The sequence below is a fragment of the Anabaena sp. CCY 9402-a genome, assembly GCF_963920945.1.
GTDB classification, from domain to species: Bacteria; Cyanobacteriota; Cyanobacteriia; order Cyanobacteriales; family Nostocaceae; genus Trichormus; species Trichormus minutissimus.
Genome location: NZ_CAWUDL010000018.1, coordinates 1 through 57,671, shown reverse-complemented (window position 1 = coordinate 57,671; position 57,671 = coordinate 1). Strand labels below are relative to the sequence as shown.

The window sequence follows — 57,671 nt, the reverse complement described above, 5'->3', positions numbered from 1 at the left end:
AGTTGTTAAAAAACAAGGGAGCTTACAAGTTTACAATCGCATATATCAAGAAGTTTTTAATTTAGAGTGGGTAGAAAAGCAATTAAAAAAGTTACGTCCCTACGCAGATTTAATTAACGCTTGGGTAGCCTCAAATTATCAGGATGAAACCAACCTGCTGCGTGGACAAACCCTCAAGGATGCTCAAACTTGGGCAAAGGGCAAGAGTTTGAGTAACATGGATTATCGCTTTTTAGCCGCTAGTGAGGAACTAGAGAAACGTGAAGTACAAAGTGCGTTAATTGCATCTCAACAAGCAAACCAAATCCTTCTAACCGCCGAACAGCAAGCGAAACAAACGATTCGCCGGGGAATGATGGGGTTATCGGTGCTGTCTGTTCTCGCTGTGACTCTCTTGGGAATCTCCGGGTTACTCACATGGCAAACCGCGCAACAAAAGCGACAAGTAAGCTTAGGCGAGATTAAAGCCTTGACTCTCTCCTCAGAAACAGCTTTTGAGTCCCATAATAACTTTGATGCTTTACTCGAAAGTCTCAAGGCTGGTATCAAGTTAAACCAGATTGGTTGGAAAAACGCAGATACAGAATTACAGGTGCAGGTAGAAAAGAATTTACGTCAGTCTCTATATTGGGTACGTGAACGCAATCGTTTGCTGGGTCATGGTGATGTTGTTACACGGGTGAAATTCAGTCCTGATGGGCAAAAGCTCGCCAGTGCCAGTTGGGATAAAACTGTGAAAATTTGGCAGCGTGACGGTAAATTATTGCATACTCTGCGTGGTCATACGGATGCAGTGTGGAGCGTTAATTTTAGCCCCGACGGTAAGATGGTGGTCAGTGCTAGTCGAGATAAAACCGTGAAAGTCTGGCGTGTGGAGGATGGTCAAGAAATTGCCACCTTAAATCATCAAGATTGGGTGGCGTGTGTCGGATTTAGCCCTGATAGTAAGACAGTGGCATCAATGGAATGGAATGGGACAATGAGACTCTGGAATATTCAAGGACAGGAGTTAAAATCCTTTCCTACCCATAAAGCCCCAGTTGTTGCTGTCCATTTCAGCCCCAAGGGAAACATGATTGCTACCGCTAGTCGAGATGGTACAGCAAAGGTTTGGTCTTTAGATGGCAAAGAATTATTGTCTCTGGGAGGCCATAAGAATTGGGTAATGTATGTTAATTTCAGTGAGGATGGCAAAAACCTAGTAACAGCAAGTCGAGACAAGACCGCGAAAATTTGGGATTTACAAGGGAAAGAACTAGCAACACTACGAGGTCATAGTGATACTGTGGCGAGTGCAGTATTCAGCCGGGATGGTCAAACTATTGCTACTGCAAGCTGGGATAAAACCGTGCGACTTTGGAATCCCAAAGGTGAAGAATTGCAAGTTTTTTGGGGACATACTGATGCTGTCTGGGGTGTCAACGTGAGTAAAGATGGAAAACTTGTAGCCAGCAGTGGCGAAGATGGGACTGTGAGATTGTGGAATATGGATAATGGGGAAGCAGGAAAATTCCAATCCCTAAATTTCAATCTTGGTGAAGCTGCTGCGGGGAGTGTTAGTTTTAGTCCAGATGGTAAAACTCTGGGTACAACTGGTCGTTACACAATGGCGAAACTCTGGAATCGCAAAGGACAGGAACTAGTAACACTTAACGGTCATAGTGATACCCTTAGAAGTCTCCAGTTCAGCCCCGATGGTCAAATTATCGCTACTGCCAGCCGAGATAAAACCGTAAAACTATGGAATTTATCTGGAAAAGAAATAGCGACTTTGCGCGGACATCAAGCAGATGTCAGAAGTGCGAGTTTTAGCCCTGATGGTCAAACCATCGCTAGTGCAAGCTGGGATACAACAGTTAAACTGTGGAATTTGGCTGGTAAGGAAATCATGACTTTGCACGGACATCAAGCTGGTGTGAGAAGTGTTAGTTTCAGTCCAGATGGACAAATTATTGCTACCGCAAGTGAAGATGGAACTGCTAAACTCTGGAATCGTCGGGGACAAGAATTAGTTACCCTCAAAGGACATCAAGCTGGGATACAGGCTGTAAGTTTCAGTCCAGATAGTCAGATTATCGCCACAGCCAGTAAAGATAAAACCGTGAAACTCTGGAACCGAGAGGGTAAAGAACTATTGACTCTGCGGGGACATGGGGGTGAGGTAAATGCAGTGAGTTTTAGCCCGAATGGAGAAACCATTGCTACAGTCAGTGAAGACATGACAGTCAAGCTGTGGAACGGTAAAGGAGAAGTGCTGCAAACCCTTGCAGGTCTGGATGCTGGGGTTAAAAGCGTGAGTTTGAGCCAGGATGGTCAGGTTTTAGCTTCTTCCGATTCTCTGGGTAAAGTCACTCTCTGGAATTTAGATTTTGATTCCAGTCCAGAGAAATTGTTGGTGCAGGCTTGTAATTGTGTCAGGGATTATTTGCAGAATAGTGCAGATATTAAGGAAGATGAAAGGGGTTTGTGCGTAGGCGTAGCCCGTCGTAGACATCGCATTACCAAAAACTCTCCTTAATTTAGCAGATGAAGCGATCTCTACACCAGCTTACAAAGTCTGCGATCGCCTCATAACAACTTACTAAACAGGAGATATACTATTTCTAGCAACAGGATGAAGCCGATTTATTAAAGCTTCTAATTCACCACCAGCAAGCAGCAATTCAATAACTTCACGACCTTGAGAAATAAATCTTTCAACTTGATCATCAAAGGTTATAGTACCTCGTAAAACCTCAGCTAGAGGTTTTCTTAAATGTAGATTATGCCAATGATTTGGTCTAGTTGCTTCAAATCTATGATCGTGAAAATCCCATGTACCAGAATTCTCTTTCAATCTTGAGCGCAGTTTAGTATATTCATCAGAATTAAAAAAATGTCCTTCAAATCGCTCCCACTTTTCAATATGAAAAGCTAAAATTAGACAAAAATCTGGGCCTAGATGAAAATTTGAAAGTTGCACGTGATGATCAAAGCCATCTATAAGAGTACCAATAAATATACCTGGGAACCAACCATCTAAAAGATCCAATCCTAATCGCCCCCACTGGTATTTCACTGGTACACAAGGAATAAGTGCATCTTTTTCAAATCCAATTCTTTCTGCTACCCAACACCAATTGGCTTCAGCAGCACGTAATGTCATGTTTTTTAGGTTAGGTAGTAGTGATTGAGCAGGTAAATAAGAAACTATACTTTCATAAGATACTGGTGCTGCTGGGCCTAAATTTTCCTCTGCAAGCATATCTATAAAATCATGAACTAGACTATCCTCTGATTTTGTTTCTAACCAATGTTTCAAAAACTTATATACATCACTCCAAGTCAGAGCTAAATCAGGCTGTTGTTCATGTTGTCGAGTTAATCCAGTAATTAGAATTAATTTATATTTTTGTGACCATTTTAAGTTACTTTCTGCATAGTCACGATATTTATCTAATTGACCTGGGCTTAAATATGACCATATCTTGTGTTCAAATATCAAGGCAAATTGACCAAAATCTGCCACCATATCTATTTGTCCACCAGGAAATGTATGTTGTGTTTTCCACTCAGGTAATATGTGAGTTAAAGGAAGAGGTTCTGGTAATTTTTGATTGAGATAATCTATAAACTCACGAGCAAGCAACTCTTTATTTCTCAAAAGCCAAGCAAAACCTTCAGTAATAAAATTCTCAATAGGATCAAGTTCTTGGCTTTTGGGATATTTACGCAATGCGCTAAACAAGCTATCTGACACGCCTGTATCCTCCATAGCTTCAAAAGTGTCTAGCATAACATACAGGCTAAGTAATGTAGCCAGGCGATCGCACTACACTCAACAATTACGTTAGTTAAAGCCTTTGGCGAAGCGATCGCCCTCTATTACCCAACTTCAAGCCGTTGCTTCAGAACTTTTGAACTATTGCCAAAAAATTTTGCTAACCGTAATGCTGTACTAGGCGTAACACCCTGCTTTTGATTTACAATCTCATTAATTTGCTGGTAAGGAACGTGAATTGCATCTGCAAGTTCTCGTTGTGATATTTCCATTGGTTCTAGGAAATCTTTGAGTAATATTTCACCGGGATGCGAAGGATATTTATGCTTTGGAACTCTCATCTCTTGATAATCTCCTACACGGTTATCATGCTATCAGAAAATAAACTATAAATAAATTTTTCGCGATCGCCTTACCGATTCACTACAACCTGATAATTATGGTAGACAAAGCTATACATCTTGGTAGCATTGAGTGAAGTACCTGTCAGCAATGGAGCGAGTGCGATGTATGCAACCTTCACACAACCACTGACTTTTGCAGAATTTCTTGCCTGGGATGATGGTTCAGGCAGAGAGTTTGAATTATTGGATGGGATTCCTGTGCCATTATCAGAACCAAATGCCAATCACGAAGATTTAATTCAGAGGCTGTGTGCCTACCTCGAAAATCACTGCCAAGAAAATAACCTGCCGTATGTGTCGCGCCAGTCTAAGCAGGTTCGGCTCAAAACAGCACCAGGAGAAAAAGAAAAAAGCCGAAAAGCTGATATTGTCATATTTGCTAGGGACGAATGGCAACGGATGAAAACTACCTCTAGTTCTGCTGCTGCATATATTCCCCCACCCGGAATTATTGAGGTTGTTAGTAACAATTGGAAGGACGACTACCTAACAAAACTTGCTGAATATGTTCGCGTAGCGTCTCGAAGAGAGGATTTAGGCGTTTTAGAATACATTATTGTGGACTATGCCGCTTTCGGTGGTATTCGCTTCATTGGCTCTCCTAAGCAGCCAACTATTACAATTTACCAACTTGAAGATGGCGAGTATTTACTCCCAAAGGTGCTTCAAGAAAATAATCGAATTGATTCGAGATTGTTTCCGAACATTCCCCTAACGGCTGAACAAATTTTTGCTATGAGTCGCTGATTGGCTCCTTATTCTCCTGATTTTTCACCAATTGAAAACTGTTGGTCTAAGGTGAAAGAGTTTTTGCGTTCGCTTGCTGCAAGAACTTATCAAGAATTAGATCAAGCGATTACAGATGCCTTCAATGCTGTGACTAAAAAAGACATTATTGGCTGGTTTACCCACTGGTGTTACTATATTGCACCCAACTGAGAACCGCTATATTGACACTCTACCAGGCTAGAAGCCGGGAGATTCACAACGATGGCACACTCATGCTATTAACTTCTCAATCAATACAGAAAAGTTAAGTTAGCGGTAATTCAAAAACTACATAACTTTTATAAATCGACTGCTGATTGATTAGGCGATATAAAAATGAAGACTTACAATTATTGAGAGCCTAATCATGAAAAATCAGACGAAAAACTGCTGGAAAAATAGAGTAATTACCAGCACCATCTTAGCCATGAGTTCAGCATTGATGTTGGCAACATCGGCAACAGCAGCTACTCTGAGAGTCAAGATTGAGAATCTAGCACCCCAAGGAGGTACTTTCTTGACTCCTCTGTGGGTTGGCTTTCACAATGGCAATTTTGATACTTACGATCGCAATGCACCTTTAAACCCTAATTTTCCGGGTACAGAAAGTGTTGTTGAAGATGGTGCAACAGCAGAAATTACAACTCAGTTCGCCAATTTTGGCGCGGGTGACGTTCAAGCTACAATCTTGGGAAATAATGGGATTCCAGGGCCAATTGATCCAGGTGAGACTGCTACATTTGATTTCGATTATGAAGCAGTTCGCAACAGTGGCCGCTTTTTTAGTTATATCTCAATGGTGATTCCCAGTAACGATTTCTTCATCGCTAATGGTAATCCTCTAGCTCATCCTATTTTCGATGAAGCAGGTAAATTCATCGGGACTGACTTTTTGGTACTGGGTTCTCAAGTGCTGGACGGTGGTACAGAAGTCAATGATGAATTACCTCAAAATACAGCTTTCTTTGGTCAACAAACCCCTAATACTGGTGTTGATGAAAATGGCGTAGTTCGCCTAGCTTCAGAGTTTGGCGGTTTCTTACCTGCTGGTAGTGGTGGTATTTTAGATGATCCGAGATTTGCGAATGCTAACTTCCTCACCCCAGGCTATCAGGTAGCTCGAATTACTGTAGAAAGAGTTCCCGAACCTGTTGCTAGTGTTGGTTTGCTGGCATTTGCTGGTTTACTGTGGCTAGGGCGTGGTTGGCATCGGCAAGTTAAGACTAAATCACTGATGAAAACTGGCGAATTGTAAAAGAGCGATCGCAATCTTAAAATTTGCCCCTTAGTTAACTTTGGATTAGGGGGCATTTTTTGCAAATAGCAAGTGTCATCAGAATAAAAAAACCCAATTTATTGTCCCATATTCCGCCATACGCCAAGCTAACAAATGTGAAGATATCAAAAAGTTAGAGGGTTTAAGGATTGGTTCAACTCTCTAACCTTTGCATAATATTATCAGTATTGAACAGGCGATGCCTACGGCAAGCTACGCCTACGCTATTTTGTATTATGCAAACAAAAACTGGGCAGTATTGCCAGATGCCAGATTCAAATTGAGATTATCGGCAGCAAAACCAGTGACACCTCGTAACTCAGCCAATAATTCACCTGCACCAAATCCGCTATTACCAGCTACGCCGTCACCTAAGTGGAAGTAGGTATTGCCACGATTCACTACGACATCTATCGCATCAATACCTTCAAATTGCAATAAATCGCCACCAGCGCCACGCCGGAATTGATTGATAATATCACTGCCATCACCCAGGCGATATATTACTTTATCAATTTGGCGATCGCTTCCCAAATACAGAGTATCATCTCCCAAACCACCAATCAGAATATCTGCACCAGTGCCACCATGAAGGGTGTCGTTACCTTCACCACCGCGCAAAATATCATCGCCACTCAAACCCCAAATAATGTCATCACCACCCTGACCGTTAATTACGTCATCGGAGTTATTAAAACCGCGCACATCATTATCTAAATCATTCAGAAAGGTGACGGTGTTGCGATTCCAAATGGTGTTTTGGGTGGAGTCTGCATTGAAGACATCAAAACTATCTTGCAGGGTTTCATCACCATCAAACAGAATGTTACCAATTTGACCGTGTTGACCACCGGGAATCGGCAAGTTATCCAGGTTTTCTAGAGCAAAGTCCTTGAGAATCACTTGGGTATCATCAACCCCTTCAAAACTGACAACTAAATCATCACCAGTTTGGGTAAGGAGCAAGTTTTTGGCAACTAAACCCTCTCCTGTAAATATGAGTTCATCAAAGGTTTCCCGCACTTCCAGCGAGGGATTGCTTCCCCGTCCTACTCCCTGAAACCCTTCTACCTCAATAGTGCGATCACCACGGTTGACTTTGACTGGATAGATATTGCTATCAGCATTCGCCGTTGATGCAGAATTTTGGATGAAACTGACTCCGCCCATATCCCGCAATCTACCCCCCGATTGAACGAAGATTGCACCTCCTCGTCCTTGACCATTCTGAAAGCCAGTACCACCAACAGCAGAATTGAAGAGAAATGAACTGTTCCTGACGTTGAAGATTGCGCCGTTAGAGACAAAGACTGCACCTCCTAAACCTGCGCCACCGCCGCCTTGTCCTCCCACACCGCCGTTACCTGGACTGTTACCAGTAAAGGTTGAGCGACCATTACCTCCATTCGCCCCAGCGCGTCCAGCCCCAGCAAATGCGCCACCTACGCCCCCAGAACCGCCAGCACCACCGGGGCGAGCTTGTCCTCCCAACACGTTAGCACCGCCGCCGCCACCACCGCCGCCGCCGCCACCGCCACCACCGTAGCCACCAAAACCACCACCGCCACCGCCGCCACCACCAGTAGCATTTCGGAAAGCACCAGCACCGCCAGCACCGCCGCCGCCGCCGCCGCCACTACCACCAGCGACCCCAAAGCCTCCTGAGCCACCACTCACACCCCCACCAGCTCCCAAGCCTGTAGTTCCGACTATCCGACCGGCAGCACCACCGCTACCGCCGCTACTTGGGACGATACCACCAATAGCGAAGAAACTTGGTAAGCCACCACTACCACCCGGAAAGCCATTGCTTCCAGCCGAGGAATCATTTCCACCCCGCCCACCGTCGCCACGACCAGCAAAACTATTACCTCCGACTGCTCGGTTATCAAAAAACACGACATTATCTGCTGTGACATTAGCACCTGGATTCAGAAACAGGCCTCCTCCAGCCCCTAAACCGCCACCACCGCCTCGACTGCCGTTTCCTCCTTGAGCAAGACCCCTGTTAATCTGCAAATTATTAAATGTAACAGTGCTGTTATCAATGAGAAATAGGGAAGTGCGCCCCTGTCCATTGAAGCCAGTAAAGCTAGTCCCATTCCCCTGGAAGTTAATGTTATTGCCTTGTCTGATGACAATTGGACTATTTAGTTGAGCAATGCTATTAATGACGATGGTATCAGTTCCAGGTAAGGCTTCTGCGGCTGTGACAGCTTCTCGTAAACTTAACAGCCCGTCTGTGGGATTAACAACATCATTGAGTGTAGTAACAGTAAAAGTTGCCATGTGAGTATCCTTTGATTAGTAAATTTAGGCAGAATAGGGAATACCACCGCCTTTATAGAAGCGGCGTTACATTTAGTTTTAATTTGTGGATTTTAAGAAAAATTAAGAGTAAATCACACCCCGATATTTTAAACTTCTCCGTGGTTGGGAAATTGTAGATATAACTTGGTTTTTAATATAAAGTGCGCCACGATAAATTAGAGTTTGATATGTTGGTACATTTTGGTTAACAACTGAACAGTTAATATTGTAAGCAGCACCACGATACTTTAAAGATACTTTTGCTGTTGTTCCTTTAGATAAAGTATCATCGCATTCATAGGGTAATAATTGATAATTTATTTCCATTTTCCTAATCGCTATTGTAAGTGAATTAAGTGCTGTTTTGCTGCAACATTTGATTTTGTGTTTCAGCAATGATTTATTTATAGGATTTCTAGAAATGAATGTCGATGTATAAAAGTTAAGGATTTAGCACAAAGTCGATTTACTTAACTTTTCGCCCTCTTTCTCAGCCACAGGTGCAGTTTATTGCTATTTCACTCAATTAAGTTAAGTCAGTTAAGCCAGATAAGTCCTTAGCTTTTCTGTATCGACAATTATTTGCTCTGATTCCATTATGGTAATTGTGAAGCAGAAAAAATCAAGCTTCAACAAGTCGAAATAACTCAAATTAGGATGTTAATCATGAATACTCAATCTGTAAATAATTCCAATAACGACACCAAAATCAATAGCCAAAATACTGTTAAGTACCCAGAACTAAACGACTCAGAATTAGAGGTTGTTTGCGGAGGTGGAAATTTGATTGGACGTAGAAGGACTAGCCATCGTCCCCAAGTTATTCTGCGTGCAGATTGGTTGGTGATCCTCAATCAAGGGCTTGATAGTACTATTTTACTTGATCAACTAAACATTTTTTTTATCTTTTTTGTATATTCAAATATTCTAGGCTAAAAATCAACGATAGCAGTATCATTATTACTAATAAATTTTCATAAAGCTGTAGCTGCTTACAAGTTTTTTTTGCAAGAACCAATTGCTCCAGAGGCGTAATTAGAGGATTTGAATTGGGAGAAAGTGGACATCTCGCCCACTTTTTCCATGACATTACAGATGAGAAGATTTTGCTTGCAGTTTCCTTTCTCCCTTGCGTCCTATGGGAATACACATTGGTGTCCCCACAACTGGGTCAGCCACAACACGACACTCTAAGCCAAAAACCTCTTGTACCATCTCTTCAGTCATTACCTGCTGGGGTTCTCCAGCCGTGAAAATCCGCCCTTGTTTCACAACAACTAGATAATCTGCATAACGACAAGCCTGATTTAAATCATGCAACACCATGACAATAGTCCGTCTCTGATGTTGGTTCAATTCATATAATAAATCTAAAACTTCTATCTGATGTGCCAAATCTAAAAAAGTAGTCGGTTCATCTAACAGTAAAATATCTGTATCTTGTGCTAATGCCATTGCAATCCAAGCACGTTGTCGTTGTCCACCAGATAAAGTATCTAATCCTCTGTCGTCCAACTCTAATAAACTTGTAATTTCTAGTGCCTGTTGGACAATTTTTTCATCTTTTTCTGACCACTGCTGTAACCAATTTTGATAAGGATAGCGTCCTTGTGCTACCAAATCTCTGACTGTTAATCCTTCCGGCGCAACTGGGCCTTGCGGTAAGATACCTAATTGCTTCGCTACATCCTTAGTAGAAAGATTAAAAATAGATTGCCCATCAAGGTAGACTGTACCGCCATAGGGTTTAAGAAGTCTAGCTAGACCTCGTAATAAAGTTGATTTACCACAACCATTTGCACCGACTAAAGCACTAATTTGTCCCGTAGGAATTGACAAATTCAGGTCACGAATAATTGGCGCACCATCGTAAGCTAAAGACAGACCCTTGGTTGATAATCCTTTCATAGTTGTTACCGTTTTTAATTTTGAAGGAGGCAGGAGGTAGGAGGCAAGGAGCGAGAAATTTCTGAATTTTGTAGCTTGCTTCCCGTAGTGAATTTTGAATTTTGAATTTTGAATTGATCTATTTCTTCCGATTACGAATTAACAAATAGAGAAAATAAGGCGCACCGATAGCAGCAGTCACGACCCCACAAGGAATTTCTATAGGTGCAAACAAGGTTCTGCCTAGCAAATCTGCTGCGACAACAATCACTCCCCCTAACAATGCAGAGGTAGGAATCAAGCCTTCATGATTTGTACCTACCAACTGTCTGCCTAAATGGGGTGCAATTAAACCGACAAAACCAATCATTCCCGCCGTGGCGACTCCTGCACCGGCTAAGGCTACACCCACTAGCACGAGTAAACCACGTTGCCATTCCACCCGGCTACCTAAACCTTTGGCAACATCATCTCCTAAATTTAAGGCGTTCAAATGCCTTGCCAATGTCAACGCCATCGGTACGAATACAATTAACCAAGGTAAGAAGGAAAAGACTTGCTCCCAGGTGCGTCCGTAGACACTACCAGCCAACCATACAAGGGCATCACTGACGCTGTAGATTTCGCCAAAGGTAATCATCAAGCTGGTAAATGCGCTGGCGATCGCAGACAACCCCACGCCCATTAAAATTAACAAAATGGGGGAACTACCATTATTCCAAGCTAGGGAGTAAATGAGCATCGCCATCAATAAAGCCCCAGCAAAGGCTGATAGAGGCAAGGTGTAAATGGGTGCAGCCGGAAATAAAATAATAACTGTCACAGCTGCCAGACTCGCGCCGGCATTGATGCCAATAATCCCAGGGTCAGCTAAGGGGTTACGTGTCAGTCCTTGAAAGATAGTACCAGAAATTGCCAGTGCTACCCCCACCATAAAAGCGATAAGGGTACGAGGTAGACGCAGATTGTGAATCACAAAAGCATGGTCTGGATTGCCTGTATCTATACCAAATACAGTTTTGACGATATCTAAGGGAGAGATGGGATACTCACCCCTACCCACATTGATCACCATCGCGATCGCAATTACTACTGCCAAGCAAAGCAGCATCAGTGGTACGCGTCGGTCTATGCGAAAAGATATCGCCTCGGAACGAATGACGAGCCAATCTACCTTCATTTCTTCACCTTTGACTTAGCCAAGTAGACAAAAAAGGGCGCACCAACTAGTGCTGTCATTACTCCCACAGGTAATTCTTGAGGTTTGAGTAAGATACGCGCAGCGACATCAGCAACTAAGAGTAAAGTTGCACCCGCCACTGCGGAGTAAGGCAAAATCCAACGGTAATCAGCTTTGATGAAAAATCTCACCATGTGGGGAACAACTAAGCCAATAAAGCCAATTGGCCCAGCCAGAGATACGGAACTTCCCGCCAGTAAAACAACGCTGACGGCTGTCGTGATTTTCACCCAAGCTGTCTGTTGACCCAGGCCTTTAGCTACGTCTTCACCCAGACTCATAGTAGTAATTTGTCCACCAAGGGCAAAGGCCACTACTAAGCCAATAACAACAAAAGGCAATGCTGACAATAATATGTTGAAATCCCTTCCAGCTAAAGAACCAGCCAACCAAAATCTAATTTCTTCTAAGGTGCGTTGACTGACGATGAGAATAGCCGTGGTGAGTGAAGAAATCAGAGCCGTGATCGCTGCGCCTGCTACGGTGATATTTAATGGTGTAGCTCCTCCTCGCCCCAGAGAACCAAGGAAGTAAACTAATATAGCGGTGACTCCTGCACCTAAAAAGGCCACAATAGTCAAAACACTCAAGGATGAGCTACCAAACACAAAAATTGTGGCAACTACAGCCAATGCAGCCCCCGATTCAATCCCCAAAATCCCCGGATCAGCTAGAGGGTTGCGTGTCAAACCCTGCATTAATGCCCCGGCGACTGCTAAGGCTGCACCTACCAAAAGAGCAACAAGCGATCGCGGTAATCTCACTGTCTGAATCACTAAATGTTCATATGAACCATCAAAGGTGATAAAGGATTCCAGAATCTTGTTTAACGGTATTTCTGCCGCACCCAATGTAACACTGTACACCAAGCAAGTTAGCAGGATAAGTATGCCTAGAATCAGACCCACTAATGGCGATATTTTCGGTGTGTTCCAGTTTTTGGGTGATGCTGTGGTTGCTCTTGTCATTATCTTGTAGTTAATTGAAAAATATAGTCATTTAGGTAAGTAAGTTGTGCCTTATGTGACATTTGCAATTTCAACATCGTAATTGACAATTTTTATACATTTATTGAGTATTTAAGCAAGGTATATTCTATAAATGTTTCGATTTATAGGCTGATATGAGCAGTAAGTTTCAAGATTATACTTTATACTTAATCAGTAGCTTTTTTCAACTGTTTGTGTGTTGCTTCCATGAATAAAAAGAAATAACTGCGAAATTCAGTTAACTGCTGTAAATAATATATCTCAATAGAGTATTCATAGGGCCCTAACTTTGTATCTAAGCCTTGGGGTAATGAATGCAACCATTGTGATAAGCCTAATATTTCTAAGGTTTCATAGATGCGTTCGTCGCTGATGTTCTGATTGAAAAAGGTGAGATTATTGCGAACTGTCGTTTGAAACAGTTGTACATCCTGAGTGACTAAGCCCACTTTTTGAGGTAAGTCTGTGAGAAGAGTCTGATTAATTGGCACACCTCCTAAGTGAATTGAGCCTGATTTTGGGTCATACAATCTCAGTAATAACCGCGCTAGGGAAGATTTACCGCTACCTGTACGCCCTAATAAACCTAATAGTTGTCCCCCAGGTAAATTAAAGGATATGTCTTGCAGAACCAAATCCCTTTCTTCCGATTTCCGGTCATTGTAGCTAAAGGAAACGTGATCAAAAGTTACAGAAAGTGCGCCTTGAGGCAGTCTTTGTTCACCTCCTGCACTGAGTTGGGATTTGACTTGTAGTAAATCTTGAATCCGGTAAATACTGGCTTCTGCTTGTTGGAGGACTTCAAATTGGTTGCGAATTTGCTCGATTGGTTCGCTGAGTAAGTTGGTGTAGTAGTACAGTAGATATACTGTACCAATAGTAATAATATTTTGATTCCAAAGGTAAGCACCGACGCTTAAGGCGATCGCAGTTCCTAATGTAAAAATACCGTTGGTTGTCGCCCAAAGAATAGTGCTGGCAAAACGGGCTTGATGATATACAGGTAGCCAGCCTTGCAAAATTTTGTGGAAGCGTTGCATCACATAGCTTTTAGCACCATTAGCACGGATGTCTTCCATCCCAACGAGTTGTTCGCCCACGAAACCAAAAAAATCGGCACTAATTTGGCGATAAGTTCTCCAATAGGGAACGGCTATGGAACGCAGACGTATCAAAGTAGATAAGGCTATTAGGGCAAAAAAGGCGATCGCTAAACCTGCACGCCAATCTTCGGCAAATAGAACTACAATCACACCTAACATCAATAGCAAATTGCCCAAGATGTAAACGGTAAAATTGGAAAAGAATTGCGAAAGAGAGTGAACATCTCCGTCTACTCTCTCTAGTAATTCACCGGGTGTAGTGTATTTATGAAAGGATAAATCTAGTCTCAAACAATGCTCAACTAAGTCAACCCGTAAAGCGTTGGTGGCTCTCCAAGCGACGTTTTCGCCGTAGTAGGTAGCAGTAACGGTGATGAGTTGAGTGATGACAGCTACAGCTATAAATAGTAGAGCGGCTAAAAGTAAGTTTCGCCCAGAACCACCAGCTACGGCTGTGTCTATGAAGTAACGCAGAATTTGCGGGTTGACTAATTGTAGTCCGATGCTGGCTAAGAGTGCGATCGCAAATTTGATCACTCTCCCCAGCAAACAAATTTTCGCATTGATGGGGCATTTTTACCCAAACAACCAGATTTAGAACGTCCCATTCATTTCACTGAATTTCAGTTTCAACCAGATACCGGACTTTATTCCCGTCTCCTCACGGAAATTTTTATGTATCTGGATAAGACGGAAATACGCAACGATTGGCGAGGAACTGTTATTTGGATGAGTCGCCGCCTCGATCCTGGTATCCCGATACGCTATTGGGAGTTTTTTGAAAGTCAACGAGTGCAAGTAATTTACCTAGATGAGTTGAGAGACTTAACTAATCAATCAATTGGTTTAGGAACTCTTACGTTGGTAGTTGAACCACCAGAATAGGCGAGTGTAAAAGCTCGGAGTTTAATTGAGAGGAGTAGACAAGTTCCTGATGAACAAGTCAGGAAAAAATTAGTAGAATTAATAGAGACAATCATTGTTTATAAGTTTCCTCTCAAGAGTCAAGCGGAGATTCAGGCAATGTTAGGATTAGGCGATTTGAAACAAACAAAGGTTTACCAAGAAGGCTTGGAAGACGGAGAGCGTAAGGGGCGCGTTGAGGGTAAACTTGAGGGTAAACTCGAAGCAGTACCTCGGTTATTGAAATTGGGGTTGACTTTAGAACAGGTAGCAGAAGCCCTCGAAGTAGACGTTGCAGAAGTTAGAAAAGCTGCGCGTGTCCAATTTTTATCATGCCAATTTCACTAAATTACGGACACGATACTGCTTGACTTCCTCTAAAGATGGCTGTTCTGCTGAGTTCCAAGCTGTCATAACTGAACCTTTCACTCCACCCTGGCTTGATAAGCACTGCGGCTATTTCCATCGGCTGTGGTGAAATCAATGCGAACATCAGCCCATTCTTGGTTAATTTCATCACTTGCTAAAATTTGACCGACTTTGTGATATTCCAGCCAGTTCCAACCTTCAAGCATCCAAATCTCTCGTTCGGCGATTTGTGCAAATTTGGGTAAACCAGCCCAGCCTCGATAGTATGCATACAGTTTTTTGACTGAACAATTACGTCGGACTAATAAATCTAAAATTTCCGGTTTTAAACGACCCCAGTATTGTCCTTGAGGTAAATCAAGTAAGGTAGGTGCAAACTGATGTCCACCAAAATGACTACATCGCCAAAAACGTAAGTTACTGTTATTTGCAGCAGCGTATTCAGAACGCAATGTTTGATAAATTGGATAACCAAATCTGCTACAAGCCACATCCACTTTACCGTCGGTGCAAATGAGTAATTCTCGAATGTGGTTTGTTTGTTGGCGATATTGGGTAAAATTTGGTAGTTCTTCTGGATTTTTGAGTAAAGCTAATGCCAAAGAACCCAGTAAAGCATGAGGTACGATAAATTCTTGTTTCTCAAATTGGGCAAAAAACTTTGCTGGTCGGCGATAGTAGAATACACGAGTATAACCTGGATGGGAGTATTCCCGGTCTGGTGCGATCGCTATTACTCGAATTTTTCTACTACCTTCGCAAACAAAGTTTAATGCTGCTAATAAGCCCTGTCGCATGGGGTCAGGTTCAATCCAGAAGTTATCTGGCCAAGGTTGTGCAGCTTCAATAATTAAGTATTGTGTTACTGCTATAGCAGAACCAATGGTGTCTTCACCGTTAGCTTGGGAAATCTCGGAACAAAAACGACAATTGTTTTGAGTTTTGTTAGTTGACATATTGATAATTACTTCACTAAATATTTAAACAAATCATCAAGAATGAGATTGGCGGCGATGTAGCTTCCACCGTGCCAATAATCATCACCGACCTCATAGACTTTGCCTAACTTAACTGCATTTAATTGGAGCCATAAAGGATGGTTAAGAATGTAATTATAGTTATCTGCTTGTGGATGCTGTTGCAGAAAAATCACATCCCCATCTGCATATTCAATAGTTTCAATCGACATATCAATTCCCTCTTTTTGAATGGGAGAACGAGGTAAGCCCACATCCTGAATGACCATGCTGCATATATGTTGTCCTTCTCCCCGCAGGCGAATTCTATCTGCGTAAATCCTGACGAGTGAAACTTCTGTGGTGTGGAGAGAATCGCCTAATGCCTGTTGTAACTCTGTTACCCGTTGCTGATAATTATTGACGGTAATATCTGCCTCAGATGATTTACCCAATGCTTCAGCAAACGATTGAAAGCATTCCTGCCAACGAACGATTTTACCGTTCCACCATTCACAGGTAACTGTCGGTGCAATTTGCGACAATTGATTATATAAGCTTCCTTGTTGTGTCAAATTAGAAACCGAAAGAATTACGTCTGGCTTTAGCGTCAGAATCTTTTCTAAATTGGGTTTTCCAGACTCACCAACCATCGCCACTCCTTGAGCTTTATTCTGCAAGTAAGCAGGTATATCTCCAGCAGATACATCTCCAAAGAAGACAGAAGCACCTACAGGTTTGAAACCCAAAGTCAATGCAATCTCCAAACTTGCTTCATCTAGCACTACTATTCGTTGTGGGTCATTAGGAACGCAGGTTTCACCCATAAGATGTTTGACTATTCTGCACTGTGAAGGCAATAACTCATTAGAGCTAGTTAAGTTTTGTGAGACATTATTAGCACAAGCAGAAAACAGCACAATTGCCAGAAGCGTTAACCCAAATAACCTAAACCCACGACGAATTTTATGCATTTTGAAATATTAATTTAGTTCTACTCGCAGTGCTGGAAAATCTAAAATTCCACTGACAGTGTTCCTCTCAACGTAAACGGCGCGACAGGATCAACGCGAGTCCGGCGCTGGCCAGTAGCTTCGATATAATCAATATTGAAAAGGTTATTAACGTTAATGCCAGCCCGCCAGTTATTTCGCCGATAAAATATACTGGCATCAGTACGTACATAACTAGGTACTTGAAAAGAGTTATTCAGATCCCCTTGCCGTTCGCCAACATAAAATAAGCCCAAGCCAAATCCTAAGCCTTGGAAATCACCTGTTTGAATTTCATAAGTTGACCACAAACTGGCTGAGTTAAACGGCACACCATCAAGCAAATTACCCGGTTGTAGGTTATTAAGCTAATCAGCATTTAAGTTGCATAAAACCAGGGCTGAAGCCCTTACTACAAGCGAATCAGTCTGGAAAAATGAATGAAGATTAGCTTATCTTTGGTAACTCTGGCATCGGTGTAAGCGTAAGAAGCAATCATATTCCATCCCGGAAGAATTTGTCCTGTGACATCCAACTCAATACCCCTGCTTCTTTGCTCTCCTACAGGAATAAAGAAACCTCGATTGTCTGGATCGGGTGCGGGAATATTACTCCTGGTGAGTTCATAAGCAGCTAGGTTTGTGATTAGTCTACCGTTGAGAAACTCGCCTCTAATGCCAACTTCATACTGCGTGCCGCGTATTGGTTCAAGCAGTGAGCCATCTACACGAATACTAGTATTAGGTTGAAAGGAGCTACTGAAGCTGGTATAAAGAGAGATTGGCTCAATCGGTTGATAAACAATGCCAGCTCGTGGACTAAAGGCTTGGGATTCCCGTTCACTGGTGAGAGTAGTTTGATTAATGTTATCAAAGCGTCCTCCTACTAACAGTTTTAAGTTTTCAGTTAGAGTAACTTGATCTTGCAGAAAAAAGCCAAAAGAATTTGTTTCAGTCCGGTTAGGAAAGCTAAATGGAAACTGATCTCTCGGAGGTGGGGAAGCAATTCCATAAACAGGGTTAAATATATTGATGCTGGGAGCATCAGCAAATAGAGCCAAACCTTCTCTTGTTTGCCATGACAAATCAACACCAAATAAAAGCGTATGCTCGACTGATCCAGTAGTAAAATTTCCTACTAGATCGGTTTGCAATGCGTAGGTTTTCGCTTCACTCTCGCTAATAACAAATTCCCTAGAAACTTCTCCAGTCTCCTCATTCAGTCTAAGAGGCTCAACGTAAGCTAAAATAAAGTCTTCATAAGAAAATCGAAACCGATTGCGGACTGTCCAGTTATCGTTGAAACGATGCTCTAATCGATATCCTGCTGACGAATTTATTCTTTCACTAGAGTCATCTAGTTCACCTAAGACTCGATCAAAGGGAATATTGGCAACGCCTGTACCAAAAGCAAATAATCCCCCGTCAAACGGACGCTTATCACTTAAGTAATCCAATTCAAATGTTAGGTCAGTGCGATCGCTAATGTTCCAGCTAACTACAGGTGAAATGAAAAATCGTTCCACTTCTGTGTCAAAATCCCGAAAGTTTCCTCCTTTTTCATAAGCGGTATTCAAGCGATAGAGTAATGTACCCTCTGGGTTTAAAGGGACTGAGAAATCAAGGGTTGGTCGCACTAAACCGAAACTTCCTACTTGCAACCCAACAGCATAAAAAGGCTCTGAAAGCGGTTGCTTTGTCACGTAGTTAATAATACCACCAGGATCTAAATTCCCGTAGAGTACAGAAGCTGGTCCTTTGAGGACTTCTATCCGTTCCAAATTTGCCGTTTCTACAATAGAAAAATCGTTTCTAAAGCCGTCGCGGAGATTCCCTCCAAATTGTTGAAATCCGCGAATGTTAAATACTTCAGATGTGCCACCAACCGTATTTCCCCTCTGCACACCACTGACATTACGCAGTGCGTCTGAGGCTCGAATCACTTGTCTGTCCTCTAACACCTGTCGGGGAACTGCTTGATGTCTTTGATTACCTGCCCACTCTGTTCTACCTCCGCGACTAACATCCGACAAGCACAAGAAGTTTTGACCACCTTGCATCACCTCACCTGTATATAATTTACGGTTTCCTGACAGACGAAAACCTATTTCAGGGCTTCTTTCCTTACCTGCTGGTTCCTCCAAGATAATATGGTTGAGGAATTGATTATTTTCAATATCTATAGAAATACCATCCGGTAGTAACGTGCGCTGCCAATATCCTTTACCAATAGACTTTGAATATTTCAAAAAAATGTCATTTTCAGATGAATGATGTAAATTACCGTTAATAGGTGTTTTTCAAACATTTCATCCATATTTTGGATTGATAAGATACCAGCCATCTCTAGTTGCACGGTTTGAAGAGTAATATTTCTAACTATATTAGCAGGAATTAGAGAATATTTCTCAATAAGGATGTGACCTAACCCCCCTTAAAAAGCAGGGCTGTTTCATTCCACAAGATGAAGGAGTTTGTCAATATCATGAGAGAGAAATCTTTGAGCAATTGTGATGGAATGATAACCATTTCGACGAAGTATATTGAGTACGATCGCTCTAATAATGGAAAGATTTGCGGGAGCGTTGCCGAGACGGATTGTCGAACTATCCTCTTTCAAAACAACATCTTTCACCCAGTGGAGGCAATTTTCGATACCCCAATGACCGCGAATACCGAGAGCAAATTCCTTCGCTGTGCAAATCAGACTGCTAATATAATTCGTAATTGCGCTTAGTACAGCAAGCCCTATGTAGAGACATTACAGTGCAACATCTCTACCTGACTTTTCACGTCATGTGGAAAAGTCCACGGAAAATCTAACTTCCAAACCATGATTTCAAAGTCTCTCTCCTCGCAGGAGAGAGATTCAGAGAGAGGTTTTCCAGATACCGTGAAAAGTTAGCATCTCTACAGGGATTAAATGTTTTCTCAAACATCCTCTGATAGTATTTACAATTTTTGAGCAAAACCTTGGAGGACTAAATCATCGGGGGTGAAGGGTTTAAAGTTAGCAAAATCCCACTTAACATCTGTAGATGAGTCCCATTGATATTTCTGGAAAAGATACAAACAGAATGTTTTGATGATGGCAATTGATAAAGAAGTCCCAGGACAGATTCGCTCATGTCCTTGGCTGTTCCAAGATAAGATGTCAGAAAAATTTCGTGTTACGTCAAAAGTATCGGGATTTTCGTATCTATTTGCATCCCGATTGGCTGTGAAGATAGAACCCATTAACAGCGTCCCTTTTTGGAAGGGGCATTTTTTCTCCCCAATCGTAATTTCGCCTGATTGAGTGGTAAGTTGACTGACAAATCGCACAGGAGGATAAAGACGGGCTGTTTCTAAAATTACTTTTTCGGTAAGTGTGGCATTTTCTAAGACAGATTTATTCAGGGGTTCTTGTTTATTACCGATCTCATTTGCCTCTGCCATAACATCATTTCTTAAGCCATCGTTAAGACAAAGAACACCAATTACTGAGCCTAAAAGCGCACTTGTACCAGCAGTTCCGGCCAGATGAGTCATATCAAATAGGCTGTTAGCAATTTGGTGTTCATTTAATTGATGCTGAGAACCAATTTCTAAATAAGCCGCCCATTTGGGAGATTGTTTGTATCGCTCAATTAAACGCTGGCGATGTTGAATATGTGGTGCGCTTTTGCTTCTGAGTAGATACTTGACTACGAAATTGGGTAAAAGTGCTAGTCCTATATCTTGGATATAAGCCTGAGAAGCAGTGACTTCTTCTTCAGAGAATGACATCTCAAACACAAGTTGGTGCAGAATCCGCAATATCATCGCTGGTAAATCTTTGCCAATGTGTAATTGACCTTGTTTGGCAGCATCTGCTAGGTTTTGATTAACTAGTTTCCCTAATGTCTCTGCCGTTTCTAAAGGGTCTGGTAAAGCTTGTAATATTACGGCACGTACCCCACTATGTTCTTGACCATTCGTTCCCAAACTGAGGGGATTGTTGAGGAGATAGCTAGAGGCTCGCATTTTAATGATGCCTAAATAATTACTTCTAATTTGAGGCTCAGTCTGCATCAGCCGTTTAACTTCAGCATGAGTAGAATGGATAACTGCTTGGTCTAAGGCAAAAAACTTGTTGCCGATATTATCCTTGCGGATATAGAGAAAGTCCCGCCAGTCTTTGAATATGATGACAGCTTCCAGATAATAGAAAATCAAAAGCAGCAGCTTACCAATGGGGCTAGTATTACCGACTTTGGCAAGAATAGATGAAAGCCAGATTTGGCGATTGTGGGCTGTCAAAACTTTTTCTTTGAGTTCCATGTTGATTGGGGGACAGGTGACAGGTGACAGGGGATAGGGGAAGACAAGGGAGAATCATCAAAGACTAATGCCCAATGCTCTAACTAAATGTTAATGCTCTGAGGAATTTTAGAAGGAAGCAGATATTCATACGGTGGGCGAATTAAGTTGCGCTTTTTGATGGTGATTTCAATCTGTTCAAGATGGCTTTGGAGCGATCGCAATAAGGGTTCGACTTTGGGATCTGGAAAGTGCTTTTGCGGATATTCACCCAATTTGTTGTAATATAAAGAACCTAACAAAGCCAACAGGCTATACTGCTGTTGCGCCTGCTCTAGTGGTGGCAATAAATTGAGGTAGTCTTGCTCAGTTACTTCTCTTTTGAGAATTGAGGCTGGTAAATAACCGGCTAATGGGAAGCCTGGGATGTAAGCCATCAAATCTTTTTGGGGAAAGTTGACAGCAGCGTGTTGCACACTAGCGGTAAAAATAATTAACGTAACAGCATCAACTAAATATTCCTGTGTTTTGATCCCACCGTCTTGACCAAAATCAGCTATACGACCGCCATCATGAGCTTGCACTTCCGCCGCCCAAGCCTGAATATATGTGTCATTTTGAATATCTTGGTCTGTTGTGTAATAAAGTTTCAGGTAATCTGAAACCCATTGACGAATAGCATCCCAAGTCAATAAGGCATCATCTCGGTAAGGATAAACAGGTAAGAGGTTAGGATCGTCCACGCCACGCTGTTGGAGTTGTTTGGGTAACATGGCTCTGTTGAAGTCGAAGCTTTGTAAGCCCAGCACTGTTAACACACGTGAGTTATCAATTGTTGATGAGAGTAAAGTATCAACACCACCAAAAGGAGCAATTAGAGCGCGTTGAGCAGCATCGTTGATGGCTAAAGTTCCCTCAAAATGGGGACGTAGCAGCAAGTTAAGGGGGTGGCTACTGGGTAATTGACGATGGGTAGCGATCGCAAAACTCCCAGCTAATAGATGTGTTCTAGCTAGGTGGGTGACTGGTTCGTGAAAGTTGCTATCGGCAATCTCAACAATGGTTTTGGCAATTAGCCAAGCGTATTTACCAGATTTAGGGGTAATGATCGGGTAATCTTCCCCTGGGGTTTGACCGCATTGAATGGCTACTGGTCTTAATAGACGGTTGGGGTCTGAACCTTTGGGTACGGCAAAAAGTGCTAAAGGTGCATAGAGATATTTTTGCGCGGTGGGAAATGAACCATTGATAGCACCTTTAAAAATGGCATAGTCTAGCAGGTATAGTCGGCCTTCCTCTCCTGCAACTGCGAGGGAATCGTCACTTCCCATCACGCCTTGATAGTCTGCATCAGTGACAGGGAATTTGTCCCCTAGACTGGTGACTCGCTGAATCATCACAGGATTGTAGCCAGCTACCCGCATATAAGCAAACACTTCATCTTCTTGGAAAGAATCTGCGATCGCTGGTACTGGAATCACCGGGAATAATTTCTGATAATCTTCAAGACTTTTAACGTGACCTGTGGGTTTTCCTTGATCAAGCAGTTTCCTAATTCGACTTAAGGAATCCCCCAAAATTAAGACTCCACTTTCCTTAATCAGCGAAAACAACAAATCATCGAGTTCTCGAAAATCAGTCGAAAATCCCCGAATCAGCATTTGCGGGATAATTTGCAGCAGTCTAGCAATGACGCTGATGTTGGCTGGTATCGCCCCTTTCAGTACAGCTTCCAGGATAAATAGTTTGACATCATCACGAATCGATTCTGAACCGCGATTACCTCGGTTGGTAATCAACGTATTCACAAAAATAATCTTTAATTCTTTAACTAACAACAAAAACCATCTAGTTGGGAATCCTTCCCCATCAGGTAGCTGATCCACCATCGCCATAGGTGGAATATAGCTGTAGTTATATGTATATCGCTGTCTAGCTATTTCTAGACTGGGGTTGCTTGAAGCACTGCTCGAATTATTAGGTAATGAAGTAGTCATAAAAACTCCGCACAGCAAATGATTTCCAAAGAGTCTTAAAAGTTAATTGCAAATAACCTTTTTAATTCACCTATGTAATCAATCAGGTGATTTGCAAAGTTTTATGACTTAAAATCAGGTAAATTTTTGAAGAATTTCAGTGATATACAGGTATTATCGCAACGAGACTTTCGGTTGCAGTGTTTTTTAAGAAATTTTATATATTGGGTGTAATTAAGACGGCTTTTCTTCAATCTAAAATGGGCATCGGTCAAAAATCAAAAGTCAAAAAGCTTATAAGCGAGGCTTTTGAACGATTTTAAATATCGCCCTTGCTCCCCTGCTTCTTTTTGCTTTTCTTGCCAGCATCAAAATTCGCGGATTGTCTCACCATTACCGCGCTCTTAATGCTTTGACAACCCCCTGGTTTTAGTTCTCAAATCAGGTCGCTGAGAAATAATTAAATTTTTCTATAATTTTTTCGATACTAGCATTGTGATCTAAGAAAGAAAATAAATGCTTATAGCGCAGTTTGCCATCTTTATCTAATACAAATTGGGCAGGTAAAGGCGCACCTAGGGCTTGTCCTACTCGATAGGTACGAAATATTCTACAACTAGGGTCGCTCAGTAATGGCATTTTTAACCCTAAATCTCTTACAACTCTTTGACTTTGTTTTTCATCGGTACTAGTAATTAATAAAATTTCTATATTGCGCTGTTTAAATTCCTCATAGTTTTCATTTAAGGCTTTAATATGAGGAAAGCAAAATGGGCAATATTGCTTTTCTGTAAAAATTCGCGTAAAGGCAAGCAAAACTGGTTGTTTACCGCGATAATCGGATAATTTAACTAACGTTCCGTTGGTAATATCTGGCAATTGAAAGTCTGGTGTTCCTATCTCTAACCTTAGTTCATTGCTAGCTGGAATCGGTAGAAAATTACGGAAGAAACGTTCATTAAACAAGCCGATAAAATCTGTTGAAGTTAACATATAAAATTCAAATTGCAGTGTTCATCTGTGGTATGGATGATTTTATTCCTGAAACTTATACAAGCAGCGAGGTATAGGGTTTTCTAATCACATGAGGTATATTATAGCCCCCTCCTTGCTTGCGCTACGGTGTACACACAAGTTTAATAACCTTATTCCACATCGTTTTTAGCGCATTATGATAAAGCAAGCAGCGATAAGTTCTCATCTTCATAAAATAATTTTATCGCGTCGAAATTCTGATGCAGCAAATTCTCAACCTGTGATGTCGAACAGTTTCCAAGGCAAAGCCAAATAACTTTCGGTGGCTTTCCAAATACTAAGCTTAGGTCGTGCATATCTGCATCTTTCAAGACAATTATCAAAGAGTAATTTCATGCAAATAATGGAGCAGTCATAAACCGACAATCACGGTCGGCAGCATAAGCAATACAGGCTTTCAAATCTTCTCGCGTTAGATCAGGAAAATCGCCGAGAATTTCTGCTTCGGTCATCTCGGAAGCTAGGTACTCAAGCACTTCATAAACCGTAATCCGCAGTCCACGAACACAAGGCTTACCACCACGTTTATTGGGTTCGATCGTGATGTGATTTCGGTAGTTCATCGTTAAAAATATCTGCATATTAATCAAATTGTAGCTTTGCACTGGCGACTAATTCACCCTTTACTTTAGATGATTTAGTTTCTACTCTACCCACTGTGTATAACTTTGAAACGCAACTCTCTCACCGAGCGATCGCCTCGCCATTTACCTTCAAGAACCTTCCCAAATTACAACCGAAGCGGCATAACAGCAAAGTTGAGCGGCAGCAGACACCCTTTGCTACACAACCAAGATATTTTGTCTGTCCGCTCCAACGAAGTGTTAGGCTGCTGACTGAATCAACCACTCAACAACCTCTTGAGGATTCTTATTTGGGGGAAAAACTGGATAGAAAACTTTAACTATTTTTCCTCTATCTGCAATAAGGGTGAGTCGCTTCATTACCAGTGTCTTTTCGGACTCACAGACCAATTTAGTACGGTCAGTGTGCAAGCGGATTATTCGACTGCGACTGTATCACCAAATTAAGTGATTCGCTTCAGTGTGTCCAATCCATCGTTTAGAGTTTTGCTATTTGAATGTTCAGCACCGAAAACTGCATCCATCAGAGCAAACATTTGATGGTAAAAAGACAATCTTTCCAGCCATGATTCAACCGTTGGATAAGTTAGTGCTAACGGCTCAACAAACGAACGACCATAACTGACAAAAAGCCCTGCAATGTCCCAAGCGGGGTCGCCCCATCCTAATGAACCGAAATCAATAATGCCAGTGATATTTTTTTCCCCGTCCCACAGAATATTACTCGATCCAAAGTCACCGTGTCGCAGCACACAAGGTAGGCTTGGCAGTTGCTCAATATGAGATTGAATTTGAGAACGCAAAACTTGAGCGGTTGCCGAAGCCATATGGTCAAACACAGATTGTTCTGCTTTATCAAGAAAATTCGTCCACCATTTCTGATCGATGCAAGGCAAATCGATATCACTTAAAACAATTGGTTCAATTTCATGTAGGGACTTCAAGAAGCTACCAAGCTGTGTTGCTAGATTCTGTTTGGTCAAGTCACTAAGTTCTTGCACTGACCAAAGCGGTTTACCTGGAAGTTGACAGTGTAGCGCAACGACTTCATCTCCAACTTCTACAACTTGCATTTCAGGAACCGGGAGAATGAGAAGATGGCAAAGCCGTGGCAAAACTGTTGCTTCTCGACGAACTCCTGCAATTGCTTCGGCATGACGAGGACGGCGAACCACAATGTTGCCCAAGATAGCAACATCACTGTTCTGACTTTCGATAATCTCCATACCAGTGTTCATCATTCATTTTGAGGTTCACACATCCGAGTCATTACCGACCTCCGGGAATGCCTACCCTTGTTCACGGTTTACGGCAATTTGAGTCTATCTTTTTAGGCTAGAAACTCTCTCAGGGTGGACTTGTGTATACACGGTAGTTGTAGGGGAGAGGTTTTCCACATAACGTGAAAAGTCAGGATATACTCACCGACCTAGAAGGTCAGTGATTCTTGATAGTTAACAGTAACCCCCAACCTTTGTAGTAGAGCAGAGGTTGGCGCAAAGAGACACAGAATTTTTAACGAGAGCATTTTGTGTAAAAAAATGGGCTGCTTACCTGCAAACCAAATTACGCCTATTTGAATTTTCTTGAGCAAAAACCAACACATTTAATTAATGTTGGTTTTTGCTTTTCTCTTAAATAAATTAGAAATGGATTGATTCCGTTTCTAACCTACGCAAAATAAATTAAGACGCTAACGCTACTTCCACTAGTTGCTGCAACTCACCTTTTTGGTAAAGTTCGATCAGGATATCAGAACCGCCGATGAACTGGCCATTAATATATACTTGAGGAATTGTTGGCCAGTTAGAGTATTCTTTAATGCTCTGACGAATGTCTTGGTCGTCTAAAACATTAATAGTTTCAAAGGGAACGCCCAGAGTATTGAGAATCTGCACAACGTTGTTAGAGAAACCGCACTGGGGCATTAACTTAGTTCCCTTCATAAAAACTAGAATCTTATTCTGGTTTACCAAGTTATCAATTTTTTCTTGAACTTCTGGTGTCATGATCTTTTTGTTCTCTAGTTTTGTTGATAGTTAATAGTCGTTAGTCATTTAGTTATTAGTCTATGGGTAATAACTATAATGACTGGTTGCGGAATTTGAGACTATGGACTACTGATTTTTGGCTCATTACTTTAGGAAGCGACTGCTGGCTGATGCCTATCAAGCTTCGGGGGTAGATGTTTTTAATGCCAAGGCGTGAATAGCCTCAGTTGACATAGCTTGTCGCAAAGCACCATAAACTAACTGATGCTGTTGCACCAGTCCCTTACCTGCAAACTGCGATGAGACTACTGTCACCTGATAGTGGTCGCCTCCACCAGTCAAGTCTTGCACTTGAACTTGGGCATCTGGCAGTTCCGCTTTGATCATTGCTTCAACCTGCTGCGGAGTAATCATCGCAATTCCTAAAAAACCTACTTTTCTATTAATAACAGATATGGAGAGCTTCCCTCTGCCAAATTGCGGGTGTAGGAGTCCAATTTAAGTATTAGTTTTTTGTTCTCCCCGCATTGGTGGAAGTCTATGGGTGATGAGGGGATTGGGGATTGGGAATGAAATTTCCCCCCTACTTCCCCTGCTTTCCTTGCTTCCCCTGCTTTCCTTGCTTCCCTGCCTTTTTACTTTTGGGAAGAGGAATTACCACCTTGTCGGGGATAGGGAGCATCAACAAAGCCCAATTCAAATAACTGCTGATAGGCTTTTTTACCTAGTTCTCGCGTGGGATTTTGACTTTTAATAATTTGCACCAATAAAGGCACAGCCAATTCTGGCTGATTTTGAGCGCGATGTACTAAAGCTAGCTGATAGGTAGCTTCATCGCGCTTTTGGGCTGTTAAAAAAGCTTTTTGTCGCTGGGAATCGGAAACTCGATTGTCTATGCCCGAAAAGCTAGAGTTTAAATCTTGATAGAAATTTGATAGCTGATTATAAACCTGACGGGCTTCTTGGAGCTTTTTCGCTGCTAGAGGGTAGTTTTGGGCAGTAACTGCTTGTGCTGCCTCTGTCATCAAGCGATCGCCACCTTCAATGCTCATCAGGCTATTATTTTGAGCGGTAGGACGGAGATTATTGGGGCTATTAGGATCAATAGGCTTTACTTGATTCTGAGCATTGACAGGTGCAAGCAGACCTAGGGTTGCTAACACCGCTAGGGTAGTCAAACGAATTAAAGAAGCAGGAGCAGCAACGTTCATGGGGTCAATTTGTGCAACAACTATTAAGAAATCGAACAAGGTAGGGAAACTTCGGGTATCTTAACTCTGTTTTCGTTTTTAACAAAGCGAAGCTACGTACTGAGTTTCTTTGATTTAGACTGAAAATCGGTTTAATAGAGTTCCCGTTGCCCCTGCATCAACCACAATCGCCCTTATGAACAATCGCAATTCATCCTCTGATTTACCCACCGGTTTACCAGCAAGCAGTATGGGATTGGTACTCCAACGGGGAGGTGAAGAATTAATCCTCGCGAAAGCTTTAGACCGCTTCACCGTCCGTTTTGTCACCGATTTTCCTGTGCAACAATTATCTCAGGTTAGTTGGGGTATTTGGCAACGCAGTATTACTCAAGCCAAATTAGAACTCTTTCAAACTACACCAGAGCAAATAGAGGAAGCGATCGCTCAAGCACGGAGTGATGACAATGTAGCTTTTGCTAGTCATGCCTACACAGTCAAGGATAATCCTGGGACTTTCGTTTATTTTGCTGATCAAATTACCATTCAGTTTGCTGATGGCGTAGATACCCTCAAAATTAATCTCATCGCCTCGCAATTGCACCTCATCCAAGACAAACCCATACTTGGTCTGCCTAATGCTTTTGTATTTCTGGTCAGTAAACAAGCTACAGAAAATCCCATCAAAATCACTAACCAGTTACAAACTCTACCAGAGGTGTTAGCGGCTGAACCAAATGTGTTAATCGAAACTGAGCCGCATTACCGACCCCGTGACACTCTCTATAGCCAGCAATGGTATCTCCACCATAACGGCGGTAATGAATTATCTGTAGGCTCTCACATTGCCGTAGAACAAGCTTGGGATGTAACACGTGGGGTGCGGTCTGTAGTTGTGGCTGTTGTGGATGATTCTTTTGATTTGAATCACCCAGACTTTCAAGGTAGTGGTAAGGTAGTTGCGCCTAGAGATTTAAGGGATGATGACTTTTTACCGTTACCAGATGGTAGAGGTAGCAGTCATGGTACAGGCTGTGCAGGGTTAGCTGTGGCAGAAGAAAATGGCACAGGAATTGTCGGGGTTGCGCCTGGGTGTGCCTTTATGCCTATCCGTACCACCGGGTTTTTAGATGATGAATCAATTGAACAGATATTTAACTGGGCAATTGACAAAGGTGCTAGTGTAATTTCTTGTAGCTGGGGAGCTTCAGCTGTTTACTTTCCCTTATCCTTGCGCCAACAGGCAGCTATTACGAGGGCTGCTACACAAGGACGCAATGGTAAAGGTTGTGTAGTTTTATTTGCGGCGGGCAATGCCAACCGCCCCGTGAGTGGTACTGTATATGAGCAGAATTGGCCAAACAATGTTTTACAAGGTCTGACAACCTGGCTGGGTGGTTTTGGCGTACATTCTGATGTGATGACCATTTCGGCATCAACCAGTATGGGGAAAAAAGCTGCTTACAGCAATTGGGGAACTAATATTTCGGTGTGCGCCCCTAGTAATAATGCGCCACCAGGAATGTCTTTTCCAGGGAAAGGTTTTTTGTACACACAACCTACAATTGCAACTTCCCTAACTGGAAGGGGAATGTTAACAACTGACCAAATAGGTGCAGCAGGTTACGATTTAGGTGATTTTACTAGCAACTTTGGGGGAACTTCTAGTGCTACACCTGTAGTTGCAGGGGTGGCGGCTTTGGTTTTATCAGCCAATCCTGATTTGACGGCGCAACAAGTTAAACGCATCTTAGAAACAACGGCAGATAAAATTGTAGACCCTAATCCTGACCAACAATTGGGTTTGTATGGGGGTACTTACGATAACAATGGACATTCCGAGTGGTTTGGTTATGGTAAAGTCAATGCGGCTAAGGCAGTGCAAGCGGCTGTACAAATGCGGGCTGATCAAACATTAACGGCTAGTAAGCAAGTGAAGGTGAGTAATTCTAGCCCTGTAGAGATTCCTGATCATAATCAACAAGGGATTAAAAGCGCGATCGCTATTTCTGAAGCGAGTACAATTAAAGATATTCAAGTTACAGTCAATCTCAACCACGATTTTTTAGGCGATTTAGAAATTTATTTAATTGCTCCCAATAATCAGCAGGTGTTATTGCAAAATCGGACTTTAGGGTGTCGGACTGAGTTAAAAACAACTTATACACTGCGATCGCATCCCCTGCTTAAACAGCTACTCTCACAGTCCGCCAAAGGTAGTTGGTATTTATGGCTAATTGACTACGCACCCCAAGATACAGGTAAGCTCAATAGTTGGGAATTGAGTTTGGGGATTTAGTCATTAAGAATTGGAAATCTCTGCAAAAGCATGATGACTAACAGCGAGTTCTTGATTGCTTAAATGTTGTAGAGTCCTTGTTAAATCCTCTGTTAGCCGCTTGGCGTTTTGTTTCGCTTTACCATTGGTGTAATCTTTGACATTCATTGCCGAACCAATTTCAATACTGACATCTGCGCCCCAACTTGGGTAAGGCTCGCTGTAGTTAATGCCAACTGGGATAATTTTTACCCCTAGTCCTGGGTGATGGGATTCTGCACTCAAAGCTAAACGAGCAATTCCTGGCTTTAATTGGTGAACTTTGCCATCTCGAAATATATCTCCTTCTGGATAAATAACTAACATTTGTTCTTGTTGCAGCACTTCTACCGCATGACGGAGAGTAGCAACAGCAGGGTGTTGAGGATTTACAGGAAATCCACCCATTCGACGGATTAACCAACCTTGTAAACCTTGACATTCATCAATTGTCACCATGAATTGTAAGTCTCTACCCGTAACGTAACGACCTGCGGCATAGGGTAGAAGTAATGAATCCCAACGAGCGCGATGGGTGGGAGCTAAAATAACAGGGCCGGTTTTGGGGATATTTTCTTGACCGGTAATTTTAATATTTCCAAAAAAGAATGGTAAAAGAAAGTGATGTCCCAAAAAATACGCCAGAGGAGTTAACCAAGGAGAAATTCTTGCAGAACTAACAGCCACTTTGGGATTTATAGGCTTGTCCGTTGGCTTTATGGGGCAGGTATCAGACGCAGAGTAAAATTCCATCATGTGGGTAGCTGCAAATTAACCGGTAGAATTCGGCGAGAGATTGATTTAGTTACACCGTAGATTTTCTTCCGTAAGTTGTGTGATTACAGCTGGACAGTTTCATCTCTGTCCGTTATTTTTTCGGATGTCGCTTAGTAGCAAACCAATTTTGTAATTGCTGGCGACAGGCTGACTCTAGAACACCTCCGATAACTTGTAGACGATGATTAGAAGCCCCACTATCGGGGATGTTGAGAACTGTCCGAATTGCGCCGGTTTTGGTATCGTCCACTCCATATACTAACTTTCCTAGACGTGCTTGTACGATCGCACCTGCACACATAGGACAAGGTTCTAAGGTTACATACAAGGTGCAATCATGAAGCCGCCAAGTTTGTAAATTTTTGGTGGCTGAACGCAAAACAATAATTTCTGCATGGGCTGTAGGATCTTGATCACGCTCTTTTCGGTTTTCACCTTCAGCAATTAAATTACCATCAGCATCAGTAATCACAGCCCCAACTGGGACTTCCCCCGCGTCACCAGCAACTTTTGCCAATTCTAAAGCTCGGCTCATCCAGTGACGATAGATGAGATATTCGGGGTAAATTAATTCAAAATTCAAAATACTCCTGGGGAGAAGCAAGCTACAAAATTCAAAAATTTTTGAAGACAAGGAAAAAGAAACGATAACTTCGCTCAGAACTCAGCACTCAGCACTCAGAACTCACGACTCAGCACTCAGCACTAACTCAAGCTGGCTGTACTAACAGAGGGTCAAGTTGACCTTTGGTGTCTAGTTGATAGAGGTCATCACAGCCGCCAAGATGTTGGTTATTGATGAAAATTTGCGGTACTGTGCGGCGACCATTGGCACGTTCTGCCATTTTTGCTCTTGCGGCTTCGTCACCATCAATTTTATACTCAGTGAAATTTACACCTTTCCACCACAGTAATAGCTTGGCTCTAATACAGTAAGGGCAAGTTTGCCAGGTATATATTTCAACATTGGCTTTGATACGTTCGGGATGACGACCAAGTAGGGGATTAAGAAAGTCAAACATAATTTTTATCTGATGCTTTTTTAAGAATTATAAAGTAGACACCAACCTCGGTTTTATTTCTCAAGTCCAATATTTTGAGTTTTTAGGGAACACAAAAAAATAAGGTTGCTATTTTTTATCTACAAGCCAGAGAAAAAGCTAAAGCAGCGATCGCATTTTTTCATACAGAAGCTTTAGTTGTAGGCACTGGTTTCAACAGATTTCAATCTGATCCATTGGCTTGCTTTACACTTGAGTGAAAATATCCGCCAACCTATTGTTAAAGATTTTGAGAATGTTTAAAGTTTTACATTGTCAGAAGAAATAACTTGCACATACTTTCTACTCTCCTAGAATTTAATTTCCAATATTTAAATCAGTGGGGCATATTACACACGATTCAATCAGATGTTAATTTTAGCAGCAAAACTTAACACATTAGCAAATGGCAACTTAATAGTATTTGTTCTATTTGATCACACGGTATCCGCCCTTTGGTAGACTTAAGAACTGAAATGGCCAGATGAAAAGTCGGAAAAATCAAGCAGTTGAGAGGGTGACTCTGTGGAAAATACACTTGGATTAGAGATTATTGAGGTAGTAGAACAGGCCGCGATCGCATCCGCAAAGTGGATGGGTAAGGGCGAAAAAAATACTGCTGACCAAGTAGCAGTGGAAGCAATGCGGGAGCGGATGAATAAAATTCATATGCGTGGTCGCATTGTAATTGGGGAAGGGGAACGCGATGACGCGCCCATGCTTTACATTGGAGAAGAAGTCGGTATCTGTACACAAGAAGATGCTAAAAACTTCTGTAACCCCGATGAATTGGTCGAAATTGATATTGCCGTTGACCCCTGCGAAGGTACAAACTTGGTTGCCTATGGACAACCTGGTTCAATGGCTGTGTTGGCAATTTCTGAAAAAGGTGGACTATTTGCTGCTCCTGACTTCTACATGAAGAAACTAGCAGCACCTCCAGCCGCTAAAGGTCACGTAGACATTAACAAATCAGCCACGGAAAACCTCAAGATTCTTTCCGAGTGTCTAGACCGCGCTATTGATGAACTTGTGATAGTAGTCATGAAGCGCGATCGCCACACCGATTTGATCAAAGAAATCCGTGAAGCCGGCGCAAGAGTACAGTTGATTTCTGATGGTGACGTGGGTGCGGCTGTATCTTGTGGCTTTGCTGGTACTAATATTCATGCGCTGATGGGTATTGGTGCTGCTCCTGAAGGTGTGATTTCCGCAGCCGCAATGCGTGCTTTGGGTGGACACTTCCAAGGTCAATTGATCTACGATCCAGCAGTAGTGAAAACAGGCTTGATTGGTGAAAGCAGAGAAGCTAACCTCGATCGTTTGAGTTCTATGGGTATTAATGATGCCGATAAGGTCTACAACGCTCATGAACTGGCATCTGGGGAAACCGTTCTGTTCGCTGCGTGTGGTATCACCTCTGGAAACCTCATGCAAGGTGTCCGCTTCTTCCACGGCGGTTCTAGAACTCAAAGTCTGGTTATTTCCAGTCAGTCCAAAACTGCTCGGTTTGTGGATACCATTCATATGTGGGAACAGCCCAAGATTGTGCAACTGCACTAGGAGTTAGGGACAGGGGACAGGGGACAGGGAAGCAGGGGAAGCAAGGGAAGCAGGGGAAGCAAGGGAAGCAGGGGAAGCAAGGGAAGCAGGGGAAGCAGGGGGAGCAGGGGGTAAATTTCGTCTCCAATACCCAGTCCCCAATACCCAATCCCCAATACCCAATCCCCAATACCCAATCCCCAATACCCAATCCCCAGTCTTTCAATTTTGGATTTTAGATTATTCAATCCAAAATCTAAAATCTAAAATTCCTAGTCCCCAATTCCCAATCCCCAATCATTAAATAACCCATTACTAATTACCGATAAGAAATGAATATTGCAGTGGTGGGGTTAAGCCATAAAACAGCCCCAGTTGAAATTCGGGAAAAGCTGAGTATTCCAGAACCACAAACAGAAAGTGCGATCGCTCACTTAACCAGCTATCCCCACATTGATGAAGTTGCTATCCTTAGCACTTGTAACCGCTTAGAAATTTACATTGTGGCGGCGGAAACTGAGCATGGTATCCGAGAAGTTACTCAGTTTCTTTCAGAACACAGCAAATTACCTGTAAATTCTTTACGACAACACTTATTTGTTCTGCTGCACGAAGATGCAGTGATGCACGTTATGCGGGTAGCTGCGGGCTTAGATAGCTTAGTCCTCGGAGAAGGACAAATTCTGGCTCAGGTGAAAAATACTCACAAACTGGGGCAGCAATTTAATGGTATAAAAACAATTCTGAATCGATTATTTAAACAAGCACTGACAGCTGGTAAGCGTGTCCGCACGGAAACGAGCATCGGGACTGGTGCAGTTTCTATTAGTTCGGCTGCTGTGGAATTAGCACAAATCAAAGCAGATAATTTATCTGGCTGTCGAGTGGCTATTCTCGGTGCTGGTAAGATGTCACGGCTGTTGGTACAACACCTGATTTCTAAAGGTGCTACGCAAATTAGTATTGTCAATCGCTCCCGCGATCGCGCTCAAGAATTGGCAAAACAGTTTTCTGAGCAGCCCATTCGCACACACTTGCTCCCGGATATGATGCAAGTAATTGCCGAAAGCCATATAGTATTTACTAGCACTTCTGCAACCGAGCCAATACTTGATAGAGCTAAATTAGAGATGGTTTTAGCTCCTAATCAACCTCTGATGTTATTTGATATCTCTGTGCCACGAAATGTCCATACAGACGTCAATGATCTGTCTCATGTACAAGCTTTTAATGTCGATGATTTAAAGGCTGTTGTCGCACAAAATTATGAAAGCCGTAGGAAAATGGCTCAAGAAGCAGAACGGCTATTAGAAGAAGAGGTTGATGCTTTTGATATTTGGTGGCGCAGTCTAGAAACTGTGTCAACCATTAGCTCTCTACGGAATAAAATTGAAACCATTCGCGAACAAGAATTAGAAAAAGCTTTATCAAGATTAGGTTCGGAATTTGGCGACAAGCATCAAGAAGTAATAGAAGCTTTAACAAGAGGGATTGTTAATAAAATTTTACATGACCCAATGGTGCAATTGCGGGCGCAACAAGATGTTGATGCTAGAAGACGCTGTATGCAAACCCTACAGATGTTATTTAACCTAGATGTAGGTGAGCAATTTAGTTAAACATTGCACGAAATCAATTATTGATTTCTATATTCATCTCTAACCTCTCGTCCTCCCTCCGTCAGACTCAAAGCTATGACAACGGGAGGAAGGGGGACTAGTACCGCAAGGCGGAAGTCAAAAGTCAAAAGTCATAGACGCGAAAGCGGCTACTCTACGAGAACGCTTTGGCACAGCCTCTCGTAGAGAAGAGCGAACCCGGAGGGTAAGTCAAAAGTTTAATATACCAATGCTTTTGCTGTTTTGAAATTGTCTGCTTATTTACGTCGTGCTGTACTAGAGATGAGTCTCATGACAAGCATCGAGCATATAAGACATTACATCATTTGCTAAACTTTCAGCACTTTCTCGACTAACTGAAGGCTCAGAAAATGTGAAGTTTAAGAGCATTGTGTCTTGAAATGTTGCAACCGCAACACTAAAAGTACCACCGAATACTGCCTGAGATGGTACAAAACTGATTTCTTCAAGTTTAAATTCACCATAATCACTAGGAATCGTGACTCGACCAATATTTGTGACAGCTACACTCACAGGTGCGTTATTTGGTTGAAGTAAAAGAAAATCGTAAATTTTCTTAGATATTAAAACGCTACTAAAGATATCTTCACTTTGTAAACTTGCTGCTAACTGTTTTTTAACATCCCGCGCTAAATTCCAAAACGATACCTTGCTATCCAGAGTGTGAAATGAGGTGATTGCAGAAGTTAATATGCCTAAGTTTTCACGATTAACTTCTGGTAAAAACCGTTTTCGTAAATCAACATATGAATGACAACTCAAGCATATATTTGGTTTATTTATATTGCTAATCTTTCTTGCTACTGCTATCAGCATAGCTGCACACAAAGCACACTGCACAGTTGTATTTTTATTTCTACAAATTTCCACCAATTTTACAGTATCTTCTCGATTTAACTGGCGATGAATCATTCCAGCCGTGCGTAATTTAAAAGGTACGCACTGCTCAAAAGTCAACTTTTTAGGCTGATATAAAATAATTTTTAGCAGCAATCTCAATGCAAAACAAATTCCTTTAATGACACCCAGTTTACCCTGCATTGATTGCGGCATTAATTTTTGAATAGAGGGTAAAGGAGATAAGATAAAGGTATCTGAATCTAATTGGTTAGAACCCAGTTTCTGACAGTAAGTTAAAATTTCGGAATGTAACTTAACTATTGATAATCCATCTGAAATTGCATGATGTAATATTATTAATAAATAATTGATATTTTCATCTGCAAATCTAATTAATACAGAACGGGCTAAATATTTATTGCTAGCGATTGGTTGGTTCAATTCTTCTAAAACAACTTCCTGCCATTGGGCTAGATATTTTTTATGAACTATACGTAAAGGAAGTTGTTCTGCTCCAAATTCAAAGCCAATATTATCTAAATTGCCAACAATCCGAGAGTTAAGCAGAGGATGGCGAACTTGAATTAAATCAAGAGCTTGCCTAACTATGTCTTGACTTAATTTTCCCTGAACACGGCTAATTGTAACTACATTAGCAGCAACGCGACGGTTTAAAATTTCCATGCTTTGCTCTATCGGAGAAAGCTTTCTGTTAATTGTCATAATTTTTATTGCTTGAGAGAATAACCTATAGCGAAAGAATACAGATTTCAAGCAAAAGTAAAGCCAATATATTCCCCTTTACTTAAATAAATATATTTAAGTATCCTATGATTTATTCACAATCAATTTATGCAATTTTCTATATTAATTATTTGGAAAAACTATACCAGTTCAAAAAATGTTGGCAATAAGTAGAACGGCTTAAATAATTCACGCTGTGTCATTGCGTTGGCGTTAGCCTTCCCGTAGGGTATGAAACGTTTGCGTTAGCGTCCCCAAGGTTAGCAATCGCAAGGGTTATTATGTCAATTTTAGATTCTGTTATATAGCTAGGTTGATTTCCGTCGACTTACTTACATCAAGCATCTGTAGGGTCTGAAGCGATCGCCTTTTGCTATGCAACGTATCGAAGGCGTAGAAATTTAAGCTGACTTTTCACGGTATCTGGAAAACCCCTCTCCAAACCTCTCCCCTACAAGGCTACGGTGTACACACATCTTTGTGCTGGGTGCAAAATTTTGTTTGATCCCCCTAAATCCCCCTTAAAAAGGGGGACTTTGATTCTAGTTCCCCCTTTTTTAAGGGGGGTTAGGGGGGATCAAAACGATGTGGAATAAGGTTGGTTATCAGACTTGTGTGTACACCGTAGCCCCTACAAGGAGAGAGGCTTTAACTTTTCCCCCTTCCCTACTAGGGAAGGGGGTTAGGGGGTTAGGTTTCGCGTTAGCTTTTCCACATAACGTGAAAAGTCAGGAACATTTAGAAGTTAGGTCTGTTTCTGGCTTGATATTCCATTAAAGCACCTTGACTAATTACCGTCCGCCCATCTTTTCGATGAGTGGGAATCTGTCCTTTTTGCAAAGCCATATATAGACTGCTTTGGTCTATGCCCAAAAATCTAGCAGCCTGGACAAGAGAAGTACCTGGCTTGGGCATACCTCGATTCGTTCTTCTTCGGCGCGATAATGGTTTGAACATAGCAAAATGTAAAGAACTACTTAAGAAATCTCAACTTTTCTCAGAACAAATCGCAAAATTAACATTAATTCAAAATTCACCAAAGCAGTGCTTGTACTGCATCAGACGAGAACCGCATCAGTAATTCGATCTAGCTCTAATTAGATTGCGATCGAATGGATTATAACAAATTATGAAACAAGAGCAATTTAAGACCCTATTGCAATTTTTCAAAGCTTTGGCTGACGAGAGTCGATTGAAGATTGTAGGAATCTTAGCCAATCAAGAGTGCAGCGTCGAAGAATTGGCAGCACTCATGCAGCTAAAAGAGCCTACAGTTTCTCATCATTTGGCAAAACTCAAAGAGTTAAATTTGGTGACAATGCGCCCAGAAGGTAACAGTCGTATATACCAGTTAGATAGCGAAGTCTTACAAAGTATCAGTAAGAAAATTTTCACCCCTGAGCAAATGGCCTCTTTGATAGAGAATGTAGATACGGAAGCTTGGGAAAGCAAAGTCTTGAAAAACTACTTAGAGGTAGACCATAATAGTACAGATATAGTACAACGGCTCAAAGAGATTCCGGCTAGTCGTAAAAAGCGGTTAGTGATTCTCAAGTGGTTAGCCAACAAATTTGACTTGGGAATTAACTACTCAGAACGTGAGGTAAATGACATTCTCAAACCCTATCATGCTGACTATGCAACTTTAAGACGGGAGTTGATTGGCTATCAATTAATGCAGCGAGACAATGGGGTTTATTGGCGATTGTGAGTAGTGAGTAGTGAGTAGTGAGTGCTGAGTGCTGAGTGGTGAGTGCTGAGTAGTGAGTGGTGAGTGGTGAGTTCTCAGTCAAGACCAATCAATTATTAGTGTTCTCCTCTGCTCCTCTGCTCCTCTGCTCCCCTGCTCCCTGCCCCCTACTCCCTGCCTCATTGCCCTAAATAGGCTTCCAACACTTGGGCATTGTTTTGAATTTCTGCGGGTGTACCATCAGCTAAATTTCTGCCTTCGGCTAGCACCCAAACGCGATCGCACAAGGACATAATTACATCCATATTGTGTTCAATAATTAGAAAGGTCATGCCATCTCGACGATTCCAATTGAGAATGCGATCGCATATATCATCAATTAATCTAGGGTTAACTCCTGCTGCTGGTTCGTCTAACAAAATCAATTTGGGATCAGTCATCAACGCTCTACCCATTTCTAGCAGCTTGCGTTGTCCACCAGACAAACCACCAGCATATTCGTAGGCTTTTTGAGCTAAACCCACGGATTCCAAAACTAACATTGCTCTTTCTTTTAATTGCTTCTCTTCGTTGGCGACTACCTGGGGTTGTAACTGCACCTGCCAAAAATTCTCGCCTGTTTGTTTTTGGGCTGCTAGCAGCATATTTTCTAACACTGACAACCGGGAGAGTGTACGGGCTACCTGAAAAGTCCGTACTAATCCCTGCTGGGCGATTTGGTGGGATTGCAGGTTTTGGATGGGTTCGCCGTCAAAAATCACACGTCCTTTATCTGGATGAATGAAGTTTGAGAGTAAGTTAAATAAAGTAGTTTTACCAGCACCATTGGGGCCAATCAAGCCGGTGATGCTGCCTTTAGCAACTTCTATTTGGGCTTCGCTGACAGCTTTGATACCGCCAAAGCTTTTGCAAAGTCCAGTAGCTGCTAATAAGGGAAGTGGGGATGATTGGTTATTTACCAAGGGTGAGTTCCTCCTTTTTCCCTAAGATACCTTGAGGCCGCCAAATCATTAGCACCATCAAAATAAAACCAATTACCATGATGCGGAATGCACCTAAACGTGCGGCATCAAGGGGAATAATTTGGGGTAAGACTTCCCGCGTAATGGCATCGTAGGCAAAGTAAATGACTGCGCCTAAGATTGTGCCGATATTGTTACCAGAACCGCCGAGAATGACCATAATCCACGAGTCAAAAGTCAGTTGTGGCTGGAAATTATCAGGATAAATCGCGCTGATTTGCCAAGCGAAGAAAGCACCAGCGACACCTGCGATCGCACCACCTAACATTAAGGATTGTAACTTGTACCAAAAGACATTTTTACCCATTGCTTTGGGTATTTCTTCATCTTCACGGATAGCTTTGAGAATTCTACCCCAAGGCGATCGCACTAAATATTCCAACCGCCAGAATACAAAGGCCAACACCACCAGCGATGACAACATTAACCCCGCTTTGGGAATGTAGTTATAGAGTGTGATTACCCCAGAAATATAAATCGCGCCTGCCAATAAGCCTAAGATGCTTCCCACCACCAACCGTGAAGTAAATTCTTGCTTATTACCGACTCTGTAACCTGAATCAGTAATTTGTGGTTTTTGAGCAGTCCGAATCCACCGCCACAACGAAAAAACAGTAATCGCAAACAGTAGCGTCAGTACACCAATCATCCCCAAGCGAAAGAACAAATTCGGCGGTGTCGATAGAGGTATGGGATAACTCTGCACACCAAAAGCCCCAGATACCCAGGCATCACCTACAGGTAACTCTTGGTTATTGACTACTAAGCGAATCAATTCTCCTGTGCCAATTGTGACAATCGCCAAATAATCTTCGCGCAGGCGCAGAGTTGCTAAACCTATAAGTAAACCTAATAAAGCTGCCACAACTGCCCCAATCAGAGCTGATATCAATAAAGGCACACCTTTAAGACTTAATAACACTGTGGTGTAAGCACCCAAGGTCATAAAAGCGATATGACCAAAGTTAATTAACCCTGTAAAACCCCATTGTAAATTGAGTCCTAAACTAAACAGGGCAAAGGTTGCTGTAGAAATTGCGAGAAAAATAATATATTCAATCATTGGTCACGTCGCTGCGCTCCGAATTCAAAATTCAAAATTCGTCTTGAAAAGTTCTGTAGGCGGGAAACCTGCCTATAGAACTTTTCGCAAAATTCAAAATTAATCTACCTACGGATAAACTATCACCTGTCACCTGTCACCTGTCACCTGTCCCCTGTCCCCTAATATTGCCGTTAACCATTAGAGATTTATGGGAACAATACCTTTGTGTTCTGGTTTATGTAAACGATAGATGAACTTGCTAAGAATTAGAATCCATCACTTAATTGAGCAGTTAGGGGACGAAGAACTTGACAGCATTTGGAATTGTACTCACGCGCTGCATTGTGACTTTTATATGCTAAATGCAATACAACAAGTCAAGCGATCGCAGCAACCGTGGGACATCTTAACTCATGATGAAGCCGTCAGGATGTTGATGTTTGTCTAGGATTGGGACAAATCAATTCAAAATTCAAAATTTAAAATTTAAAAAACTTCTACCTCTTCCCAGTCCCTAATCCCCAGTCCCCAATCTCTAGTCCCCAAAAAGGTGAACGTAGTGAATTTGGAAATGCGCTATGCCAGGTCTTTTTTAGTAGACCTGAAGAATTTAGAACCTGCTGCCTATCAGCGAGTATATGATTTTGTGTTTTTTGAGTTTGCCGAAAAGCGGACTTTGCATTCTCTGGCAGAACTACGGCAACTTGATGATGAAGGAATTTTTCATCGATTTACTATAGATGATTATTTGGTTGGCATAGAGATTAGGGGAGATATTGTCAAATTTCTTCGGGTCATACCTATGCCAGATGTTTAGGGTCAAGAGTTTCTCAACACTTAAAACTGTATAAGGCAAAGCAGGGATGCGTCTACCGTTACATTACACTTGATTGTAAAGGACACTTTACTAGAGATTTCCCTATGGATGCGAAGGCACTTTGGCAACGATACCAAGATTGGTTATATTTCCACGAGGGATTAGGACTGTATCTAGATGTTAGTCGGATGCGTTTTAATGATGCCTTCGTGAAGTCGTTGCTGCCGAAGTTTGACAAAGCGTTTGCGGATATGGCGGAATTAGAGAAGGGAGCGATCGCTAATCCTGACGAAAACCGCATGGTTGGACACTACTGGTTGCGAAATCCAGATTTAGCACCCACTCCAGAACTTACACAAGAAATTGTTCAAAGTTTAGAACAACTGGAATCCTTTGCGGAGAAAGTTCATACAGGTGCTGTTCATCCACCCAAAGCCAACCGCTTCACAGATATTATTTCCATTGGGATTGGTGGTTCTGCTCTCGGCCCCCAATTTGTTGCTGAAGCCCTCGCCCCAGAATTTCCACCCCTAAAAATTCATTTTATCGACAATACTGATCCTGCGGGCATTGATCGGGTTCTCACTCAACTCAGAAATCATCTTGCTAGCACGTTGGTACTAGTTATCTCCAAGTCTGGAGGGACACCAGAACCCCGCAATGGCATGATTGAAGTCAAAAGAGCCTACGCTGGACAAAATTTAGACTTTGCTCAATATGCAGTAGCCATTACTAGTGCTGATAGCAATCTAGACAAATTAGCTAAAGCGGAAGGCTGGCTGGCAAGATTCCCTATGTATGATTGGGTGGGCGGACGTACCTCAGAAATGTCTACTGTCGGGTTAGTTCCCGCCGCATTGCAAGGTATTGATGTCCGCGCCATGCTAGAGGGTGCAAAAGAAATGGATGACGCTACCCGCGTTCCTGATGTGAAAAATAACCCGGCGGCGTTGCTAGCGTTGTCTTGGTATTTTGCTGGTAATGGTAAGGGTGAAAAAGACATGGTTGTCTTACCCTACAAGGATAGTCTGCTGTTGTTCAGTCGTTATTTGCAACAGCTAGTCATGGAATCCTTGGGTAAAGAAAAAGACTTAGACGGCAATACTGTTTATCAAGGTATTGCCGTTTATGGTAATAAGGGTTCAACCGACCAACACGCTTACGTGCAGCAGTTGCGTGAAGGTGTACCCAATTTCTTTGCTACTTTAATTGAAGTTTTAGAAGACCGTAACGGCGCATCTCCCGAAATAGATCCGGGTGTGACTTCCGGTGATTATCTCTCTGGTTTTCTGCAAGGAACTCGCCAAGCCCTTTACGAAAATCAGCGCGATTCAATTACAGTTTCTATTCCCCAAGTTAATCCCCGGACTGTAGGCGCACTAGTTGCTTTATATGAACGGGCTGTTGGTTTGTATGCTAGCTTGGTCAATGTTAACGCTTACCACCAACCAGGGGTAGAAGCTGGTAAAAAAGCGGCTGCGGCTATTTTGGATCTGCAAGCCAAAGTAGTAGGATTACTGCAAACAGAAAAAACACCCCTCTCTTTGGAACAAATTGCTGAGAAGGCTGGTGTTGCTGATGATGTTGAAGCTATTTACAAAATTCTGCGTCACTTGGAAGCCAATCAACGCGGTGTAGTATTCCAGGGAAATCCTGCACAACCCAGCAGTTTAAAAGTTTCTCTTACCTGATCAATCTACTGCTATGTGAAAAGAACCCCGGTTTCTCAGAGAAACCGGGGTTCTTGACGTTCACGAAGGATTTAGAATTGCTATACAACATAGAAATTAAGTAGATAGAAGTACATAATTTAAAGTTTGTAGTAAGGACTTTAGTCCTGATAGTCCTGGCTTTAAGCAATGAATCACTCTCTACAAAGTGGGATTTTATTCTATGTTTAATGATGCCTATCAACTTAGGCTATTTGATAAATTACAGAATAGAGTAAGGGCAGTTACTATTTGCTTTGACTAACAAAATGTTGATTAAAGTAGCTCTTGGGTAAAAAACAGCGATCTGGTAAAAAAGGATCGTCAGTGTATTGGGCTAGGAAAGCTAAAGGCGGATCTTTATGACAAAACGGCGCGACAAGTCCCCATTCTTCGGCTAACCAAATCCAGTATCCTATTTCAATTTTGCCGTAGTTCGATACAGTATCAATCTCCCCCACGCTGTTATTGATGGGTACTAATTCAGGCGATGACTTGATTTCAGTTAACAGCCAAGCTAACTCATCTACAGTAAAGTAATAACCATAATTAGCAGCAATATTGACGAACTGCTGCGGACTTTTAGCTGTTAGCAATTCGTCTTTTATACCTAGTGTTTTTTGTGCTAAATCAAAAAATTCCCAAATCTGTTTTCTGGTAACGAGAAACCAAGCAAGTTGTTCTGCGGTTAAATTGTAACCATTCTCGGTTACTACGTTAATAAATTGAGCCAGGTTTTGTGTTTCTCCTAATTGATGCTTCAGGAAGAAATTTTTCTCAACAAATCTAAAAAAATCATGAATTTTTTCCCATGTAAAATTACTGTAAATATTGTTAAGTTTTATTTTTTCTTTCCAGAAAACATATTCATCATCTTTTAAAAAGAAATTCCAAATCTGGTAATACATAAATCATTTGCCCTTTACTTCCTTAAAAGTATGCTGAAATACCAGTGTAATAAGTATATGCTTGGTTCTTCGACAGTATTAATTAAAATCTTTTTGTAAATTCAAGAACATAGGGTACAAGTATCGCATGAACGTAGTTTAAAAAACTTGTAGTTAAAATTACTTGCACTAATTTAAATACTAAAGTTAGGCGATTAGCTGCGTGGCAATGTAGCGATCGCTCACTTTATCTCGTTACTTTTCTTAATATAAAATCAGTGAGATAATGCTGTTTGAGTCAGTGCGATCGCAAACTTTATCTTGTTACTTTTCTTAATCTAAAATTTAGATCAACACTGATATTCTTTAGAGTTGAAACATAAATATATAATTAGAAATTAACCACAGAGACACAGAGGCACAAAGATAAGGATCAATGGACTCTGTACTATGATTAGTTGATTGGTAAGTCTCGGAGGTAGTAAAAGCGATCGCTTCTCCAATCACTACCTTTAATTCGTCCTAAATAGCCTGTTAAGGGTGATGAAAGTTCTATCAAGATTTCGTGCATTTCTCCTGGTTTAATTGGTTGTGGCGGTTTAGAACCAAAATATGCACCATGTAAAGCGTCAACGCCAGTAGATTCTACACCTGAGTTTTGCAGATAGTTTTTAACAAGCTGGATAATGTGCGATCGCAATTGAATATTCTGTTCGACTTTATCAATATAAGTATTAATTTTATCATCAGCTAATCCAAAGGGAGCTTTTTGTAAATGCTCTTTTAGTTCTAATAGGTTGATAGAATTTTTGTGTTGTGCTTGCAATTCAACTAATTTTTGTAGTGTTTCAGGGCGAATAACATTCATATAGTGTTCAGTAGCTGTTCTTAAGGCATAATCATTTAATTCTCCAGCAGCAACAATTAATTTAATTGCTTGCTCATACTGGAATTTACCTAAATGGTTGACACCTATTTTGAGTAATTGTGCAGGTGTACCATCAGAAACTTTCTCTGTTTTAGTAGCTTTACACTCTCCGACAATTGGGAAAGGTGCTTCAGTATAAAAGTCCATCCCTCCTGCTCCGCCAGTTGCATCTGGATTTAAATGTGAACCTGTAAAGCCTAATTTTATTAATCCTCGACGTACTAATTTTTCAAATGTTTGTCCGTCACTAGAATTTCCAATTTCAGCAATTTTATTAATCCATACAAAGTCTGAATCTAGAGTAATTTCTGAGCTATCACTACTCCAGCCAAGAATTTTTTTAATCTCACTATCTAATTCTTTAGCGGCTGAGTTAGTAATTGCAAATTGAGATAAAATAATCTGCAATTCTTCTAATTCAGGATGCTTGGGAGGTTCTAATTTTTCTAGTTGCTGTCTGCGTTGTGCAAAAGTGCGATCGTTTAATACTGGCGATGATTCAAGAATATTGATAGTTTGTGGTAATGTAACAAACTGACTATTTGATTTTATCGATAATTCAATTGATTTAGACAACTGATACACACGCAAATATGTGAGAAAAATATTTTGTTTTTGCTTCAGTATTTCTTGTAAAAATTCTGTTTTCCAAATTGTTAGTTGTGATAGAGCAGTTAATGATTCAGGACGATTGATAATTTGGCACAGTTCGCACCTAGCCCAAGCTTTAACTAAGACTGTTTCATAAGCTAAGAGAGGTAGTTTTAGCTGTTCTTCATTTGGAAGTAAGCTCATTTGCTGAGGTTGTATTAAAACTCCCTGACTATTTAGCTGTGAAAATGCACTTTGAGCAATGAGTAAAAAACTTGAGCGATAGCATTGCTCCACTGGTAATAAATTAATTGAAGCATCAGATGAACAAAGGGCAAATTCTCTCCCTGGAGTAATAAATTTATTTGCGATCACCGCAATTATTCTCCCCTGCAACAATACCTCAATTTCTGGTGCTGGTAAACATAAAGCAATATTAATCATGATACGTGAAATATATCATCTGTAGCAATACTTACGGCATTACTAATATCTGTTATTTCTAAATTGATGTTTTTAGTTTCTTCATTAATTGCATTTTCAGGGATTTGTCCTGATGGATCGCTTAAAATTTCACGGATAATATAATTATCTATTGCTATCCGATTTTTAGAAATAAAATCCATGATTTTTTCTTCACTTAGATCATCATTTTCTCTACCTCTCATAACACAATAAACTGCTAAAAGTGGCTTGATATCTTCTGCTTTTAATAGCACCCATTCTCCACCTAACTCTGGAGATAGAAGTTTAGATAAATACTGTTGCGCTCTAGCAGCACCTTTATTAATTTGCTTAGATCGAACTAAGCAACCACGGGTACAATCAAATTTTTGATACTCGATTAATCGTCTCAATGTCGCTTGGACAAATAATCCTCCAGACTCTTGAAGAACAGCAACGATGATTTTTGTTTCTTTACCATTCTCTTTTCCAATAATTTTAAAATCAAGATAACCTCTATCTACAGCCTTAACTTTAATATCAACTATATCTAGAATTTCTACATTTTCTAAAATTTCTCCTTTGATGGAAAGAAATCCTAGTTTTAGTGCTTGGGCAATAATCGCTTTATCCTCCATGTAATCTTGTATGGTAAATTCTAAAGCAGATATTTGTTGGTTATAGGCAGTTTCAACAGGGTCTTCTCCTCCATTACCAGTAATTTTAAAATTGTCAGCACACCATTTTAAGACTTTTCTAACGATTGGTTTTTCTTTCCCTAATACTCTTAGTTTATGTTCATCAAATGGGTAAAGTGGATGAGGAGGTGTTAAACCATTCTCTTGATAAAAGTCTTCAAGCCATCGAGAGACTAAGGTAATAACATCATCTGAGTTGGGATACTTTAACTCAATAACTTGTTCTCCAATTCTATCTACAACTGACTCGGCATTTGGTAATCTTTTAACTTCATTAATCCAATGTTCAGGATAGATAGAAGTCAACAAAACACCCCTCTTAATTTTGTCGCATAAATCTTTTGCAAAAATAGCAGTTACTTGCCTTCCGGTATAGCCTATTTCATTACAGTGATCAGTTTCCATTTCATCAAAACAAACTACTATTGGTTTGTAATCACCAATTAAATTGAGGATTTGCCGCACTGTATTAAAAGATTCAGCCTCTTTATCATCTGTATCGACATTGACTAAACTCATTGCATCCGCTTTAGCCTGTGGTAAGCTATGACCTGCTAACCATCTAATAGCAAATACTTCATAAGCTGGATCAGGAAATAGTGTCCATAAAATTGCTGTAAGAATATCAGGATTTTCTACATCAGGCTTAATACGTAGCACCTTATCTCTTAAAACTTCAACAACTTTAGGATTTTTTGCTAAAATCCCAGGAAATTGATTTATTAGCTGTTGAGGTTTATAGTTTTTATTGAAAGCTTCATTAATTAAAGCTGTTGCTAGATGTTGCCATTGACTCACACTTTGACTACCTACTTGTTTAAGACTATTAGCTAGAGTAGTTAAAAATTCAGCTTTAATACGGTTTAGATTACTGCACTGACTCATATAAACAAATAAAGCAGTACCATCAGCCTGTAACCAATGACGAATTCGGCTGATAACATGACTTTTTCCTAGACCTCTTTCTGCTGTAATTGTAATGCCAACTACTTTTCTGTCTCCACTACTAACTTTCTCAATTGCCTCATAGACAGCATCAGAAGCATGAGCATTTAAAGATGATACGTCAGGAAAACCTTTTCCCCAAACATTCTGATCTCTAACAACTCGGCCTAGAAATGGATTATGGTTTTTGATAACATTAACTAAATCTTTAGGCATACATTTGAAGTAATTGTGTATGAGAAATATCAAAAAATTAGTGCAAATGAGGCAAATTGGTGGACTAATTTAAACGTTTTGCATAGCAACGTAGTCCACTGACTACAGTAGTTACTGAATCTTCTAGTTTTGTTAGGTCTTTGTCTGGTAGACTCCCACCTTGAAGCTGCAAAATATCTTTCTCCTGCATTTCCAACAACCATTCATTAAAATCTCCGCGACTGATCTGATCACCTATTTCTCTCCTAATCCTGTAAATTGGTACTAAATCATCTAAGTTGTAGTCGCGATTAAGTCTGTCGTAAACTTCCAGCACCGTTGATTTAAACTCGTCATAAGAAGCGATAATCACCACCTTATTAACCTGCTTCAATTCCTTCTCTGAAGTAGCCTGAGAAATCCCTAAACTATCTATCTGACGAATCCATTTCACCAACGCATTCGCAACTCGCGCTCCAATTTGATTTCCATCAAACTCAAAATCACCACTTTTTAATCCATCATCAAGAATTTGCAAGCCTGTCTCAGTCAGAGAAATCTTTGCTACTCTGTTTGTAGTAGCGATCGCGATCGCTCCATTTTCTTGTAATTCCTCAAAAACTGGCTGATAGTCTTTCGCCTTTTCATTAGTCCGAGTTACTCGCTTGGTGATGTCACTTTTTTTAACTTCTGCTGTTGTACCGCCTAAATCCCACAACGCCAGGAGAGTCAGAGTTTTAGCTTGAGCTTCTCTACCTTTTAAGCCTGTATTTTTTGATACCACAAAACTATTCCCATTACATAAAGCTAGTATAGGTTTATTAACTACTTAAAAAGCCCCGTGAAAATGCGGAAACAAATATAGTAATTTACAGTAAAATTAAAAATTTTCTGTGTATTTTTCCTATCAACTAATAGCTAATATTGCCTGAGATCAGCTACGCTGGGCGGAACACCATCGCTAATCATTTCTCTGCACATATAACCCAAATAAAAGTCTATTCCTGGGGAGCGATCGCAATGTCTTTCAAAAGCAGGACGGAAGACTAAAAAAATCGGCTCATCATAACAAAGGGTAAATACAAACTTTTGAAAAACCTACTTGCTATATTTCAGCGAGGGAGAGATTATGGTAGGCGATTTTTTACGGAAAGCTCAGGATTTTATCGGTGGCTCAAGGCGCGAAGAACGTGAGGAAGAAGGAGATTATCGGGAACGGGGACGCAGGGGAAGACGAGACAGCGAAGGCCGCTATGAAGATGAGGACGAATATGGCAATGTCCGCCGCTCCCGTGAAGACCGTGATGATGACGAGGATGAAGAGGAATATGATGGCAACGTCCGCCGTTCCCGCAGAGACCGCTACGATGAGGACGACGAATAACCATATTGATTCATATTGTAGAGACGTGATTTATCGCCTCTGATTAAATTGATGATTAGAGGTTGTTTGAAAAGTCTAATTTATTACTTTCCTTGGCGAATATAATTCGCGACTACACAGACAAAACCCCTAATTTTTCATTAGTCCGCGCAGGCGGACTTTGTTTGTGTAGAATTATATTCGCCCCATATTTTTCTATTTCTAAATCGAACTTGTAGCAGCTAAAATTTCTTGCGATCGCTCAATATTTTTCCGTACAGATTGAGCCGAAATCTGCAAAGCTGCTTTTTCACTCTCACTCAAATTCAATTCCAAAACACTCTCAATTCCACCAAAACCCAAGCGACAAGGAACACCAATCACCACATCTTTTAAACCATATTCACCTTGCAGATATGTCGCCACAGGTAACAACCGCGACTGATTCAATAAAATTGATTCCACCATTACACTAGTAGCCGAAGCTGGGGCAAAAAATGCGCCGCCAGTCTGCATCAATTCCACAATTTCCGCGCCGCCATTGCGGGTTCTCTCCACCAAGCGTTCAATTGTGTCTGTATCCAATAATTCCGTGATGGGGATACCGTTAACAGTGGCGTGACGAGATAAAGGAAGCATCAAATCGCCGTGACTACCTAAAACCATCGCTTTGACATCGGCAGGTAAAACCCCCAACTCCAAGGCGATAAAAGTTTCAAATCGTGCGGAGTCTAAAACCCCAGCCATCCCCATAATTCTATTCCGAGGTAAACCCGTCGCTTCCCAAGCTAAATAAGTCATCACATCCAAGGGATTGGTGACTACGATAAAAATAGCATTAGGAGAATAGGCGATCGCACTCTTGGCTGCTTCAACAACAATTTTGGCGTTAGTTTTCAGCAAATCATCCCGACTCATCCCTGGTTTGCGGGGAAGTCCGGCGGTAATCACCACAATTTGCGAACCAGCCGTATCAGCATAATTATTTGTCCCGATAATCTGACGATTATGTAATTCCAGACCCCTAGCTTCTAATAAATCCAGTGCTAAACCTTGGGGCATTCCCTCAACAATATCTAATAAAACCACATCTGCCAGATTTTTCTCAGCGATGCGTTGGGCTAGCGTACTACCAACTCTACCAGCACCGATGATAGAGACACGAGGTAGACGACAAGAAATTGAGGACTCAAGGAGAGAAGACATAGTTCGGTTAAAAAGTGCAACCTATACCACCCAGGGTAACAGCTAGTTTTGCGATCGCCAGTAGCTTAAGTAAGAAAATCTCCTATGTAGAATGGACGAAATCAAGTTTGTAGTAAGGACTTTAGTCCTGATTTTTCTAAGGACTAAAGTCCTTACTACGAACCGTCAAAACTAACGTGATAGACCACTAGCCGCTATTCAAATGCTTCGAGTTGATCCAAACGTAACCAAATATTCGGTGTCGGGACTTGTCCGAACATCACCAAGGCGTAATCACCCTTAATATCTACAATTTCACCTTTAGTTTCAAACAAATATGCTGGAAAACGAGTGTCACTAGCTTTAGCCTCTACACTATTTTCCAGTTTCTCGCGGATAGCCCGCACCATATTTCCTTTTTTTACCGGCATAATTTCCCCTTTAAAGTTTTGACACCCTTTTAAAGAGGATTATAGGGGATTGGAGACTGGGTAAGAATTGTTCCCTTGTCTCCCTTCTTTTGCTTCCCCTACACCCCTACACCCTTAATGCTGACATTGGGGGCAAAAATGACTTGATCTTCCCCCTAATTTAATTCTCTGAATGACTTCACCGCAGACTCTACAGGGTTCTCCTGTACGGTTGTAAACCCAGGCGACACCGCCATAGTTACCATTGATCCCCTTGACATTGAGGAAATTACTAAAAGTTGTCCCGCCAGCAGCAATACTGGTTTCCAACACTTGAATAATCGCGGTTCGTAAAGGCTCGATTTGCTTTAACTTTAAATCTGTACACAGCGTTTGAGGCAATATCCCACTCTTAAATAATGCTTCATCAGCATAAATATTACCCAACCCAGCCACCACCGACTGATCTAATAGTGCAGTCTTAATCGGACGGCGGCGATTATGCAGCTTATCGGCTAAATACTCAACAGTGAACTCCGGCGAGAAGGGATCAGCTGCAAGTTTACCTAACCCAGTCATGACACTTTCTACAGCTACTCCCGGCTGCACCCACCACATTTGTCCAAAGGTACGCTGATCAACAAACCGTAACTCCTGTTCATCTCCAAAGAATATTCTTACCCGTGTGTGCTTGTGCAATGGTTCATCGGGCTTTACCCATAGTAGCTGACCAGTCATTCGCAAATGAACCCCTAGCCAACCGCCAGAAGGGGAGGATGAGGAAGCAGGGGAAGCAGGGAGGGGTTGAGAGAGTTCACAGAGGAGATATTTACCGCGACGCTGCCAATTAATGATGGTTTTGCCTGCGATCGCATTTACAAACTCATCTACAGAAAAAGGGTGGGCGATGGTGCGATTGAGCAACACATCTCCACCCGTGATTTGCCAATTCAGAGTCAATTGATTTAGACCCCGACGGACTGTTTCGACTTCAGGCAGTTCAGGCATTTAAACTGATTTAGCAAGCGATTGGATTTATTTATAGGGATCAAAAATTGAATTACTAATATAGATACATTTGCTAACTCAACTACGAAAAATAATCCGCAAATACCCGCAGGTCGGTGCTGATTTAGTAGAGTAGTCTGAGGTTGAAGAATGAAAAAATTATAATTTTTATTCCTCGGTATCTATATTTTACCCTTCGCTTCATCATCCCATTAAATAAATCCCCTTCAGGCTAGGCTAGTTATTTTTTAGCTTTAGCCTTGGGTGCTTCTACCTCTAGAAGTTCATCTGGAGAGAAGTTGTTAGTGTTGATGCCAGAGTAATTTACCTTCTCAAAGCGGACAATTACAGGGTATTTGATGCCACTTTGGTCTACGGAAGCTACAGTGCCGACATCTTGAAACCAGTAGGATTCTGGGCGAAGAACACGTACTTTAGAACCACGTTGTACCATGATTATTTTCCCTTTTAGTTATCAATCGCCATTATTTAGGGCTAATTGATTTCACTCTACAACTTGAAGGTCGTTACTAGAGGATTTGTTAAGTTATTTATCTGATATTGAATAACTTCTGCCCCTCTCCTTCCCCTGCTCCCCCTGCTCCCCCTGCTCCCCCTGCTTCCCTGTCCCCATATACCAATCTCTACCTTTAGTTGCTTTTATGTCCCAAATTACAAACCTAGTATGGTATCAGACCCTCCTTGACAAAGTACCAACAATAACGTACCGTCGTTCGCAAACACATATTTGAGGAAAATCTTATGTTTTACTTAAAACAAACACACTACCCTCGTTACCCCTGCCAATTCGCAAGTTTTCGTCTAGGTAGGTGATATCCAACCAGCCTTGTTGTGTATCGCTCTTGATAGGTACATCCAACGCCGTAAATTTTTTACCAGCCACAATTTGTTGGATAAAATTCTCTGGAGAAGTGTATCCTATTAATCGTTGTAAACCAATGACAGAACGCTCAAATTTTACTTGGATGCGTCGCTCTGAAACTGGCTCAAATTTGGCGGCTACACTGACTAATCCTTCTAGATAAGGTAAGCCATAAATCTCGGCAATGTTGTAAACGCTGGTATTTTCTACCCGAATACACTGATAAATTTGACCAAGTTTATATACAGGTACGCGATCTATATTCAAGAGAGCTTTGCTACTGGTATAAAGTAAACGCCAATTGCCTTCTAGTAAATTGGTAGCCTCTAATGGAAGCGGTGTAGGATTTAAGTCTTCTAAGCTGGTGATCGCTGCTAAGATAACCTGCTTTTGTGGTTGACTAGCTAGTAAACCGCGATTTGTACCCGCGATCGCATCTAATAGAGCCGCTTTTTTGATCATCACCCATTGCCTCAAAATTTATCAGGATTAAAGCCACATTAAATTGATATTAATGTCCTATGTATGAAGCCGAAAAAAATACTCAGAATCAGAGCTTAATTGCTTTATCTCTATTAAATAAAATATTTTGGTTAGCTTGCGGATTTATTCATCCCAGAGTTGAAGAAATAACTAAATTATCGCGTATCAAGTGATAGACTTCTTAATGTCTAGTTACATAAGCTTTTTTGCCTATTAAGTCGATATGTTGAATTCTCCCCTACGTGAAGAACCTCGGAATCAGCGCGCTGCTGTCATCCCCCTAAAGCAAGAGTCTTCTTTATTGGATTGGCTACAAGCTAACGGACGGATTATACCGCGCGAAGTTCAAGAATCTAGTGTTCGAGATGAAGAAGAAGAAATATCAGAATTTCTCGGTGGGGATGACGGCATTGACTACCTTGATGATGATGACGACGACGATATCAGTCTAGACGAAGATTAGTCTTTAATGACTGGGATTTCCGAAAAAGTATTCAGTTAAGCAGTTTTATTAAGTGTGGAGTGAAGGGAAGTTTTTGTGGACGCTAAATTATCTCCAAACCAAGGATTAAATTTTTCTGGGATTGGTCTGGCTTCTGGCCTAGCCGCCGGACTGGGTATAGCAGCTGTAGTTCTAGATTGGTTGGCAAACAGAACCCCTTGGCAGGGCATATCTCTGACTCTGCCACTGGTAATGTCCACCATAATTTCAGCTGTTGTAGGTTACTTTGTAGTGCCTCTACTGCAAGCCCTCAAAACTGGGCAAATTATCCGCGAAGATGGCCCCCAAGCCCATTTAAAGAAGGCGGGTACACCAACTATGGGAGGTATCTTTTTTATCCCTGTGGCGGTGATTGTAGCTTGTGTTTGGTCTAGTTTTGCTCCAGAAGTGCTTGCTGTCTCCGCATTAACTCTCAGCTATGGTTTAATTGGCTGGATTGACGATTGGCAAATTCTCCGCCGGAAGTCTAATAAAGGCATCTCTCCCCGGATGAAATTGTTATTGCAAATTGGTTTTGCTCTAGCTTTTTGTGTGTGGCTGATGTTTAATCAACCTGCCAATATTACGAGTATTGCATTACCTTGGGTGGGCTTTGCCTTACCTTTAGGATTATTATTCTGGCCGTTGGCTGGCTTTGTCCTCGTGGCAGAAAGTAATGCAACTAATTTAACTGACGGTATTGATGGTTTGGCAGCTGGAACAGTAGCGATCGCCTTGCTAGCATTAGGTGCTATAGTTGCTCCTACTTCCCCTGGATTAATGGTTTTCTGTGCAGCCTTAAGCGGTGGCTGTTTAGGTTTCTTAGCCCACAACCGCAACCCAGCCCGTGTGTTCATGGGAGATACTGGTTCTCTAGCTTTGGGTGGTGCTTTAGCAGCCGTAGCGTTGTTAACTAATAGCTTGGTAGCCTTGTTTATTCTCAGTGGTATATTCTTTGTCGAAACCCTGTCTGTGATGGCACAGGTGACTTATTACAAAGCCACCAAAGGCCCCGATGGCAAGGGTAAGCGTCTATTTAAAATGGCCCCTCTACATCACCATTTAGAATTATCAGGTTGGTCGGAATTGCAAGTAGTTGGTGTATTTTATATCATCGCTGCTATGTTAGCGACAATTTGTTTAGCGATCGCTCCTTTTTAAATCTTTTTAAAGAACTATAAAACTTTAGCCCCGCTTTCTGGATGAAGGTGGGGTTATTCTATTGAGGTTTTAGTGTGGTTGAATAATAATATCTAGAAGTTCACGCAGAGGAGAACGCCAAAGATAATTTTATCTATTATTAATTCAGAAATTGTCTGTGAATGAATTGGATCTACTTATAGCGTTAGCAATGAAAATATGAAAAGGGTAATTGCACCAATATTATTAATGGGAATTAGTGTCGGGTTACTAGCAAGCAGCCCCAGTAATGCTAATAGTAGTAATTTTTTAGTAGCCCAAGCTAACAATAGAAATCGAATTGCACAAGAGTTTATCGCGAGTGGAACAGAGCCTTTTTGGAGTGTGACAATTAGCAAAAAAGGAATTATTTACGCCACGCCAGAATCCCGTCAAAGTTTCCCTTATGTTTCGCCGTTACAAGCATCTGGTCGCCCAGTAGACTTAGTAAGAGTTTATCGATTGAGAGATAGAAATAATGCAACTAATACTTTGGTGATTAAAAAAGTAGCATCCTGTAGTGATGGTATGTCTGATATCACATATCCTTATTCAGCTATATTTATTAGGGGTAATACTGTCTTAGAAGGTTGTGCTAAACCAAATAAATAGCTGTCATATACCCCATTCCCCTATTTTCGTATTTGGCTAACTAAATGAGTGAGTTCTGGTAATATTAGCTTTTCCATCCCCAATCGCACAGCATTGCTAGAACCAGGTAGAGAGAAGATGAGTTTATTTTGATAAACACCAGCAACCGTACGGGAGGCGATCGCACGCGAACCAATTTCTTGATAACTTAAAAATCTAAACAACTCCCCAAATCCCGGTAGGGTTTTTTCCAGTAATTTCTCAATAGCATCATAGGTAGTATCTCTAGGTGCGATCCCTGTACCACCATTAAAAATCACCGCATCTAAATTGGCTTTTTGACCAAGTAATTCTATCTGTTGTTGAATTTGTTCTGGTTCATCTTTGATGATGGCATATGCTCCCACAGCATAGTTAGCACCAGTTAGCAACTGCTGGATAATTTGACCGCTTTTATCTGTCTCTAGTGTACGTGTATCACTGACGGTAACAACCGCACAAGCGACTGTTATTCCTGGTGCATCTGGATGAGGTTGTGATGTCATAATCGCTATGATGAAAGTCATTAGTAGCAATATGCGAAGCTCAAAAGTCAAAAGTCAAAAGACTCGTACTCTCGGCTGTGTGAAGTTAATAGCCAATGACTAATGACTAATGACTAATGACTACCTATGCTTTACTGAATCCTAAACCCTTGTCTTCAGCGTATCGCTCCATAAAACGCATAAAGCGATCCCATTCATCGCTAGATTTCATCAAGTAGATAGCTTCTAACGCTTCCGGCTTACCGTTGATGAATTTACCCTTAACCTCGCGGGTGATTAGTTCTCCTTCTTCATCAATTAAGTACATCCCGGTAATCTCATCGGTGCTACCTTGGGCTAGAATTTTAGGATTTGTAAAAATAAAGGTTGCTGTACCACTGTCACCAGTGCGCGATCGCGTCAAACGTACTTCTGGAATTACGTCTTCGTCAAGTCCCTTGGAAAACTGTATTTTCGCCATGATGAGTTTAAAGTTTTGTGATCATTAGTTTAATATTCTCTCATCATTTGGTGGGTATTAGGGAGCAAAGGAAACACAGGGAATCTCTATTGCCTATTGTTTACTAAATAACGATCGTGAAAAGTTCAGGTAAAAACATTGTTTAAGAAGCCATACAGAGAATCCCTATCTACAACACACTAAGTATCCCGTAGGGAATGCACATACATAAAGGCTTGGTAAAAGTTTAAACTTTGTGTAAAAATGACAAAAATTAAGAAAAACTTCTAAAAATACCAACTTTTAAATTGATATGAGTTTATTTTGTCTAGTTCACGGTGCTTTCCAAGGTGCATGGTGTTGGGATTTGCTAGTTCCCTACTTAGAATCACAGGGCCACAAAACCCTAACAATGGATTTACCAATTGAAGATACATCTGCTACCTTGTCCGATTTTGCGGATGCAGTAATTCAAGTGATGCCAAAAACTGATGATGATATTGTGCTAGTTGGTCACTCAATGGCTGGTACTATCATTCCTCTGGTTGCCGAAGCAGTAAAAGTGCGTCAGTTAGTGTTTGTAGCTGCTCTGATTCCTTATCCTGGAATCAGTACACTAGACCAATTTTCTCATCATCTTGATTCTGATACACTCAAATCATTAAATTACCAACCAAAAGACCCAAGCCAATTAGAACAGTTTTATTCTGAGCCTAGTATGTATGAACCAACTGCGCTAGGCAAAGATTTTTCAGACGAAGCAGTATTAATAGATTTGTTCTTGCATGATTGTCCACCAGATGTAGCACAGTGGGCAATCTCAAAAAATCGTTCGCAACAATCTCTGGCATATATTTATGAAATAAATCCTCTAAAAGCATTGCCTTCGGTTGAGCGTAAATATATTGTTTGTACCAAGGACCGAATAATATCTCCTGCATGGTCACGCTATGCTGCACGCAAGCGTTTAGGAGTCGATGCCATTGAACTACCGTCTGGACATTGCCCACATCTGTCTTGTCCTGACCTTCTTGCCTCAGTATTAACTACTGATTAATTGTTTGGAACTCTTTCTCCAGTATCAAAGTTACTGGTCCGTCATTTTCGATGCTGACTTGCATCATTGCGCCGAATTTACCTGCTTCTACTCGCAAACCGCTATTTTTTGACATCCTCCCACCACTGATTCGGAGTACCGAATGCAGTGGGGGATTCCAAGA

The 57,671-nt window shown here is 41.4% G+C and carries 59 protein-coding genes and 1 pseudogene (1 of these 60 running past the window's edge); 19 read left to right on the top strand and 41 right to left on the bottom strand.

Features of this window, described 5'->3' with window-relative positions; all coding sequences use genetic code 11:
* Positions 1-2,518 carry the 3' portion of an AAA-like domain-containing protein gene (locus tag ACM0OR_RS08930; protein ID WP_414575943.1) on the top strand. It extends 1,070 nt beyond the left edge of the window, so 2,518 of the gene's 3,588 nt are visible here — the last part of the coding sequence; the start codon falls outside the window, past its left edge; it ends in the stop codon at positions 2,516-2,518.
* Between the two features lie 63 nt (positions 2,519-2,581).
* Here ACM0OR_RS08930 and ACM0OR_RS08925 read toward each other — a convergent pair whose 3' ends face one another.
* Positions 2,582-3,739 carry a hypothetical protein gene (locus ACM0OR_RS08925; protein WP_414575942.1) on the bottom strand — a complete coding sequence of 386 codons (1,158 nt, stop codon included), beginning with the start codon at positions 3,737-3,739 and terminating at the stop codon, positions 2,582-2,584.
* A 125-nt stretch (positions 3,740-3,864) separates the two neighbouring features.
* Positions 3,865-4,101 (bottom strand): HigA family addiction module antitoxin, encoded by a 237-nt coding sequence (locus tag ACM0OR_RS08920; protein ID WP_414575941.1) that lies wholly within the window; start codon positions 4,099-4,101, stop codon positions 3,865-3,867.
* Between the two features lie 165 nt (positions 4,102-4,266).
* Between ACM0OR_RS08920 and ACM0OR_RS08915 the strand changes: the two genes are divergently transcribed.
* The 3 genes from ACM0OR_RS08915 (at position 4,267) to ACM0OR_RS08905 (ending at position 6,187) form a co-directional block, all read left to right on the top strand.
* Positions 4,267-4,911: a Uma2 family endonuclease gene (locus ACM0OR_RS08915; RefSeq protein ID WP_414575940.1), complete on the top strand. Its 645-nt coding sequence runs from the start codon at positions 4,267-4,269 to the stop codon at positions 4,909-4,911.
* 63 nt (positions 4,912-4,974) lie between these two features.
* Positions 4,975-5,103, top strand: a complete 129-nt coding sequence (locus tag ACM0OR_RS08910; RefSeq protein ID WP_414575939.1) for a hypothetical protein — start codon at positions 4,975-4,977, stop codon at positions 5,101-5,103.
* 196 nt (positions 5,104-5,299) lie between these two features.
* Complete coding sequence (locus ACM0OR_RS08905) at positions 5,300-6,187, top strand: spondin domain-containing protein (RefSeq protein ID WP_414575938.1); 888 nt, start codon at positions 5,300-5,302, stop codon at positions 6,185-6,187.
* 255 nt (positions 6,188-6,442) lie between these two features.
* Here the strand turns inward: ACM0OR_RS08905 and ACM0OR_RS08900 are convergent, their stop codons facing one another.
* Positions 6,443-8,497, bottom strand: coding sequence for a hypothetical protein (locus ACM0OR_RS08900; protein WP_414575937.1), 2,055 nt, complete (start codon positions 8,495-8,497; stop codon positions 6,443-6,445).
* A 102-nt stretch (positions 8,498-8,599) separates the two neighbouring features.
* Entirely contained in the window at positions 8,600-8,845 is a 246-nt protein-coding gene (locus ACM0OR_RS08895) for a DUF4278 domain-containing protein (RefSeq protein WP_414575936.1), read from the bottom strand.
* A 339-nt stretch (positions 8,846-9,184) separates the two neighbouring features.
* Here ACM0OR_RS08895 and ACM0OR_RS08890 point away from each other — a divergent pair, with 339 nt between their 5' ends.
* Entirely contained in the window at positions 9,185-9,454 is a 270-nt protein-coding gene (locus ACM0OR_RS08890; RefSeq protein WP_414575935.1) for a hypothetical protein, read from the top strand.
* Between the two features lie 153 nt (positions 9,455-9,607).
* Here ACM0OR_RS08890 and ACM0OR_RS08885 read toward each other — a convergent pair whose 3' ends face one another.
* The 4 genes from ACM0OR_RS08885 to ACM0OR_RS08870 all read right to left on the bottom strand — a co-directional run bounded on the left by ACM0OR_RS08885 (position 9,608) and on the right by ACM0OR_RS08870 (position 14,286).
* A complete protein-coding gene (locus ACM0OR_RS08885; RefSeq protein WP_414575934.1) occupies positions 9,608-10,426 on the bottom strand; it encodes an ABC transporter ATP-binding protein in 819 nt (272 codons plus the stop codon).
* Between the two features lie 118 nt (positions 10,427-10,544).
* Positions 10,545-11,585, bottom strand: a complete 1,041-nt coding sequence (locus ACM0OR_RS08880; RefSeq protein WP_414575933.1) for a FecCD family ABC transporter permease — start codon at positions 11,583-11,585, stop codon at positions 10,545-10,547.
* Complete coding sequence (locus ACM0OR_RS08875) at positions 11,582-12,613, bottom strand: FecCD family ABC transporter permease (RefSeq protein WP_414575932.1); 1,032 nt, start codon at positions 12,611-12,613, stop codon at positions 11,582-11,584. The genes ACM0OR_RS08880 and ACM0OR_RS08875 overlap by 4 nt, the downstream gene beginning before the upstream one ends.
* Positions 12,614-12,801: 188 nt before the next feature.
* On the bottom strand, positions 12,802-14,286 hold the full coding sequence (locus ACM0OR_RS08870) for an ABC transporter ATP-binding protein (RefSeq protein ID WP_414575931.1): 1,485 nt from the start codon (positions 14,284-14,286) through the stop codon (positions 12,802-12,804).
* Positions 14,287-14,298: 12 nt separating this feature from the next.
* Between ACM0OR_RS08870 and ACM0OR_RS08865 the strand changes: the two are divergent.
* Positions 14,299-14,988: pseudogene (locus tag ACM0OR_RS08865) on the top strand (Rpn family recombination-promoting nuclease/putative transposase).
* 77 nt (positions 14,989-15,065) lie between these two features.
* Here ACM0OR_RS08865 and ACM0OR_RS08860 read toward each other — a convergent pair.
* From ACM0OR_RS08860 to ACM0OR_RS08815, 10 genes are all read right to left on the bottom strand, one after another.
* The gene (locus ACM0OR_RS08860) at positions 15,066-15,965 is read right to left on the bottom strand and encodes a sucrase ferredoxin (RefSeq protein ID WP_414575930.1); all 900 of its coding nucleotides are present in this window, start codon (positions 15,963-15,965) and stop codon (positions 15,066-15,068) included.
* Between the two features lie 8 nt (positions 15,966-15,973).
* A complete protein-coding gene (locus tag ACM0OR_RS08855; protein ID WP_414575929.1) occupies positions 15,974-16,939 on the bottom strand; it encodes an ABC transporter substrate-binding protein in 966 nt (321 codons plus the stop codon).
* A 41-nt stretch (positions 16,940-16,980) separates the two neighbouring features.
* Positions 16,981-17,301: a TonB-dependent receptor domain-containing protein gene (locus ACM0OR_RS08850; RefSeq protein WP_414575928.1), complete on the bottom strand. Its 321-nt coding sequence runs from the start codon at positions 17,299-17,301 to the stop codon at positions 16,981-16,983.
* A gap of 68 nt (positions 17,302-17,369) precedes the next feature.
* Positions 17,370-19,205: a TonB-dependent siderophore receptor gene (locus tag ACM0OR_RS08845; RefSeq protein WP_414575927.1), complete on the bottom strand. Its 1,836-nt coding sequence runs from the start codon at positions 19,203-19,205 to the stop codon at positions 17,370-17,372.
* Positions 19,206-19,408: 203 nt separating this feature from the next.
* Entirely contained in the window at positions 19,409-19,672 is a 264-nt protein-coding gene (locus ACM0OR_RS08840; RefSeq protein WP_414575971.1) for a hypothetical protein, read from the bottom strand.
* A 236-nt stretch (positions 19,673-19,908) separates the two neighbouring features.
* A complete protein-coding gene (locus ACM0OR_RS08835; protein WP_414575926.1) occupies positions 19,909-21,258 on the bottom strand; it encodes a cytochrome P450 in 1,350 nt (449 codons plus the stop codon).
* 83 nt (positions 21,259-21,341) lie between these two features.
* Positions 21,342-23,234 (bottom strand): lipoxygenase family protein, encoded by a 1,893-nt coding sequence (locus ACM0OR_RS08830; protein ID WP_414575925.1) that lies wholly within the window; start codon positions 23,232-23,234, stop codon positions 21,342-21,344.
* 420 nt (positions 23,235-23,654) lie between these two features.
* Positions 23,655-24,206 (bottom strand): peroxiredoxin family protein, encoded by a 552-nt coding sequence (locus ACM0OR_RS08825; protein WP_414575924.1) that lies wholly within the window; start codon positions 24,204-24,206, stop codon positions 23,655-23,657.
* A gap of 176 nt (positions 24,207-24,382) precedes the next feature.
* Positions 24,383-24,559 carry a DUF5615 family PIN-like protein gene (locus ACM0OR_RS08820; protein ID WP_414575923.1) on the bottom strand — a complete coding sequence of 59 codons (177 nt, stop codon included), beginning with the start codon at positions 24,557-24,559 and terminating at the stop codon, positions 24,383-24,385.
* A gap of 21 nt (positions 24,560-24,580) precedes the next feature.
* The gene (locus ACM0OR_RS08815; RefSeq protein ID WP_414575922.1) at positions 24,581-24,811 is read right to left on the bottom strand and encodes a DUF433 domain-containing protein; all 231 of its coding nucleotides are present in this window, start codon (positions 24,809-24,811) and stop codon (positions 24,581-24,583) included.
* 95 nt (positions 24,812-24,906) lie between these two features.
* On the opposite strand from ACM0OR_RS08815, the gene ACM0OR_RS08810 reads away from it, so the two are divergent.
* Entirely contained in the window at positions 24,907-25,152 is a 246-nt protein-coding gene (locus ACM0OR_RS08810) for a hypothetical protein (RefSeq protein ID WP_414575921.1), read from the top strand.
* A 123-nt stretch (positions 25,153-25,275) separates the two neighbouring features.
* Here ACM0OR_RS08810 and ACM0OR_RS08805 read toward each other — a convergent pair whose 3' ends face one another.
* The 4 genes from ACM0OR_RS08805 to ACM0OR_RS08790 all read right to left on the bottom strand — a co-directional run bounded on the left by ACM0OR_RS08805 (position 25,276) and on the right by ACM0OR_RS08790 (position 28,034).
* Entirely contained in the window at positions 25,276-26,058 is a 783-nt protein-coding gene (locus tag ACM0OR_RS08805) for an aminoglycoside phosphotransferase family protein (protein ID WP_414575920.1), read from the bottom strand.
* 459 nt (positions 26,059-26,517) lie between these two features.
* Positions 26,518-26,841 (bottom strand): Grx4 family monothiol glutaredoxin, encoded by a 324-nt coding sequence (grxD, locus tag ACM0OR_RS08800; RefSeq protein ID WP_414575919.1) that lies wholly within the window; start codon positions 26,839-26,841, stop codon positions 26,518-26,520.
* A 159-nt stretch (positions 26,842-27,000) separates the two neighbouring features.
* Positions 27,001-27,237, bottom strand: a complete 237-nt coding sequence (locus ACM0OR_RS08795; protein ID WP_414575918.1) for a BolA family protein — start codon at positions 27,235-27,237, stop codon at positions 27,001-27,003.
* A gap of 221 nt (positions 27,238-27,458) precedes the next feature.
* The gene (locus ACM0OR_RS08790; RefSeq protein ID WP_414575970.1) at positions 27,459-28,034 is read right to left on the bottom strand and encodes a hypothetical protein; all 576 of its coding nucleotides are present in this window, start codon (positions 28,032-28,034) and stop codon (positions 27,459-27,461) included.
* A gap of 175 nt (positions 28,035-28,209) precedes the next feature.
* On the opposite strand from ACM0OR_RS08790, the gene ACM0OR_RS08785 reads away from it, so the two are divergent.
* Positions 28,210-30,312: a S8 family serine peptidase gene (locus tag ACM0OR_RS08785; protein WP_414575917.1), complete on the top strand. Its 2,103-nt coding sequence runs from the start codon at positions 28,210-28,212 to the stop codon at positions 30,310-30,312.
* A gap of 3 nt (positions 30,313-30,315) precedes the next feature.
* On the opposite strand, the gene ACM0OR_RS08780 is transcribed toward ACM0OR_RS08785, so the two are convergent.
* The 3 genes from ACM0OR_RS08780 to grxC form a co-directional block, all read right to left on the bottom strand.
* Positions 30,316-31,086 carry a lysophospholipid acyltransferase family protein gene (locus tag ACM0OR_RS08780; protein WP_414575916.1) on the bottom strand — a complete coding sequence of 257 codons (771 nt, stop codon included), beginning with the start codon at positions 31,084-31,086 and terminating at the stop codon, positions 30,316-30,318.
* Between the two features lie 112 nt (positions 31,087-31,198).
* Positions 31,199-31,642, bottom strand: coding sequence for a tRNA adenosine(34) deaminase TadA (gene tadA / locus ACM0OR_RS08775; RefSeq protein WP_414575969.1), 444 nt, complete (start codon positions 31,640-31,642; stop codon positions 31,199-31,201).
* Positions 31,643-31,817: 175 nt separating this feature from the next.
* Positions 31,818-32,129 (bottom strand): glutaredoxin 3, encoded by a 312-nt coding sequence (gene grxC, locus ACM0OR_RS08770; RefSeq protein WP_190701931.1) that lies wholly within the window; start codon positions 32,127-32,129, stop codon positions 31,818-31,820.
* Between the two features lie 543 nt (positions 32,130-32,672).
* On the opposite strand from grxC, the gene glpX reads away from it, so the two are divergent.
* Positions 32,673-33,710 (top strand): class II fructose-bisphosphatase, encoded by a 1,038-nt coding sequence (gene glpX / locus ACM0OR_RS08765; RefSeq protein WP_190701929.1) that lies wholly within the window; start codon positions 32,673-32,675, stop codon positions 33,708-33,710.
* 311 nt (positions 33,711-34,021) lie between these two features.
* Complete coding sequence (locus tag ACM0OR_RS08760; RefSeq protein WP_414575915.1) at positions 34,022-35,308, top strand: glutamyl-tRNA reductase; 1,287 nt, start codon at positions 34,022-34,024, stop codon at positions 35,306-35,308.
* Positions 35,309-35,584: 276 nt separating this feature from the next.
* On the opposite strand, the gene ACM0OR_RS08755 is transcribed toward ACM0OR_RS08760, so the two are convergent.
* A complete protein-coding gene (locus ACM0OR_RS08755; protein WP_414575914.1) occupies positions 35,585-36,943 on the bottom strand; it encodes a phthiocerol/phthiodiolone dimycocerosyl transferase family protein in 1,359 nt (452 codons plus the stop codon).
* A gap of 708 nt (positions 36,944-37,651) precedes the next feature.
* Positions 37,652-37,870, bottom strand: coding sequence for a helix-turn-helix domain-containing protein (locus ACM0OR_RS08750; RefSeq protein ID WP_414575913.1), 219 nt, complete (start codon positions 37,868-37,870; stop codon positions 37,652-37,654).
* A 172-nt stretch (positions 37,871-38,042) separates the two neighbouring features.
* Here ACM0OR_RS08750 and ACM0OR_RS08745 point away from each other — a divergent pair, with 172 nt between their 5' ends.
* Entirely contained in the window at positions 38,043-38,624 is a 582-nt protein-coding gene (locus ACM0OR_RS08745) for a metalloregulator ArsR/SmtB family transcription factor (RefSeq protein ID WP_414575912.1), read from the top strand.
* Between the two features lie 158 nt (positions 38,625-38,782).
* Here ACM0OR_RS08745 and ACM0OR_RS08740 read toward each other — a convergent pair whose 3' ends face one another.
* Together ACM0OR_RS08740 and ACM0OR_RS08735 are read right to left on the bottom strand one after the other, a co-directional pair.
* Positions 38,783-39,565 carry an ABC transporter ATP-binding protein gene (locus ACM0OR_RS08740; protein WP_414575911.1) on the bottom strand — a complete coding sequence of 261 codons (783 nt, stop codon included), beginning with the start codon at positions 39,563-39,565 and terminating at the stop codon, positions 38,783-38,785.
* Positions 39,555-40,688, bottom strand: coding sequence for a branched-chain amino acid ABC transporter permease (locus tag ACM0OR_RS08735; RefSeq protein ID WP_414575910.1), 1,134 nt, complete (start codon positions 40,686-40,688; stop codon positions 39,555-39,557). Before ACM0OR_RS08735 ends, ACM0OR_RS08740 begins: the two co-directional genes overlap by 11 nt.
* Before the next feature lie 232 nt (positions 40,689-40,920).
* Here ACM0OR_RS08735 and ACM0OR_RS08730 point away from each other — a divergent pair, with 232 nt between their 5' ends.
* The 3 genes from ACM0OR_RS08730 to ACM0OR_RS08720 all read left to right on the top strand — a co-directional run bounded on the left by ACM0OR_RS08730 (position 40,921) and on the right by ACM0OR_RS08720 (position 43,178).
* Positions 40,921-41,118: a hypothetical protein gene (locus ACM0OR_RS08730; protein ID WP_323269203.1), complete on the top strand. Its 198-nt coding sequence runs from the start codon at positions 40,921-40,923 to the stop codon at positions 41,116-41,118.
* A 111-nt stretch (positions 41,119-41,229) separates the two neighbouring features.
* The gene (locus ACM0OR_RS08725) at positions 41,230-41,487 is read left to right on the top strand and encodes a cytotoxic translational repressor of toxin-antitoxin stability system (RefSeq protein WP_190701904.1); all 258 of its coding nucleotides are present in this window, start codon (positions 41,230-41,232) and stop codon (positions 41,485-41,487) included.
* Between the two features lie 104 nt (positions 41,488-41,591).
* Positions 41,592-43,178: a glucose-6-phosphate isomerase gene (locus ACM0OR_RS08720; protein WP_414575909.1), complete on the top strand. Its 1,587-nt coding sequence runs from the start codon at positions 41,592-41,594 to the stop codon at positions 43,176-43,178.
* 266 nt (positions 43,179-43,444) lie between these two features.
* Here the strand turns inward: ACM0OR_RS08720 and ACM0OR_RS08715 are convergent, their stop codons facing one another.
* The 4 genes from ACM0OR_RS08715 to ACM0OR_RS08700 all read right to left on the bottom strand — a co-directional run bounded on the left by ACM0OR_RS08715 (position 43,445) and on the right by ACM0OR_RS08700 (position 48,668).
* Positions 43,445-44,104, bottom strand: coding sequence for a Nif11-like leader peptide family natural product precursor (locus tag ACM0OR_RS08715; RefSeq protein WP_414575908.1), 660 nt, complete (start codon positions 44,102-44,104; stop codon positions 43,445-43,447).
* A gap of 433 nt (positions 44,105-44,537) precedes the next feature.
* Positions 44,538-46,046, bottom strand: a complete 1,509-nt coding sequence (locus ACM0OR_RS08710; protein ID WP_414575907.1) for a DUF1802 family protein — start codon at positions 46,044-46,046, stop codon at positions 44,538-44,540.
* On the bottom strand, positions 46,043-47,905 hold the full coding sequence (locus ACM0OR_RS08705) for a P-loop NTPase fold protein (RefSeq protein WP_414575906.1): 1,863 nt from the start codon (positions 47,903-47,905) through the stop codon (positions 46,043-46,045). Before ACM0OR_RS08705 ends, ACM0OR_RS08710 begins: the two co-directional genes overlap by 4 nt.
* A gap of 64 nt (positions 47,906-47,969) precedes the next feature.
* The gene (locus ACM0OR_RS08700) at positions 47,970-48,668 is read right to left on the bottom strand and encodes a hypothetical protein (RefSeq protein ID WP_414575905.1); all 699 of its coding nucleotides are present in this window, start codon (positions 48,666-48,668) and stop codon (positions 47,970-47,972) included.
* Positions 48,669-48,986: 318 nt separating this feature from the next.
* On the opposite strand from ACM0OR_RS08700, the gene ACM0OR_RS08695 reads away from it, so the two are divergent.
* Positions 48,987-49,268, top strand: a complete 282-nt coding sequence (locus tag ACM0OR_RS08695; RefSeq protein WP_414575904.1) for a hypothetical protein — start codon at positions 48,987-48,989, stop codon at positions 49,266-49,268.
* 201 nt (positions 49,269-49,469) lie between these two features.
* Here the strand turns inward: ACM0OR_RS08695 and mdh are convergent, their stop codons facing one another.
* The 5 genes from mdh to ACM0OR_RS08670 all read right to left on the bottom strand — a co-directional run bounded on the left by mdh (position 49,470) and on the right by ACM0OR_RS08670 (position 53,195).
* The gene (gene mdh, locus ACM0OR_RS08690) at positions 49,470-50,453 is read right to left on the bottom strand and encodes a malate dehydrogenase (protein ID WP_414575903.1); all 984 of its coding nucleotides are present in this window, start codon (positions 50,451-50,453) and stop codon (positions 49,470-49,472) included.
* A gap of 194 nt (positions 50,454-50,647) precedes the next feature.
* Complete coding sequence (locus ACM0OR_RS08685; protein ID WP_190697373.1) at positions 50,648-50,863, bottom strand: NAD(P)H-quinone oxidoreductase subunit O; 216 nt, start codon at positions 50,861-50,863, stop codon at positions 50,648-50,650.
* A gap of 114 nt (positions 50,864-50,977) precedes the next feature.
* A complete protein-coding gene (locus tag ACM0OR_RS08680) occupies positions 50,978-51,850 on the bottom strand; it encodes a DNA-formamidopyrimidine glycosylase (protein WP_414575902.1) in 873 nt (290 codons plus the stop codon).
* 241 nt (positions 51,851-52,091) lie between these two features.
* Positions 52,092-52,304 (bottom strand): photosystem I reaction center subunit IV, encoded by a 213-nt coding sequence (locus ACM0OR_RS08675; RefSeq protein ID WP_190697365.1) that lies wholly within the window; start codon positions 52,302-52,304, stop codon positions 52,092-52,094.
* 306 nt (positions 52,305-52,610) lie between these two features.
* Positions 52,611-53,195: a PAP/fibrillin family protein gene (locus ACM0OR_RS08670; RefSeq protein WP_414575901.1), complete on the bottom strand. Its 585-nt coding sequence runs from the start codon at positions 53,193-53,195 to the stop codon at positions 52,611-52,613.
* A gap of 244 nt (positions 53,196-53,439) precedes the next feature.
* On the opposite strand from ACM0OR_RS08670, the gene ACM0OR_RS08665 reads away from it, so the two are divergent.
* From ACM0OR_RS08665 to ACM0OR_RS08655, 3 genes are all read left to right on the top strand, one after another.
* Positions 53,440-53,679 carry a DUF3134 domain-containing protein gene (locus ACM0OR_RS08665; RefSeq protein WP_414575900.1) on the top strand — a complete coding sequence of 80 codons (240 nt, stop codon included), beginning with the start codon at positions 53,440-53,442 and terminating at the stop codon, positions 53,677-53,679.
* 75 nt (positions 53,680-53,754) lie between these two features.
* Complete coding sequence (gene mraY, locus ACM0OR_RS08660; RefSeq protein WP_414575899.1) at positions 53,755-54,858, top strand: phospho-N-acetylmuramoyl-pentapeptide-transferase; 1,104 nt, start codon at positions 53,755-53,757, stop codon at positions 54,856-54,858.
* Positions 54,859-55,056: 198 nt separating this feature from the next.
* A complete protein-coding gene (locus tag ACM0OR_RS08655; RefSeq protein WP_414575898.1) occupies positions 55,057-55,488 on the top strand; it encodes a COG3650 family protein in 432 nt (143 codons plus the stop codon).
* A 20-nt stretch (positions 55,489-55,508) separates the two neighbouring features.
* Here the strand turns inward: ACM0OR_RS08655 and ACM0OR_RS08650 are convergent, their stop codons facing one another.
* Positions 55,509-56,012: a MogA/MoaB family molybdenum cofactor biosynthesis protein gene (locus tag ACM0OR_RS08650; protein ID WP_414575897.1), complete on the bottom strand. Its 504-nt coding sequence runs from the start codon at positions 56,010-56,012 to the stop codon at positions 55,509-55,511.
* 124 nt (positions 56,013-56,136) lie between these two features.
* Positions 56,137-56,472: a photosystem II reaction center protein Psb28 gene (gene psb28 / locus ACM0OR_RS08645; RefSeq protein WP_190697346.1), complete on the bottom strand. Its 336-nt coding sequence runs from the start codon at positions 56,470-56,472 to the stop codon at positions 56,137-56,139.
* Positions 56,473-56,764: 292 nt separating this feature from the next.
* On the opposite strand from psb28, the gene ACM0OR_RS08640 reads away from it, so the two are divergent.
* The gene (locus tag ACM0OR_RS08640; RefSeq protein WP_323264966.1) at positions 56,765-57,508 is read left to right on the top strand and encodes an alpha/beta hydrolase; all 744 of its coding nucleotides are present in this window, start codon (positions 56,765-56,767) and stop codon (positions 57,506-57,508) included.
* Here ACM0OR_RS08640 and ACM0OR_RS08635 read toward each other — a convergent pair.
* Positions 57,498-57,671, bottom strand: a 174-nt coding sequence (locus tag ACM0OR_RS08635; RefSeq protein WP_414575968.1) for a D-aminoacyl-tRNA deacylase, incomplete at its 5' end; no start/stop codon positions are given. The genes ACM0OR_RS08640 and ACM0OR_RS08635 overlap by 11 nt on opposite strands.

Bases quoted from the DNA above. Each gene is read 5' to 3' on its own strand.
- ACM0OR_RS08920 (WP_414575941.1), bottom strand. From the start codon at position 4,101: ATGAGAGTTCCAAAGCATAAATATCCTTCGCATCCCGGTGAAATATTA.
- ACM0OR_RS08915 (WP_414575940.1), top strand. From the start codon at position 4,267: ATGTATGCAACCTTCACACAACCACTGACTTTTGCAGAATTTCTTGCC.
- ACM0OR_RS08905 (WP_414575938.1), top strand. From the start codon at position 5,300: ATGAAAAATCAGACGAAAAACTGCTGGAAAAATAGAGTAATTACCAGC.
- ACM0OR_RS08900 (WP_414575937.1), bottom strand. From the start codon at position 8,497: ATGGCAACTTTTACTGTTACTACACTCAATGATGTTGTTAATCCCACA.
- ACM0OR_RS08895 (WP_414575936.1), bottom strand. From the start codon at position 8,845: ATGGAAATAAATTATCAATTATTACCCTATGAATGCGATGATACTTTA.
- ACM0OR_RS08890 (WP_414575935.1), top strand. From the start codon at position 9,185: ATGAATACTCAATCTGTAAATAATTCCAATAACGACACCAAAATCAAT.
- ACM0OR_RS08885 (WP_414575934.1), bottom strand. From the start codon at position 10,426: ATGAAAGGATTATCAACCAAGGGTCTGTCTTTAGCTTACGATGGTGCG.
- ACM0OR_RS08880 (WP_414575933.1), bottom strand. From the start codon at position 11,585: ATGAAGGTAGATTGGCTCGTCATTCGTTCCGAGGCGATATCTTTTCGC.
- ACM0OR_RS08875 (WP_414575932.1), bottom strand. From the start codon at position 12,613: ATGACAAGAGCAACCACAGCATCACCCAAAAACTGGAACACACCGAAA.
- ACM0OR_RS08860 (WP_414575930.1), bottom strand. From the start codon at position 15,965: ATGTCAACTAACAAAACTCAAAACAATTGTCGTTTTTGTTCCGAGATT.
- ACM0OR_RS08855 (WP_414575929.1), bottom strand. From the start codon at position 16,939: ATGCATAAAATTCGTCGTGGGTTTAGGTTATTTGGGTTAACGCTTCTG.
- ACM0OR_RS08835 (WP_414575926.1), bottom strand. From the start codon at position 21,258: ATGGAACTCAAAGAAAAAGTTTTGACAGCCCACAATCGCCAAATCTGG.
- ACM0OR_RS08830 (WP_414575925.1), bottom strand. From the start codon at position 23,234: ATGACTACTTCATTACCTAATAATTCGAGCAGTGCTTCAAGCAACCCC.
- ACM0OR_RS08825 (WP_414575924.1), bottom strand. From the start codon at position 24,206: ATGTTAACTTCAACAGATTTTATCGGCTTGTTTAATGAACGTTTCTTC.
- ACM0OR_RS08815 (WP_414575922.1), bottom strand. From the start codon at position 24,811: ATGAACTACCGAAATCACATCACGATCGAACCCAATAAACGTGGTGGT.
- ACM0OR_RS08805 (WP_414575920.1), bottom strand. From the start codon at position 26,058: ATGGAGATTATCGAAAGTCAGAACAGTGATGTTGCTATCTTGGGCAAC.
- grxD (WP_414575919.1), bottom strand. From the start codon at position 26,841: ATGACACCAGAAGTTCAAGAAAAAATTGATAACTTGGTAAACCAGAAT.
- ACM0OR_RS08795 (WP_414575918.1), bottom strand. From the start codon at position 27,237: ATGATTACTCCGCAGCAGGTTGAAGCAATGATCAAAGCGGAACTGCCA.
- ACM0OR_RS08790 (WP_414575970.1), bottom strand. From the start codon at position 28,034: ATGAACGTTGCTGCTCCTGCTTCTTTAATTCGTTTGACTACCCTAGCG.
- ACM0OR_RS08785 (WP_414575917.1), top strand. From the start codon at position 28,210: ATGAACAATCGCAATTCATCCTCTGATTTACCCACCGGTTTACCAGCA.
- ACM0OR_RS08780 (WP_414575916.1), bottom strand. From the start codon at position 31,086: ATGATGGAATTTTACTCTGCGTCTGATACCTGCCCCATAAAGCCAACG.
- tadA (WP_414575969.1), bottom strand. From the start codon at position 31,642: ATGAGCCGAGCTTTAGAATTGGCAAAAGTTGCTGGTGACGCGGGGGAA.
- grxC (WP_190701931.1), bottom strand. From the start codon at position 32,129: ATGTTTGACTTTCTTAATCCCCTACTTGGTCGTCATCCCGAACGTATC.
- ACM0OR_RS08760 (WP_414575915.1), top strand. From the start codon at position 34,022: ATGAATATTGCAGTGGTGGGGTTAAGCCATAAAACAGCCCCAGTTGAA.
- ACM0OR_RS08750 (WP_414575913.1), bottom strand. From the start codon at position 37,870: ATGTTCAAACCATTATCGCGCCGAAGAAGAACGAATCGAGGTATGCCC.
- ACM0OR_RS08745 (WP_414575912.1), top strand. From the start codon at position 38,043: ATGAAACAAGAGCAATTTAAGACCCTATTGCAATTTTTCAAAGCTTTG.
- ACM0OR_RS08735 (WP_414575910.1), bottom strand. From the start codon at position 40,688: ATGATTGAATATATTATTTTTCTCGCAATTTCTACAGCAACCTTTGCC.
- ACM0OR_RS08730 (WP_323269203.1), top strand. From the start codon at position 40,921: ATGAACTTGCTAAGAATTAGAATCCATCACTTAATTGAGCAGTTAGGG.
- ACM0OR_RS08720 (WP_414575909.1), top strand. From the start codon at position 41,592: ATGGATGCGAAGGCACTTTGGCAACGATACCAAGATTGGTTATATTTC.
- ACM0OR_RS08715 (WP_414575908.1), bottom strand. From the start codon at position 44,104: ATGTATTACCAGATTTGGAATTTCTTTTTAAAAGATGATGAATATGTT.
- ACM0OR_RS08710 (WP_414575907.1), bottom strand. From the start codon at position 46,046: ATGATTAATATTGCTTTATGTTTACCAGCACCAGAAATTGAGGTATTG.
- ACM0OR_RS08705 (WP_414575906.1), bottom strand. From the start codon at position 47,905: ATGCCTAAAGATTTAGTTAATGTTATCAAAAACCATAATCCATTTCTA.
- mdh (WP_414575903.1), bottom strand. From the start codon at position 50,453: ATGTCTTCTCTCCTTGAGTCCTCAATTTCTTGTCGTCTACCTCGTGTC.
- ACM0OR_RS08685 (WP_190697373.1), bottom strand. From the start codon at position 50,863: ATGCCGGTAAAAAAAGGAAATATGGTGCGGGCTATCCGCGAGAAACTG.
- ACM0OR_RS08680 (WP_414575902.1), bottom strand. From the start codon at position 51,850: ATGCCTGAACTGCCTGAAGTCGAAACAGTCCGTCGGGGTCTAAATCAA.
- ACM0OR_RS08675 (WP_190697365.1), bottom strand. From the start codon at position 52,304: ATGGTACAACGTGGTTCTAAAGTACGTGTTCTTCGCCCAGAATCCTAC.
- ACM0OR_RS08670 (WP_414575901.1), bottom strand. From the start codon at position 53,195: ATGATCAAAAAAGCGGCTCTATTAGATGCGATCGCGGGTACAAATCGC.
- ACM0OR_RS08665 (WP_414575900.1), top strand. From the start codon at position 53,440: ATGTTGAATTCTCCCCTACGTGAAGAACCTCGGAATCAGCGCGCTGCT.
- ACM0OR_RS08655 (WP_414575898.1), top strand. From the start codon at position 55,057: ATGAAAAGGGTAATTGCACCAATATTATTAATGGGAATTAGTGTCGGG.
- ACM0OR_RS08650 (WP_414575897.1), bottom strand. From the start codon at position 56,012: ATGACATCACAACCTCATCCAGATGCACCAGGAATAACAGTCGCTTGT.
- psb28 (WP_190697346.1), bottom strand. From the start codon at position 56,472: ATGGCGAAAATACAGTTTTCCAAGGGACTTGACGAAGACGTAATTCCA.
- ACM0OR_RS08640 (WP_323264966.1), top strand. From the start codon at position 56,765: ATGAGTTTATTTTGTCTAGTTCACGGTGCTTTCCAAGGTGCATGGTGT.